51 protein-coding genes, 2 tRNA genes and 1 pseudogene (1 of these 54 running past the window's edge) are annotated in these 57,452 nt (G+C 65.2%); 17 read left to right on the top strand and 37 right to left on the bottom strand.

Annotated elements, in window-relative coordinates; genetic code table 11:
• Together LGM42_RS05165 and LGM42_RS05160 are read left to right on the top strand one after the other, a co-directional pair.
• Positions 1–811, top strand: partial view of a ShlB/FhaC/HecB family hemolysin secretion/activation protein gene (locus LGM42_RS05165; protein ID WP_060318285.1) — the 3' portion only. It extends 875 nt beyond the left edge of the window; only the last 811 of its 1,686 coding nucleotides appear in the window; its start codon lies off the left edge, out of view; its stop codon occupies positions 809–811.
• 174 nt (positions 812–985) lie between these two features.
• The gene (locus LGM42_RS05160; RefSeq protein WP_226231724.1) at positions 986–1,447 is read left to right on the top strand and encodes a DUF2147 domain-containing protein; all 462 of its coding nucleotides are present in this window, start codon (positions 986–988) and stop codon (positions 1,445–1,447) included.
• 110 nt (positions 1,448–1,557) lie between these two features.
• On the opposite strand, the gene LGM42_RS05155 is transcribed toward LGM42_RS05160, so the two are convergent.
• The 6 genes from LGM42_RS05155 to typA form a co-directional block, all read right to left on the bottom strand.
• Complete coding sequence (locus tag LGM42_RS05155; protein ID WP_059575747.1) at positions 1,558–1,968, bottom strand: transposase; 411 nt, start codon at positions 1,966–1,968, stop codon at positions 1,558–1,560.
• Between the two features lie 148 nt (positions 1,969–2,116).
• Positions 2,117–3,214, bottom strand: coding sequence for a cell division protein ZapE (gene zapE / locus LGM42_RS05150; protein WP_059575749.1), 1,098 nt, complete (start codon positions 3,212–3,214; stop codon positions 2,117–2,119).
• Positions 3,215–3,312: 98 nt separating this feature from the next.
• A complete protein-coding gene (gene lpdA, locus LGM42_RS05145; protein ID WP_059575751.1) occupies positions 3,313–4,743 on the bottom strand; it encodes a dihydrolipoyl dehydrogenase in 1,431 nt (476 codons plus the stop codon).
• Positions 4,744–4,824: 81 nt separating this feature from the next.
• On the bottom strand, positions 4,825–6,102 hold the full coding sequence (odhB, locus tag LGM42_RS05140; protein WP_226231723.1) for a 2-oxoglutarate dehydrogenase complex dihydrolipoyllysine-residue succinyltransferase: 1,278 nt from the start codon (positions 6,100–6,102) through the stop codon (positions 4,825–4,827).
• Positions 6,103–6,237: 135 nt separating this feature from the next.
• Positions 6,238–9,102 carry a 2-oxoglutarate dehydrogenase E1 component gene (locus tag LGM42_RS05135; RefSeq protein ID WP_059575755.1) on the bottom strand — a complete coding sequence of 955 codons (2,865 nt, stop codon included), beginning with the start codon at positions 9,100–9,102 and terminating at the stop codon, positions 6,238–6,240.
• Between the two features lie 316 nt (positions 9,103–9,418).
• Positions 9,419–11,245, bottom strand: a complete 1,827-nt coding sequence (gene typA, locus LGM42_RS05130) for a translational GTPase TypA (RefSeq protein WP_059575756.1) — start codon at positions 11,243–11,245, stop codon at positions 9,419–9,421.
• Between the two features lie 329 nt (positions 11,246–11,574).
• Between typA and LGM42_RS05125 the strand changes: the two genes are divergently transcribed.
• From LGM42_RS05125 to LGM42_RS05110, 4 genes are all read left to right on the top strand, one after another.
• Positions 11,575–12,066, top strand: a complete 492-nt coding sequence (locus LGM42_RS05125) for a MarR family winged helix-turn-helix transcriptional regulator (RefSeq protein WP_059575757.1) — start codon at positions 11,575–11,577, stop codon at positions 12,064–12,066.
• 87 nt (positions 12,067–12,153) lie between these two features.
• Entirely contained in the window at positions 12,154–13,650 is a 1,497-nt protein-coding gene (locus tag LGM42_RS05120; RefSeq protein WP_059575759.1) for an efflux transporter outer membrane subunit, read from the top strand.
• A 52-nt stretch (positions 13,651–13,702) separates the two neighbouring features.
• The gene (locus tag LGM42_RS05115; protein WP_059575761.1) at positions 13,703–14,917 is read left to right on the top strand and encodes an HlyD family secretion protein; all 1,215 of its coding nucleotides are present in this window, start codon (positions 13,703–13,705) and stop codon (positions 14,915–14,917) included.
• Between the two features lie 28 nt (positions 14,918–14,945).
• Complete coding sequence (locus tag LGM42_RS05110) at positions 14,946–16,505, top strand: DHA2 family efflux MFS transporter permease subunit (RefSeq protein ID WP_059575763.1); 1,560 nt, start codon at positions 14,946–14,948, stop codon at positions 16,503–16,505.
• 108 nt (positions 16,506–16,613) lie between these two features.
• On the opposite strand, the gene truB is transcribed toward LGM42_RS05110, so the two are convergent.
• The 9 genes from truB to LGM42_RS05065 all read right to left on the bottom strand — a co-directional run bounded on the left by truB (position 16,614) and on the right by LGM42_RS05065 (position 28,755).
• The gene (gene truB / locus LGM42_RS05105) at positions 16,614–17,546 is read right to left on the bottom strand and encodes a tRNA pseudouridine(55) synthase TruB (protein ID WP_059575765.1); all 933 of its coding nucleotides are present in this window, start codon (positions 17,544–17,546) and stop codon (positions 16,614–16,616) included.
• Between the two features lie 13 nt (positions 17,547–17,559).
• Positions 17,560–17,958 carry a 30S ribosome-binding factor RbfA gene (gene rbfA, locus LGM42_RS05100; protein ID WP_006495346.1) on the bottom strand — a complete coding sequence of 133 codons (399 nt, stop codon included), beginning with the start codon at positions 17,956–17,958 and terminating at the stop codon, positions 17,560–17,562.
• A 114-nt stretch (positions 17,959–18,072) separates the two neighbouring features.
• Positions 18,073–20,991, bottom strand: a complete 2,919-nt coding sequence (infB, locus tag LGM42_RS05095) for a translation initiation factor IF-2 (RefSeq protein WP_059575770.1) — start codon at positions 20,989–20,991, stop codon at positions 18,073–18,075.
• A 91-nt stretch (positions 20,992–21,082) separates the two neighbouring features.
• Positions 21,083–22,558 carry a transcription termination factor NusA gene (nusA, locus tag LGM42_RS05090; RefSeq protein WP_060318271.1) on the bottom strand — a complete coding sequence of 492 codons (1,476 nt, stop codon included), beginning with the start codon at positions 22,556–22,558 and terminating at the stop codon, positions 21,083–21,085.
• Positions 22,558–23,016: a ribosome maturation factor RimP gene (rimP, locus tag LGM42_RS05085; RefSeq protein ID WP_059575772.1), complete on the bottom strand. Its 459-nt coding sequence runs from the start codon at positions 23,014–23,016 to the stop codon at positions 22,558–22,560. Before rimP ends, nusA begins: the two co-directional genes overlap by 1 nt.
• A gap of 452 nt (positions 23,017–23,468) precedes the next feature.
• The gene (gene rluB, locus LGM42_RS05080; RefSeq protein ID WP_124657946.1) at positions 23,469–25,205 is read right to left on the bottom strand and encodes a 23S rRNA pseudouridine(2605) synthase RluB; all 1,737 of its coding nucleotides are present in this window, start codon (positions 25,203–25,205) and stop codon (positions 23,469–23,471) included.
• Positions 25,206–25,265: 60 nt separating this feature from the next.
• The gene (scpB, locus tag LGM42_RS05075) at positions 25,266–26,303 is read right to left on the bottom strand and encodes an SMC-Scp complex subunit ScpB (RefSeq protein ID WP_060318265.1); all 1,038 of its coding nucleotides are present in this window, start codon (positions 26,301–26,303) and stop codon (positions 25,266–25,268) included.
• 272 nt (positions 26,304–26,575) lie between these two features.
• Positions 26,576–27,778, bottom strand: coding sequence for a pyridoxal phosphate-dependent aminotransferase (locus tag LGM42_RS05070; protein ID WP_060965969.1), 1,203 nt, complete (start codon positions 27,776–27,778; stop codon positions 26,576–26,578).
• Between the two features lie 74 nt (positions 27,779–27,852).
• Positions 27,853–28,755, bottom strand: coding sequence for a LysR family transcriptional regulator (locus tag LGM42_RS05065; RefSeq protein WP_060318259.1), 903 nt, complete (start codon positions 28,753–28,755; stop codon positions 27,853–27,855).
• Positions 28,756–29,185: 430 nt separating this feature from the next.
• On the opposite strand from LGM42_RS05065, the pseudogene LGM42_RS05060 reads away from it, so the two are divergent.
• Together LGM42_RS05060 and LGM42_RS05055 are read left to right on the top strand one after the other, a co-directional pair.
• Positions 29,186–29,581: pseudogene (locus tag LGM42_RS05060) on the top strand (transposase); the annotation flags it as partial.
• 201 nt (positions 29,582–29,782) lie between these two features.
• The gene (locus LGM42_RS05055) at positions 29,783–30,034 is read left to right on the top strand and encodes a hypothetical protein (protein ID WP_060965968.1); all 252 of its coding nucleotides are present in this window, start codon (positions 29,783–29,785) and stop codon (positions 30,032–30,034) included.
• Positions 30,035–30,231: 197 nt separating this feature from the next.
• Here the strand turns inward: LGM42_RS05055 and LGM42_RS05050 are convergent, their stop codons facing one another.
• A complete protein-coding gene (locus tag LGM42_RS05050; RefSeq protein WP_059575782.1) occupies positions 30,232–30,549 on the bottom strand; it encodes a hypothetical protein in 318 nt (105 codons plus the stop codon).
• A gap of 160 nt (positions 30,550–30,709) precedes the next feature.
• Here LGM42_RS05050 and LGM42_RS05045 point away from each other — a divergent pair, with 160 nt between their 5' ends.
• From LGM42_RS05045 to LGM42_RS05035, 3 genes are all read left to right on the top strand, one after another.
• Positions 30,710–31,426, top strand: a complete 717-nt coding sequence (locus LGM42_RS05045) for a YdcF family protein (protein WP_226232031.1) — start codon at positions 30,710–30,712, stop codon at positions 31,424–31,426.
• 221 nt (positions 31,427–31,647) lie between these two features.
• Positions 31,648–31,923, top strand: a complete 276-nt coding sequence (locus LGM42_RS05040) for a hypothetical protein (RefSeq protein ID WP_059575785.1) — start codon at positions 31,648–31,650, stop codon at positions 31,921–31,923.
• A 136-nt stretch (positions 31,924–32,059) separates the two neighbouring features.
• Positions 32,060–32,317, top strand: coding sequence for a DNA-binding protein (locus tag LGM42_RS05035; RefSeq protein ID WP_226231722.1), 258 nt, complete (start codon positions 32,060–32,062; stop codon positions 32,315–32,317).
• A gap of 52 nt (positions 32,318–32,369) precedes the next feature.
• Here the strand turns inward: LGM42_RS05035 and LGM42_RS05030 are convergent, their stop codons facing one another.
• The 4 genes from LGM42_RS05030 to LGM42_RS05015 form a co-directional block, all read right to left on the bottom strand.
• Positions 32,370–32,660, bottom strand: coding sequence for a putative quinol monooxygenase (locus tag LGM42_RS05030; protein WP_226232030.1), 291 nt, complete (start codon positions 32,658–32,660; stop codon positions 32,370–32,372).
• A gap of 526 nt (positions 32,661–33,186) precedes the next feature.
• The gene (gene bamC, locus LGM42_RS05025; RefSeq protein WP_060318250.1) at positions 33,187–34,395 is read right to left on the bottom strand and encodes an outer membrane protein assembly factor BamC; all 1,209 of its coding nucleotides are present in this window, start codon (positions 34,393–34,395) and stop codon (positions 33,187–33,189) included.
• Positions 34,396–34,535: 140 nt separating this feature from the next.
• Positions 34,536–34,612: transfer RNA gene (locus tag LGM42_RS05020), tRNA-Pro, on the bottom strand.
• 129 nt (positions 34,613–34,741) lie between these two features.
• Positions 34,742–35,455, bottom strand: coding sequence for a class I SAM-dependent methyltransferase (locus LGM42_RS05015; protein ID WP_060318247.1), 714 nt, complete (start codon positions 35,453–35,455; stop codon positions 34,742–34,744).
• 390 nt (positions 35,456–35,845) lie between these two features.
• Between LGM42_RS05015 and LGM42_RS05010 the strand changes: the two genes are divergently transcribed.
• Positions 35,846–38,056: a hypothetical protein gene (locus tag LGM42_RS05010; protein ID WP_226231721.1), complete on the top strand. Its 2,211-nt coding sequence runs from the start codon at positions 35,846–35,848 to the stop codon at positions 38,054–38,056.
• 85 nt (positions 38,057–38,141) lie between these two features.
• Here the strand turns inward: LGM42_RS05010 and LGM42_RS05005 are convergent, their stop codons facing one another.
• The 13 genes from LGM42_RS05005 to LGM42_RS04945 all read right to left on the bottom strand — a co-directional run bounded on the left by LGM42_RS05005 (position 38,142) and on the right by LGM42_RS04945 (position 51,089).
• Positions 38,142–38,555, bottom strand: coding sequence for a MerR family transcriptional regulator (locus tag LGM42_RS05005; RefSeq protein ID WP_226231720.1), 414 nt, complete (start codon positions 38,553–38,555; stop codon positions 38,142–38,144).
• 56 nt (positions 38,556–38,611) lie between these two features.
• A complete protein-coding gene (locus LGM42_RS05000) occupies positions 38,612–38,998 on the bottom strand; it encodes an integration host factor subunit alpha (RefSeq protein WP_006486093.1) in 387 nt (128 codons plus the stop codon).
• 72 nt (positions 38,999–39,070) lie between these two features.
• A complete protein-coding gene (gene pheT, locus LGM42_RS04995) occupies positions 39,071–41,500 on the bottom strand; it encodes a phenylalanine--tRNA ligase subunit beta (protein WP_226231719.1) in 2,430 nt (809 codons plus the stop codon).
• Positions 41,501–41,598: 98 nt separating this feature from the next.
• On the bottom strand, positions 41,599–42,612 hold the full coding sequence (gene pheS, locus LGM42_RS04990) for a phenylalanine--tRNA ligase subunit alpha (protein ID WP_034190158.1): 1,014 nt from the start codon (positions 42,610–42,612) through the stop codon (positions 41,599–41,601).
• A 148-nt stretch (positions 42,613–42,760) separates the two neighbouring features.
• Complete coding sequence (rplT, locus tag LGM42_RS04985) at positions 42,761–43,120, bottom strand: 50S ribosomal protein L20 (protein ID WP_004192938.1); 360 nt, start codon at positions 43,118–43,120, stop codon at positions 42,761–42,763.
• Between the two features lie 30 nt (positions 43,121–43,150).
• Positions 43,151–43,348: a 50S ribosomal protein L35 gene (gene rpmI, locus LGM42_RS04980; protein ID WP_004191477.1), complete on the bottom strand. Its 198-nt coding sequence runs from the start codon at positions 43,346–43,348 to the stop codon at positions 43,151–43,153.
• A 190-nt stretch (positions 43,349–43,538) separates the two neighbouring features.
• Positions 43,539–44,063 carry a translation initiation factor IF-3 gene (gene infC / locus LGM42_RS04975; protein ID WP_081066449.1) on the bottom strand — a complete coding sequence of 175 codons (525 nt, stop codon included), beginning with the start codon at positions 44,061–44,063 and terminating at the stop codon, positions 43,539–43,541.
• Between the two features lie 49 nt (positions 44,064–44,112).
• Positions 44,113–46,020 carry a threonine--tRNA ligase gene (gene thrS / locus LGM42_RS04970; RefSeq protein WP_226231718.1) on the bottom strand — a complete coding sequence of 636 codons (1,908 nt, stop codon included), beginning with the start codon at positions 46,018–46,020 and terminating at the stop codon, positions 44,113–44,115.
• A 271-nt stretch (positions 46,021–46,291) separates the two neighbouring features.
• Positions 46,292–46,368, bottom strand: a tRNA-Val gene (locus tag LGM42_RS04965).
• A gap of 84 nt (positions 46,369–46,452) precedes the next feature.
• Positions 46,453–48,687: a RelA/SpoT family protein gene (locus LGM42_RS04960; protein ID WP_060318232.1), complete on the bottom strand. Its 2,235-nt coding sequence runs from the start codon at positions 48,685–48,687 to the stop codon at positions 46,453–46,455.
• Between the two features lie 39 nt (positions 48,688–48,726).
• Positions 48,727–49,080 carry a RidA family protein gene (locus LGM42_RS04955; RefSeq protein WP_006486103.1) on the bottom strand — a complete coding sequence of 118 codons (354 nt, stop codon included), beginning with the start codon at positions 49,078–49,080 and terminating at the stop codon, positions 48,727–48,729.
• Between the two features lie 79 nt (positions 49,081–49,159).
• The gene (locus LGM42_RS04950; RefSeq protein WP_226231717.1) at positions 49,160–50,056 is read right to left on the bottom strand and encodes an alpha/beta fold hydrolase; all 897 of its coding nucleotides are present in this window, start codon (positions 50,054–50,056) and stop codon (positions 49,160–49,162) included.
• 124 nt (positions 50,057–50,180) lie between these two features.
• Positions 50,181–51,089: a LysR family transcriptional regulator gene (locus LGM42_RS04945; RefSeq protein WP_099316343.1), complete on the bottom strand. Its 909-nt coding sequence runs from the start codon at positions 51,087–51,089 to the stop codon at positions 50,181–50,183.
• Between the two features lie 135 nt (positions 51,090–51,224).
• On the opposite strand from LGM42_RS04945, the gene LGM42_RS04940 reads away from it, so the two are divergent.
• The 3 genes from LGM42_RS04940 to LGM42_RS04930 are packed head-to-tail and all read left to right on the top strand — an operon-like array spanning position 51,225 to position 53,556.
• Positions 51,225–51,782 carry an ester cyclase gene (locus tag LGM42_RS04940; RefSeq protein ID WP_226231716.1) on the top strand — a complete coding sequence of 186 codons (558 nt, stop codon included), beginning with the start codon at positions 51,225–51,227 and terminating at the stop codon, positions 51,780–51,782.
• A gap of 11 nt (positions 51,783–51,793) precedes the next feature.
• Positions 51,794–52,804, top strand: a complete 1,011-nt coding sequence (locus LGM42_RS04935; RefSeq protein WP_226231715.1) for a polysaccharide deacetylase family protein — start codon at positions 51,794–51,796, stop codon at positions 52,802–52,804.
• A gap of 38 nt (positions 52,805–52,842) precedes the next feature.
• Entirely contained in the window at positions 52,843–53,556 is a 714-nt protein-coding gene (locus LGM42_RS04930) for an SDR family oxidoreductase (protein WP_060318222.1), read from the top strand.
• Positions 53,557–53,631: 75 nt separating this feature from the next.
• Here LGM42_RS04930 and LGM42_RS04925 read toward each other — a convergent pair whose 3' ends face one another.
• Positions 53,632–54,273: a CoA transferase subunit B gene (locus tag LGM42_RS04925; RefSeq protein ID WP_059575820.1), complete on the bottom strand. Its 642-nt coding sequence runs from the start codon at positions 54,271–54,273 to the stop codon at positions 53,632–53,634.
• 1 nt (position 54,274) lies between these two features.
• Positions 54,275–54,979 (bottom strand): CoA transferase subunit A, encoded by a 705-nt coding sequence (locus LGM42_RS04920; RefSeq protein WP_059638825.1) that lies wholly within the window; start codon positions 54,977–54,979, stop codon positions 54,275–54,277.
• A gap of 219 nt (positions 54,980–55,198) precedes the next feature.
• Between LGM42_RS04920 and LGM42_RS04915 the strand changes: the two genes are divergently transcribed.
• Positions 55,199–55,744 (top strand): LuxR C-terminal-related transcriptional regulator, encoded by a 546-nt coding sequence (locus tag LGM42_RS04915; protein WP_059575823.1) that lies wholly within the window; start codon positions 55,199–55,201, stop codon positions 55,742–55,744.
• 122 nt (positions 55,745–55,866) lie between these two features.
• Here LGM42_RS04915 and LGM42_RS04910 read toward each other — a convergent pair whose 3' ends face one another.
• Entirely contained in the window at positions 55,867–56,307 is a 441-nt protein-coding gene (locus LGM42_RS04910; RefSeq protein WP_059575825.1) for an acyl-CoA thioesterase, read from the bottom strand.
• A 32-nt stretch (positions 56,308–56,339) separates the two neighbouring features.
• The gene (locus LGM42_RS04905; RefSeq protein ID WP_011545236.1) at positions 56,340–57,122 is read right to left on the bottom strand and encodes an SDR family oxidoreductase; all 783 of its coding nucleotides are present in this window, start codon (positions 57,120–57,122) and stop codon (positions 56,340–56,342) included.
• A 108-nt stretch (positions 57,123–57,230) separates the two neighbouring features.
• On the opposite strand from LGM42_RS04905, the gene LGM42_RS04900 reads away from it, so the two are divergent.
• A partial coding sequence (locus LGM42_RS04900) for an FAD-binding protein (protein ID WP_226232029.1) occupies positions 57,231–57,452 on the top strand: 222 nt, incomplete at its 3' end.

Raw genomic sequence — 57,452 nt, 5'->3', positions numbered from 1 at the left:
CCCCGGCCTGCCGTCGTCAGTCGAGCGCACGGTCAAGAACGAGAAACTCGGTCTTTCGGCATCCTATCCGATCTTGCTGAACAACCAGCGCAGCCTGCTCGGCACCGTGTCTGGCTATGCGTCGCACAACGAAGATCGTTACCAGAGCAAGATCAACGGCAACAGCATCGACACGCGCTCGCAAGTCCGCGTGCTGCAGATGCAGCTCGACTACACGAGTGTCCAGCCGAAACAGGTGCAGAAGCTGAGCGTCAACGTCGCGAAGGGCTTCAATATCCTCGGCGCATCGAAAGCGCAGGACATTACCGTCGGCACGACGACGACCTCGGTGGACAGCCCGATCTCGCTGACTTTCGTTCGCACCGGTGCGACCTTCACGCAGACGAACGAATGGCCGTTCCGGATCGGCACGTCGGTTTCGCTGACCGGGCAATACAGTCCCGACTCGCTGCCGACGTCCGAACAGATCTCGTTCGGCTCGACCCGTTACGCGCTCGGTTACCAGCCGGGCGAAACGTCGGGCGACTCGGGCTGGGGGATGTCGCTGGAGGTCAACCGCGGCTTCACGCCGGGCTGGACGTATCTGAAATCGATCACGCCGTACATCGCGTACGACATGGCCCGCGTGTATCTGCACGCGGGCACGCCATCGCCGAACCGCATGTCGTCGGTCGCCGTCGGCGTGCGACTCACGGACAGCCGCTACTACAGCCTCGATCTGAACGTCGCCAAACCGGTGGGCGATGCGCCGGTCGAAAGCGCGTCACGCAGCCCGCGCATCAACGCCGCGTTCTCGTATCAGCTCAACTGATCGGTCACCCAAGCCACGAAACGGCCGGCGCCATGCCGGCGGTTTCGATTAGAGTCCCCTCTATCAAACGTGGCGTGCTGTTTCACGTATTCTGGCGAAGCTCGCAACATGCCCGCCCCATGCAGACGGTCGTGCGAGCGAATCGAACAGACATGCAAAACAAGGAGGAAGACAATGATTCAACTGAACCGCCCATTGCGTGCAATCGCCATCGCCGGCGCCCTGCTCGCGTGCGCAGCGCCCACGTTCGCGCAGGCCGACAGCCCGATCGGCATGTGGCAGACGATCGACGACAACACCCATCAACCGAAGGCACTGGTACAGATTGCCGAGGACGGCGACGGCTCGCTGACGGGCAAGGTCGTCAAGGGACTCGGCGCGAACGATACACCCGATCGTCGCTGCACCGCGTGCACGGACGAGCGCAAGGATCAGCTCATCAAGGGCATGACGATCATCAAGGCGATGAAGAAGGACGGCGACCACTGGGACGGCGGCAACATCCTCGACCCGGAGAACGGCAAGGTCTACAAGTGCAAGATGACGCTTGAAGACGGCGGCCAGAAGCTCGTGGTGCGCGGCTACATCGGCGTGTCGCTGCTGGGCCGGTCACAAACCTGGGTTCGCCAGCAATAACGCGGTACGCGCCCGAACGCGCGATTAGCACGGCTCAATAAAAAATCGGCCTGCGACGACGTCGCCAGGCCGATTGCTTTTGGTGCGCGCACAACGGAAACCGATGGCCATCACGCTGCGTGCTTCATCGCATCCGGTGCATAGCTGCCCGGTGCGCGATATGCGGGCGCCGCGTTGCTGCGCGCCTGCGCCGCCTTCGATTGCGTGTGCTTGCGCATCCGCGCGGACAGTTCATTGCAAAGATTCATGCCGGCGTCGCCATAGAGCTCGCGCATCACGTTCATCAACGTGCCCGTTTCGTGCCATACCTTGAAGCGGCGATGACATGTTTGATACGACGGGTAACGGCGCGGCATGGCCGACCACGTTGCGCCGCTGTAGATCACCCACAGCACACCGTTCAGCACGGCGCGCGTATTGGCTAACGGCCGGCCGCGCAACTCGGTGCGCGGCTGCATTTCGGGCAGAAGCGGCGCGACGCAGCGCCATTCGTGGTCGGTCAAATCGCGATACGGTGTCATGGACATCTCCAGCCTTAATAACCATGACACCACAATATCGGCTCACCTCAACGATGAATATAAGACAAATCCGAAAATACCCGAAGATTGACGAAATTTAACCGAAATTGATGTTTAAACCCCGCCACTTTCCCGACCGGCAACCGGTTCAGGTCAACGACGTATCGACGATACGGCGCGGCGTTTCGAGATACTCCTTCGACTGCATCTCGACGATGCGCGAGACCGTACGCGCGAATTCGTTGGCCATCGGGCCTTCGACGTACAACGCCTCGGCCGGCACCGCCGCGGACATCAGCAGCTTGACCTTGTGATCGTACAGCACGTCGATGAGCCACGTGAAGCGGCGCGCTTCGGACGCCATCCGCGGCGACATCTGCGGCACCTCGGACAGCACGATCGCATGGAAGCGGCTCGCCAGTTCGAGGTAATCGTTCTGCGAACGCGGGCCGCCGCACAACGTCGCGAAATCGAACCACACGACACCGTCCGCCTTGCGCAGCGCCTTGAGCTCACGCTTCTCGATATGCAGGATCGGGCTCTCGTCGGGCACGGCCGCGAGCTTGCCGAATGCATGGCGCAATTCGCGATCGGCGTCCGCGCCGAGCGGCGTGTGATACATCTTCACCTGCGCGAGCGTGCGCTGGCGATAGTCGACGCCCGCATCGACGTTGAGCACGTCGAGCTTCTCCTTGATCAGCGCGATCGCCGGCAGCATGCGGTCGCGATGCAGGCCGTCCGGATACAGGTCGTCGGGATCGTAATTGGACGTCATCACGAACTGCACGCCGTTGTTGAACAGGCGATCGAGCAGCCGGTACAGGATCATCGCGTCGGCGATGTCCGATACGTGGAACTCGTCGAAGCAGATCAGCCGATAGCGCTTCGCGATGCGTCGTGCGAGTTCGTCGAGCGGATCGGCCTGCCCTTTCAACTCCTCGAGCTCGCGGTGCACTTCGCGCATGAATTCGTGGAAATGCAGGCGCGTCTTGCGCTGCACGGGCACCACCGCGTAGAAGCTGTCCATCAGGAAGCTTTTGCCGCGGCCGACACCGCCCCACATGTAGACGCCGCGCGGGAGATCCGGATGATTGATCAGCTTCTTGAACGCGTTCGAGCGGCGCGCCTTGTACTCGACCCATTCGTCGAAACAGCGCTGCAGGCGATCGACGGCCGCGCGCTGAGCGGGATCGGACTGATAGCCGCGCGTGGTCAGCTCGCGCGTGTAGTATTCGGTGACGTTCATCGGGCAAACCGGAAAGAACGAAGGCGAGCGGGAAACCCCGCCCGCCTTCGTCATGAGACGGCTGCGCCGGCCGACGGCCGGCAGGCGCTACGCCGTGCTCAGCTGTTCAGCGAGCGCTTGTCGACGGCGAGCGCCGCTTCGCGCATCACTTCCGACATCGACGGGTGCGGATGGCAGATGCGGGCGATGTCTTCCGACGCCGCCTTGAATTCCATCGCCACCACGGCTTCCGCGATCAGGTCCGACGCGTTCGCGGCGATCACGTGCACGCCGAGCAGTTCGTCGGTCTTCGCATCCGCGATCATCTTCACGAAGCCGTCCGGCGCGTTCATGCCGAGCGCGCGGCCGTTGATCGAGAACGGGAACTTGCCCGTCTTGATCTCGCGGCCTTCCGCCTTCAGTTGCTGCTCCGTCTTGCCGACCCATGCGATTTCCGGGTACGTGTAGATCACCCACGGAATGCAGTTGTAGTCGATGTGCGGCTTCTGGCCGTCGATCACTTCCGCGACCAGCACGCCTTCGTCTTCCGCCTTGTGCGCGAGCATCGGGCCGCGCACCACGTCGCCGATCGCGTAGACGTTCGGCACGGCCGTACGGCAGTGGTCGTCCACATCGATGAAGCCGCGCTCGTTCGCCTTCAGGCCGATGGCCTCGAGGCCGAGGTTGTCGGTGTTCGGCACGCGGCCGACCGACACGATCAGGCGGTCGGCGTCGAGCGTCTGCGCATTGCCGTCCTTGTCCGTGTAGGCGATCGACACACCGTTCGCGGTCGTCTTCACGTCACCGATCTTAACGCCGAGATGGATGTCGAGGCCCTGCTTCTTGAACAGCTTGGCCGCTTCCTTCGCGAGCGCTTCGTCGGCTGCGCCGAGGAATGCCGGCAGCGCTTCGAGCACCGTCACTTCGGCGCCCAGGCGGCGCCACACCGAGCCGAGCTCGAGGCCGATCACGCCTGCGCCGATCACGGCGAGCTTCTTCGGCACCGAGTCGAACGTCAACGCGCCTTCGTTGTCCGACACGATCTTGTTGTCGACCGGAATGCCCGGCAGATGACGCGCCTTCGAGCCCGTCGCGATGATCACGTTCTTCGCGGTGACGACTTCGGCTTCGCCCTCGCCGCTCACTTCGATCTGCACGCCGGCATCGGTCTTGCCGGTGAACTTGCCATGGCCCTTCAGCCAGGTGATCTTGTTCTTCTTGAACAGGAACTCGATCCCGCTCGTCATCTTCTCGACGATCGCATCCTTGCGGCCGAGCATCTTCGCGACGTCGATCTTCACGCCGTCGACGGTGATGCCGTGGTCGGCCAGGTGATGCGACGTGTTCTCGAACTCTTCCGACGAAGCCAGCAGCGCCTTCGACGGGATGCAGCCGACGTTCAGGCAGGTGCCGCCGAGCTTCAGCGCGCCGGCCGGGTTCTTCCACTTCTCGATACAGGCAACGGTCTTGCCGAGCTGCGCGGCGCGAATCGCGGCGATGTAGCCGCCAGGGCCGGCGCCGATCACGACGACGTCAAATTCCTTGGACATGACAATCCTTTCTACTTGTACGCCTGCACGTTCGCGCGTGGGCGCGAACGTGCAGAACGGGTCGATGCAGTGAGACTCGGCTTACAGGTCGAGCAGCAGGCGTGCCGGATCTTCCAGCGCGTCCTTCATCGCGACGAGCGACAGCACGGCTTCGCGGCCGTCGATGATGCGGTGGTCGTACGACAGCGCGAGGTAGTTGATCGGGCGGATCACGATCTGGCCGTTTTCGACGACCGGGCGCTCCTTCGTCGCGTGCACGCCGAGGATGGCCGACTGCGGCGGGTTGATGATCGGGGTCGACAGCATCGAGCCGAACACACCGCCGTTCGAGATCGAGAACGTACCGCCCGTCATTTCCTCGATCGACAGCTTGCCGTCCTTCGCCTTCTGGCCGAATTCGGCGATCTTCTTCTCGATCTCGGCGAGGCTCAACTGATCCGCGTTGCGCAGGATCGGCACGACCAGGCCGCGCGGCGAACCGACCGCGATACCGATGTCGAAGTAGCCGTGGTAGACGATGTCGTTGCCGTCGATCGACGCGTTCACCAGCGGGAACTTCTTCAGTGCATGGACGGCCGCCTTCACGAAGAACGACATGAAGCCGAGCTTCACGCCATGTTCCTTCTCGAACTTGTCCTTGTACTTGTTACGCAGCTCCATGACCGGAGCCATGTTCACTTCGTTGAACGTCGTCAGGATCGCGTTGGTCTGCTGCGACTCGAGCAAACGCTCGGCGATACGCGCACGCAGGCGCGACATCGGCACGCGCTGTTCCGGACGGTCGTTCAGCCAGGTCGCTGCCGACGCCGGCACCTTCACTTCCGGCAGCGACGGCTTCGTGGCGGCGGTCTTCGCCGGTGCGGCGGCCGGAGCAGCCTTCGGTGCGCTGCCTGCCGCCAGCGCGTCGCCCTTCGTGACGCGGCCGTCGCGGCCCGAACCCGCGACGTCGCCCGTCGACAGGCCCTTCTCGGCCAGCAGCTTGGCCGCGGCCGGCGACGCAGCCGCCGAGCTCGATGCGGTAGCGGCGGCCGGTTGCGCAGCCGGTGCGGCCGCGGCGGGCGCGGCCGCCGGCTTGACTTCGGCGGCGCCTGCCGCGGCTTCGGCGGCACCTGCCTTCGCTTCGGTGTCGATCGTCGCGATCACCTGATCGGCGACCACCGTGTCACCGTCGTTCTGCAGCACTTGCGCGAGCACGCCCGCCGCCGGCGCCGGCACTTCGAGGACGACCTTGTCGGTCTCGAGTTCGATCAGGATTTCGTCCTGCGCGACTGCTTCGCCCGGCTTTTTCTTCCACTGCAGCATGGTGGCTTCCGACACCGACTCCGACAGCTGGGGGACTTTGACTTCTACGATAGCCATGTGATTTTCCTGGATGCTTAATCTGGGGTATGACGAGGTTCGTGCGATTCCTTCGGCCGGTGCGGCGCGCCACGCGCCGGCGGGCCAAAAGGAACGGGAAAGCGCCGTGCGCCTTCCCGTTTCGCTTGACGTCGGTTATTTCGCGATCGATGCGCTCTTCAGGCGGCCGAATGCACCTTCGATCAGGGCCTTCTGCTGCTCGTAGTGCTTCGCGTAGTAGCCAACCGCCGGCGAGGCCGAAGCCGGACGTCCGCTGTACGCCAGCTTCTGCCCTTCCTTCATGCCTTCCTTCAGGTGGTGCTCGACGTAGAACCAGGGGCCCTGGTTCTGCGGCTCGTCCTGCACCCAGACCACTTCAGTCGCGTTCTCGTACTTCTTCATTTCGGCTTCGAACTGCTTGTGCGCGAACGGATACAGCTGCTCGATACGGATGATCGCGACGTCGTTCGCCTTCGCTTCGCGGCGGTGCGCGACGAGGTCGTAGTACACGCGGCCCGAGCACACCAGCACGCGCTTGACCTTCTTCGCGTCGATGCCGCCGTCGATTTCGCCCAGCACCGGCTGGAACGAGCCCTTCGCGAGTTCCGACAGGTCCGACACCGCTTCCTTGTGGCGCAGCAGCGACTTCGGCGTCGCGACGATCAGCGGCTTGCGGAACAGGCGGATCATCTGGCGGCGCAGCAGATGGAAAATCTGCGCCGGCGTCGTCGGCTGGACGACCTGCATGTTGTGATCGGCACACAGCTGCAGGAAACGCTCGATACGCGTGGACGAGTGTTCCGGACCCTGGCCTTCGTAGCCGTGCGGCAGCAGCATCGTGAGACCCGACACGCGGCCCCACTTCACTTCGCCCGACGAGATGAACTGGTCGATCACGACCTGCGCGCCGTTGACGAAGTCGCCGAACTGCGCTTCCCACAGCACGAGCGTGTTCGGCTCGGCGGTCGAGTAACCGTATTCGAAGCCCAGCACCGCTTCTTCCGACAGCACCGAGTCGATCACCGTGAACTTCGCCTGGCCTTCGGCGATGTTCTGCAGCGGCACGTACGTGCCGTCGTTCCAGCGCTCGCGGTTCTGGTCGTGCAGCACCGCGTGACGGTGCGTGAACGTGCCGCGGCCCGAGTCCTGGCCCGTCAGGCGCACCGAGTAGCCCGATGCGACGAGCGACGCGAACGCGAGATGCTCGGCCATGCCCCAGTCGAGCGGCTGGTCGCCGCGCGCCATGTTGCGGCGGTCGTTGATCACGCGCTCGACGAGCGGGTGAACCTTGAAGTTTTCCGGGACCGTCGTGATGCGTTCGCCCAGGCGCTTCAGTTCGGCGAGCGGCACGGCCGTATCGGCTGCGTCCGTCCACTTGCGGTTCAGGAACGGCACCCAGTCGACCGCGTACTTGCTCTTGTAGTTCGACAGGACCGGGTCGACGGTATGGTGGCCGTCGTCCATCGCCTTGCGGTACGCCTTCACGTAGTTGTCGGCGTCTTCGGCGGTGATCACGCCCTGCTGCACGAGCTTCTCGGCGTACAGCGCACGGGTGCCCGGGTGCTGCGCGATCTTCTTGTACATCAGCGGCTGCGTGACGGCCGGCGTGTCCTGCTCGTTGTGACCCAGCTTGCGGAAGCAGACGATGTCGATCACGACATCCTTGTGGAACTGCATCCGGTAGTCGATCGCGATCTGGATCGCGAGCACGACGGCTTCCGGATCGTCGCCGTTCACGTGCAGCACCGGCGCTTCGATCATCTTGACGACGTCGGTACAGTACAGCGTCGAGCGCGCGTCGCGCGGGTCGGACGTCGTGAAGCCGATCTGGTTGTTGATGACGATGTGCAGCGTGCCGTGCGTGCCGTAACCGCGCGTCTGCGCGAGGTTCAGCGTTTCCATCACGACGCCCTGGCCGGCGAAGGCCGCGTCACCGTGGATCTGCACCGGCAGCACTTGCAGGCCGTCCTCGTCGCCGCGGCGGTCCATCCGCGCCTTCGCGGAACCTTCGACCACCGGGTTCACGATTTCGAGGTGCGACGGGTTGAACGCGAGCGACAGGTGGACCGGGCCGCCTTCCGTCGACACGTCCGACGAGAAGCCCTTGTGGTACTTCACGTCGCCGGCCGGCAGGTCGTCGACGTGCTTGCCTTCGAATTCGGCGAACAGGTCGGCCGGCATCTTGCCCAGCGTGTTGACGAGCACGTTCAGACGGCCGCGGTGCGCCATGCCGATGATGATTTCCTGCACGCCGCTCTTGCCCGCGTGCTGGACGACTTCGTCCATCGCCGCGATGAAGCTTTCGCCGCCTTCGAGCGAGAAGCGCTTCTGGCCGACGTACTTGGTGTGCAGGTAGCGCTCGAGGCCTTCGGCGGCCGTCAGGCGATTCAGGATGTGCTTCTTCTTGTCGGCCGAGAACGACGGCGTCGCGCGGGTCGACTCCAGGCGCTCCTGCCACCAGCGCTTCTGTTCCGGATCGCTGATGTACATGTACTCGGCGCCGATCGTGCCGCAGTACGTGTCGCGCAGACCCTTGACGATGTCGCGCAGCGAGGCCTGGTCGAAACCGAAGTACAGGTTGCTTGCGCTGTACGTCTGGTCGAGATCGCCCTCGGAGAAGTCGTAGAAAGCCGGTTCGAGCTCGGGGATGGCGGGACGTTCGCGGCGCTTCAGCGGATCGAGATTGGCCCATTGCGAGCCGAGGAAGCGGTAGGCGCTGATCAGCGACTGGACGTGCACCTGCTTGCGTGCGGTCGCGAGGTTGCTGGTGCTTTCGCGCGGGATGAAGGCATTGGCCTTCGCACGCTCGGCGAACGATTCGACGATCGGGAAGTGAGCGACGTCATTGGCGTTCGAGCCGTCCGTTGCAGGCACGTTCTGCAGCGCGTCGAAATACTCTCGCCAGTTCTCCGGCACCGACGCCGGATTGTTGAGGTATGCATCGTACAGTTCTTCAACGTACGAAGCATTGCCGCCGAACAGATAAGAGTTCAGCTGAAACTGCTTCATTACATCTGACATTTTACGCTCACCTTTCTTCGAGCTTCTCGAGAAATAGCGGGTTACTCAACCTTCCGCGACACGGCCTGACCGTTTAGCGGATTGCGAATCAAGTCTTGCTTGGAAGGACCTAAAACTTGCGTGCGCGCAGCATATCACAGAACCGATACCGGAGTTCGCGGCGAAATGTGCGTGAAAGCACCGCGCGACGGGGTTTTGCCGGATTGCGGCGGCCCGCGGGAACAGTGTTTTGCAGGCAACCCGGCTCAACGATGCGCGGATGCGAAAAAGGCTGCCCGAAGGCAGCCTTTTCGTCGTGCTCGGGAACGGTCGATGCTCAGTCGACCGCGCCTTCGCGGCTCGCGCGGCGACGCTCGTGCTCCTTCAGGAAGCGCTTGCGCAGGCGGATCGACTGCGGCGTCACTTCGACGAGTTCGTCGTCGTCGATGAATTCGACCGCGTATTCCAGCGACATCTGGACCGGCGGCACGAGACGCACGGCTTCGTCGGTACCCGACGCACGCACGTTGGTCAGCTGCTTGCCCTTGATCGGGTTCACGACGAGGTCGTTGTCGCGGCTGTGGATGCCGATGATCATGCCCTCATACAGCGCGTCGCCCGGCTTCACGAACATGCGGCCGCGATCCTGCAGCTTCCACAGTGCGTAGGCGACCGCTGCGCCGTCGTCCTGCGAGATCAGCACGCCGTTGCGGCGCTCGAACACCGAGCCTTCCTTGACCGGCGCGTACGAGTCGAAGATGTGGCTCATCAGGCCCGTGCCGCGCGTGAGCGTCAGGAATTCGCTCTGGAAGCCGATCAGGCCGCGTGCCGAGATCTTGTATTCCAGACGCGTACGGCCGCGGCCGTCCGACGCCATGTCCAGCATTTCGCCCTTGCGGCGGCCAAGCTCTTCCATCACGCCGCCCTGGTGTTCGTCTTCGACGTCGACCGTCAGCAGCTCGTACGGCTCGTGCCGCACGCCGTCGATCTCCTGCATCACCACGCGCGGACGCGACACGGCCAGCTCGTAGCCTTCGCGACGCATGTTTTCGACGAGAATCGTCAGATGGAGCTCGCCGCGGCCCGACACTTCGAACACCGTTTCGTCGCCGGTATCCTTCACGCGCAGCGCGACGTTGTGGTTCAGTTCCTTCATCAGGCGGTCGCGGATCTGGCGGCTCGTCACGAACTTGCCTTCGCGGCCGGCGAGCGGCGACGAGTTGACGAGGAAGTTCATCGTCAGCGTCGGCTCGTCGACGGTGATCATCGGCAGCGCTTCCGGCGTGTCGACCGCGCAGATCGTCGCGCCGATGCCGACGTCTTCAATGCCGTTGATCAGCACGATGTCGCCCGCTTCGGCCGACTCGACCTGCACGCGCTCCAGGCCCTTGAACGACAGCACCTGGTTGATCTTGCGGTTCAGCACCTCGCCTTCCGGGCCGAAGCGCATCACGACCGGCTGGCCCGGCTTGATGCGGCCGCGCGTGATGCGGCCGACGCCGATCCGGCCGACGTACGTCGAATAGTCGAGCGACGTGATCTGGAGCTGCAGCGGGGCTTCCGGATCGGCCGGGCGAACCGGCACGTGCGCGAGGATCGCTTCGAACAGCGGGCGCATGTCGCCTTCGCGCGTGGCCGGATCGAGCGACGCATAGCCGTTCAGGCCCGACGCGTAGACGATCGGGAAGTCGAGCTGCTCTTCGGTCGCGCCGAGCTTGTCGAACAGGTCGAAGGTCTGGTTGATCACCCAGTCGATCCGCGCGCCCGGACGATCGATCTTGTTGACGACGACGATCGGCTTCAGGCCGAGCGCGAGCGCCTTCTTCGTGACGAAGCGCGTCTGCGGCATCGGGCCTTCGACCGCGTCGACGAGCAGCAGCACCGAGTCGACCATCGACAGCACGCGCTCGACTTCGCCGCCGAAGTCCGCGTGCCCCGGCGTGTCGACGATGTTGATGTGCGTGCCTTCGTACTCGACCGCGCAGTTCTTCGCGAGAATCGTGATCCCGCGCTCTTTTTCGATGTCGTTCGAGTCCATCACCCGCTCCGCAATCTGCTGGTTCTCGCGGAAGGTGCCGGACTGGCGGAGCAGTTGGTCGACGAGCGTGGTCTTGCCGTGGTCGACGTGGGCGATGATGGCGATATTGCGAAGGGCGCGAGTCATAGAAACCTGGAAATCGTTTGAACGCGCAAACGCGCGCGCTCGTGTTTTTCACGGGCGCGCGCGTTGCAGCTTGGAAAGCCTCAAATTATAGCACGTGCGCGTGTCGAGAGCCGATCCGCCCGTTGCAATGCAGCAAAACGGTAGCGCCGCGCGGCGCTACCGAACTGCTCAAAGGTCCGGCGCACCGGCACCGTGCGGCGAAGAAACCTTACCCGGACAAGGGACTCTCGCGGGACACAGCACGCGTTTTGCCGTTCGATTAACATTTGCCGCGGCAAGCAATTGTGCCTATACTGCTGCCTAGTCAACTATTGCAGCTTCAGGGTTTTATGTCGGATTCTTCTACCCCACCGCCCGTTTCGCCGCTGTCTACGTATCAGATGAACGATAGCGTCGGTTATCTGATGTCCCGCGTGAAGTCGGTGATGACCAACCTCGTCACGCAGCGCACGCAGGAAGAACTCGGCATCACGGGCACGCAGGCGAGCATGCTGTTCATGATCGCGGTCGGCAAGTGCTCGACGGCCGCCGAACTCGCGCGCGAATACGGGATCGACGCCAGCGCGGTCACGCGCCTGCTCGACCGGGTCGAGAAACGCGGCCTGCTGTCGCGTGTGCGCAGCATCGAGGATCGTCGCGTCGTGCGCCTCGAGCTCACCGACGAAGGCCGCGCGCTGGCCGAACGGCTGCCGCCCATTTTCCGCAGCGTGCTCGACCAGGTGCTGGACGGGTTTACGCCAGAAGAAGTCGGGTTCCTGAAGAGCATGCTGCGCCGCATTCTCAGCAACTATTGCGAGACGGCCGGCGGTAGCGTCACGTAATAGTTGCCATAACAATTACTTTTGACAGATTAATGTAAGGAAATCCTTGCAGTGTCCATCATTCATTCCGAGTCAGGGGTTAGCGCGATGAAATCCTCCCCGTTGTCCGTGCGCGCCGGGTCGTGCCGCGCCGCCGTCGCCGCCGCGGTCGCCGCCCTGGCGCTCGCGGGCTGCGCGAATTACATCGGCATCAAGAGCGACAAGCAGATCGCCCCCGCGTCGCAATTCGAATCCGCCCAGAGCCTGCCGGCCCAGGGCGGCCAGTGGCCCGCGCTCGACTGGGCCAGCCAGTTCGGCGATCCGCAGTTGCCGAAGCTGATCGACGAAGCGTTGCAGGGCAACCCGTCGATCGCGCAGGCGCAGGCGCGCATCGCGAAGGCTTCGTCGTACATCGAGTCGTCGCGCTCGAACCTGATGCCGAAGGCCGAAGCCAGCTATTCGTGGACGCGCGAGCTGTACTCGTCGAACGCGCTGTTCCCGCCCCCGTACGGCGGCCAGTGGTACAGCGAGAACAACGCGCTCGCGAGCGCCTCGTGGGAGCTCGACCTGTGGGGCAAGAACCGCGAACGCCTGCACACGGCCGTATCGCAGGAAAAGGCCGCCGAAGCCGACCTGCAACAGGCGCGCATCACGCTCGCGTCGTCGGTCGCGCGCACCTACAACTCGCTCGCGCAGCTCTATGCGCTGCGCGACATCGCGCAGCGCGAGATCACCAACCGCGAGACGGTCGGCAAGATCACCGACGGCCGCGTATCGGCCGGCCTCGACACCAACGTCGAGCGCCAGACGGCCCGCGGCAACATCGCGACGACGCAGGCTTCGCTGTCGGACCTCGACGGCCAGATCACGACGGTGCGCTACCAGCTCGCCGCGCTGCTCGGCAAGGGCCCGGATCGCGGGCTGCAGATCGCGGCGCCCGTGATGAACCCGAGCGGCGACGTCACGCTGCCCGGCAACCTGCCGGCCGACCTCGTGTCGCGCCGCCCCGACATCGTCGCCGCGCGCTGGCAGGTCGAAGCCGCGATGCACGACGTGAAGGAGGCGAAGGCCGAGTTCTTCCCCGACGTGAACCTCGCGGCCGGTTTCGGCTTCGATGCGTTCGGCTGGGGCAAATTCCTGAATTTCGCGAGCCGCCAGGCGCAGTTCGGGCCGGCGATCCACCTGCCGATCTTCGATGCCGGCGCGCTGCGCGCCCAGCTCAAGGGCCGCTATGCCGACTTCGACCTGTCGGTCGCGAACTACAACCAGACGCTGATCAGCGCGCTGAACGACGTCGCGACGCAGGTCGCGTCGATCCGCGCGGTCGATCGCCAGATGGGGGACGCCCAACGTGCGCTCGACGCGTCGACGCGCGCGTACGATCTCGCGGTCATCCGCTACAAGGCCGGCCTGTCGCCGCAACTGCAGGTGCTGACGGCGGACAGCAACCGCCTCGCCTCGGAGCAGACGGTGACCAACCTGAAGATGCGCCGGCGCGACATGCAGCTCGCCCTGATCAAGGCGCTCGGCGGCGGGTTCGACGCGACCGGCACGCCGCTCGCCGCACCCGATGCCGCCGCGCCGACCAAACAGGCCGCCAACTGATCCGGCGCCACCACTACGCAGACACTCGAAATAACGGACGGAGAAAATCGCCATGAGCGACCAACAAAACGCCGCCAGCGCGCAGCCGCAGAATAACGGCAAGCGCAAGCGAATGATGACGCTGCTCGTCGCGGTCATCGTGATCGCGGCCATCGCATACGGCCTCTATTACTTCCTCGTCGCCCGCTTCCATGAAGACACCGACGATGCATACGTGAACGGCAACGTCGTGCAGATCACGCCGCAGGTCACCGGCACCGTGATCGCCGTGAAGGCGGACGACACGCAAACGGTCAAGGCCGGCGATCCGCTCGTCGTGCTCGACCCGGCCGATTCGCAGGTCGCGCTGCAGCAGGCGGAAGCCAACCTCGCGCAGACCGTGCGCCAGGTGCGCGGCCTGTTCGTCAACGACGATCAGTACCGCGCGCAAGTCGCGCTGCGCCAGTCCGACCTGTCAAAGGCCCAGGACGACCTGCGCCGCCGCCTGGCCGTCGCGCAGACGGGCGCCGTGTCGCAGGAAGAAATCTCGCATGCCCGCGACGCCGTGAAGGCCGCGCAGGCATCGGTCGATGCCGCGCAGCAGCAACTCGCCTCGAATCGCGCATTGACCGCGAACACGACGATCGCATCGCACCCGAACGTGATGGCCGCCGCCGCGAAGGTGCGCGACGCCTACCTCGCGAACGCGCGCAACGTGCTGCCGGCGCCGGTCACCGGCTATGTCGCGAAGCGCTCGGTGCAGGTCGGCCAGCGCGTGTCGCCCGGCAACCCGCTGATGTCGGTGGTGCCGCTCAATGCCGTGTGGGTCGACGCGAACTTCAAGGAAGTCCAGTTGAAGCACATGCGCATCGGCCAGCCGGTCGAAATGACGGCCGACATCTACGGCTCGTCGGTCACGTACCACGGCAAGGTCGTCGGCTTCTCGGCCGGCACGGGCTCGGCGTTCTCGCTGCTGCCGGCGCAGAATGCGACCGGCAACTGGATCAAGGTCGTGCAGCGCCTGCCGGTGCGGATCGAGCTCGACCCGAAGGATCTCGACAAGCATCCGCTGCGCATCGGCCTGTCGATGCAGGTCGACGTCAACATCAAGGACGAACGCGGCGACCAGCTCGTCAACGCGCCGAACACCGTCTACGAGACCAACGTGTTCGCGAAATACGGCGACGAAGCCGACGCCGAAATCGCGCGCATCATCGCCGAGAACGCAGGCGGCAATGCATCGGCGCCGGTCGCGGCGAAGCAGAGCACCGCCGCGAAAATGATGTAACCGTTCCGACTTCGGAAAGGCAACCGACATGGCACAGGCTCCCGCCTCCTACCCGCCCCTGCAGGGCGGGCAACTCATACTCGGCACGATCGCGGTGTCGCTCGCGGTGTTCATGAACGTGCTCGACACGTCCATCGCGAACGTCGCGATCCCGACCATCTCGGGCGACCTCGGCGTGTCGTCCGACCAGGGTACGTGGGTCATCACGTCGTTCGCAGTCGCGAACGCAATCTCGGTGCCGCTGACCGGCTGGCTGACCGACCGTTTCGGGCAAGTGCGCCTGTTCCTCGCGTCGATCATCCTGTTCGTCATCTCGTCGTGGATGTGCGGGCTGTCGCCGAACCTGCCGTTCCTGCTCGGGTCGCGCGTGCTCCAGGGCGCGGTCGCGGGCCCGATGATTCCGCTGTCGCAGGCGCTCCTGCTGTCGAGCTATCCGCGCGCAAAGGCGCCGATGGCGCTCGCGCTATGGGCGATGACGACGCTGATCGCACCCGTCGCGGGCCCGATTCTCGGCGGCTGGATCTCGGACAACTATTCGTGGCCGTGGATCTTCTACGTCAACATCCCGGTCGGCGTCGCCGCCGCCGCCGCGACGTGGATGATCTATCGTAATCGGGAGTCGGCCGTGCGTCGCGCGCCGATCGACGGCGTGGGCCTCGCGCTGCTGGTCGTCTGGGTCGGCTCGCTGCAGATCATGCTCGACAAGGGCAAGGATCTCGACTGGTTCGCGTCGACGACCATCATCGTGCTCGCGCTGACCGCCGTCATCGCGTTCGCGTTCTTCGTGATCTGGGAGCTGACCGCCGAGCACCCGGTCGTCGACCTGTCGCTGTTCCGCATCCGGAACTTCACCGGCGGGACAGTCGCGCTGTCGATCGGGTACGGCCTGTACTTCGGCAATCTCGTGCTGCTACCGCTGTGGCTGCAGACCCAAATCGGCTATACCGCGACCGACGCCGGCCTCGTGATGGCGCCGGTCGGGCTCTTCGCCATCCTGTTGTCGCCACTCACCGGGAAGTATCTGCCGCGCACCGATCCACGCTTCATCTCGACGGCGTCGTTCCTGACGTTCGCGCTGTGCTTCTGGATGCGTTCGCGCTACACGACCGGCGTCGACGAATGGTCGCTGACGCTGCCGACGCTCGTGCAGGGTATCGCGATGGCGGGCTTCTTCATCCCGCTCGTGTCGATCACGTTGTCCGGCCTGCCCGGCCACCGCATTCCCGCGGCGTCCGGCCTGTCGAACTTCGTGCGGATCATGTGCGGCGGCATCGGCACGTCGATCTTCCAGACCGCGTGGGACCACCGCAACAACTTCCATCACGCGCAACTGGTCGAGCAGGCGAACCCGTACAACCCGACGTTCAACCAGGCCGTCACGCAGATGGGCAATCTCGGGCTGTCGCAGAACCAGGCGCACGGGCTCATCAACAACATGGCCACGCAACAGGCCGCGCAGCTCGGCGTGAACGACCTGTTCTACATCTCGGCGGTGATCTTCGTGCTGCTGATCGCGCTGATCTGGATCACCAAGCCCGAACGCGCGGGCGGCGGCGATGCCGGTGCGGCGGCGTCGGCGGCACACTGAGCACTACCCCGCAGCGCATCACTGCGCGGTCACGCGAAACAAAAAGCCCGGTCGAAATCGACCGGGCTTTTTCCTATTCCGCCGCGTGCAGTCATGCGCGCTGCTGCGTCATTGAGCCGTCACGACGAGCCGTTCCGGTGCGAGCACGCCATTCGCCTTGCGTGCCACGCCGAGCAACCGCGTTGCGTCGTACACGCGCACGCGCTCGCCCTCGGCCGCGTCGATCGGCTCCAATGCCGACAGCGGCAGGCGCTGGCCGTGCAGAAACCGCTTCGCGCACGCGTCGTCGAGCCGAACGGCGGGGAACGTCGACAGCAACGCATCGACCGGCTGCAGCCAGGCATCGCGCGCCGCCTCGGCAGCGTCCGACAGCGCATCCAGCGTCACCGCATGCTCGAGCGTCAGCGCGCCGACGCCCGTGCGACGCAGCATCGTCAGATGCGCGCCGCAACCGAGCGCCTCGCCAATATCCTCCGCCAGCGTGCGCACATACGTGCCCTTGCTGCAGGTCACGCGAAACGTCACGTCGGGCAGCTCGCAGGCAAGCAGTTCGAGCGCGTGGATCGTCACGTTGCGGCCTTCCCGCTCAACCGTCTGGCCGGCCCGCGCATATTCGTACAGCGGCTTGCCGTCGCGCTTGAGCGCCGAATACATCGGCGGCACCTGCACGATGTCGCCGGTGAAGCGCACGAGCGCGGCTTCCACCGCCGCACGATCGCATTCGACGGGCCGCGTGTCGATCACGTCGCCTTCCGCGTCGCCGGTGGCCGTGCGCTGGCCGAGACGCATCGTCGCTTCATAGGTCTTGTCGGCGTCGAGCAAATCCTGCGAGAACTTGGTCGCCTCGCCGAAGCACAGCGGCAGCAGGCCCGACGCCAGCGGATCGAGCGTGCCGGTGTGACCGGCTTTCTTCGCGAGAAGCAGGCGCTTTGCGCGAATCAGCGCATCGTTGCTCGACAGGCCGACCGGCTTGTCGAGCAGGAGAACGCCGTCCAGCACGCGCCGAGGCACGCGCGGACGTTGGGGTGCTGCATTCGTCATAGGCCGGTCGAGCTCAATCGTCCTTGGCAGGCGCATCGGCCTCGTCGTCGTCCTTCGCGCGCGTCGAGTTCGCTTCCTTGATCAGGCGCGACATTTCGACGGCCTTCTCGATCGTCTGGTCGTAATGGAAATGCAGCGTCGGCACCGTATGAATGTGCAGGCGCTTGAACAGCAGGTTGTGCAGGTGGCCCGACGCGTGGTTCAGCGCCTCCTGCGTCTTGTCCGGATCGCCGGTGAGCGCCGTGAAGTAGACCTTCGCGTGCGCATAGTCCGGCGTGAGCTCCACGCTCTGGATGGTCACGATACCGATGCGCGGATCTTTGACCTCGCGCATGATGAGTTCGGACAGATCGCGCTGAATCTGATCGGCGATCTGAACGTTGCGATTGGGGGAAGTACGTTTCCTGGACATGATCGATCCGTGATCCGTTTATCAGGATGAAGCGGCGGCCATTTTCGGCACGCCACCATGAAAATGGGCGGGACAGGCCCAAGCCTGCCCCGCCCATGAGCCGATACGCGACGATTACAGCGTACGCGCGACTTCGGTCACTTCGAAGACTTCGAACTGGTCGCCTTCGATGATGTCGTTGAAGTTCTTCACCGACATACCGCACTCGAAGCCTTGCTTCACTTCCTTCACATCGTCCTTGAAGCGCTTCAGCGATTCGAGTTCGCCCGTGAAGATCACGACGTTGTTGCGCAGCACGCGCACCGACGACGAGCGCTTGACGATACCGTCCGTGACCATACAGCCTGCGACCGTGCCGACCTTCGGTACCTTGAAGACCTGGCGCACCTCGACCATGCCGGTGACCACTTCGCGCTTCTCCGGCGCCAGCATGCCCGACATCGCCGCCTTCACCTCATCCACTGCGTCGTAGATGATGTTGTAGTAGCGGATATCGATGCCGTTCGCCTCGGCCAGCTTGCGCGCCTGTGCATCCGCACGCGTGTTGAAGCCGATGATGACCGCCTTCGATGCCGTCGCGAGGTTGACGTCGTTTTCGCTGATGCCGCCGACCGCGCTGTGCACGATCTGCACGCGCACTTCGTCGGTCGACAGCTTGAGCAACGACTGCACGAGCGCTTCCTGCGAACCCTGCACGTCTGCCTTGATGATGAGCGGCAGGTTCTGCACTTCGCCTTCGCCCATCTGCTCGAGCATGCTTTCCAGCTTCGCGGCCTGCTGCTTCGCGAGCTTCACGTCGCGGAACTTGCCCTGACGGAACAGCGCGATTTCACGCGCCTTGCGCTCGTCCGGCAGCACGATCACTTCCTCGCCCGCGCCCGGCACTTCCGACAGACCCTGGATCTCGACCGGGATCGACGGGCCGGCTTCCTTCGTCGGCTTGCCGTTCTCGTCGAGCATCGCACGGACGCGGCCGTAGGCCGTACCCGCCAGCACGATATCGCCGCGGTTCAGCGTACCGGACTGCACGAGGATCGTCGCGACCGGGCCTTTACCCTTGTCGAGCTTCGCTTCGATCACGATGCCCTTGGCCGGCGCTTCGACCGGTGCCTTCAGTTCCAGCACTTCGGCCTGCAGCAGCACGTTTTCGAGCAGATCGTCGATACCTGCGCCCGTCTTGGCCGACACCGGCACGAACGGCGAATCGCCGCCGTATTCTTCCGGCACGACGCCTTCCGCGACCAGCTCCTGCTTGACGCGATCGGGGTTCGCTTCCGGCTTGTCGATCTTGTTGATCGCGACGACGATCGGCACGCCACCCGCCTTCGCGTGGGCGATGGCTTCCTTCGTCTGCGGCATCACGCCGTCGTCGGCCGCCACCACCAGCACCACGATGTCGGTCGCCTTCGCGCCGCGTGCACGCATTGCCGTGAACGCTTCGTGACCCGGCGTATCGAGGAACGTGATGACGCCACGCGGCGTATCGACGTGGTAAGCGCCGATGTGCTGCGTAATGCCGCCCGCTTCGCCCGCGGCAACCTTCGCGCGGCGGATGTGGTCGAGCAGCGAGGTCTTGCCGTGGTCGACGTGACCCATCACCGTGACGACCGGCGGACGCGGCAGTTGCTCCGCATCGGTACCGGTTTCGCCCTCGACGAGCAGCGCTTCCGGATCGTCCAGCTTCGCGGCGACCGCGCGGTGGCCCAGCTCCTCGACGATGATCATCGCCGTTTCCTGGTCCAGCACCTGGTTGATCGTGACCATCTGGCCCATCTTCATCATCACCTTGATGACTTCGGAGGCCTTGATCGACATCTTGTGCGCGAGATCCGCAACCGACACGGTTTCCGGCACGTGCACTTCCCGGACGATCGGTTCGGTCGGCGCCTGGAACGACGATGCGCTGTCCTGGTGACGGCCGCGACCCTTCGGGCCGCCGCGCCAGCCGCGGTCGACGCCGCCGCTCGAATCGCCGCGCGTCTTGATGCCGCGACGCTTCGCTGCGTCGTCCTGCCAGCCGCCCTTGCCTGCGCCCGGCTTCTTGTTGCGGTCGCCCGCGCCTGCCGGCGCCTGCGTCGCGGCCGGTGCCGCGGCGCCGGCCGGCTTCTTCACGGCCGGACGCGCCTGCGCACCTTCCGGCTTCGCCGGCTTGTGCAGCGTGCCCTTCGCTTCGGCCGGCTTCGCCGGTTCCGCCGGCTTCGGCGGCTCGACTGCCTTGACCACGGCCTTGCGCGGCGTGTTCATCATTTCGCGGATCGCGCGTGCTTCGGCTTCGGCCGCCGCGCGGCGCTTGCTGATCTCTTCCTGCTCGGCGCGCGCCTTGTCGGCCGCCTCGCGAGCAGCGTCCTCGGCCTTCTTCGCCGCTTCGCGCTGCGCCGCACGTTCAGCGGCTGCACGCGCTTCGTCCTGCGCGGACTGCGTCGGCGCCGTTTCCTGCTCGGCCGCGGCGGCCTGCCGGGCTGCCGCCTGCTGCGCCGCGGCGGCTTCCGCCGCTGCACGCTTCGCCGCCGCTTCTTCCTCGGCGCGACGGCGCTCGGCCTCGGCCGCTTCCTCGCGGGCGCGACGCTCGGCTTCCTCGCGTTCGAGGCGTTCCTGACGCTCGCGCAGCTCCTGCGCCTGCTTCTCGAGCAGTTCGGCCTCGCGGCGCGCTTCTTCCTCGCGACGCTTCAGTTCCGCATCGTCGTCCGCTTCGGCAACCTGCGCCTGACCCTGTTCCGCACCGTCGGCCACGTCGTCGCGCTTGACGAACGTACGCTTCTTGCGAACCTCGACCTGAATGGTGCGAGCCTTGCCCGTCGCGTCAGATTGCTTGATCTCCGACGTATGCTTGCGGGTCAGCGTGATCTTGCGCTTGTCGCCGTCGGTTGCGCCGTGCGACTTGCGCAAATGATCGAGCAGACGCGCCTTGTCCGCTTCGGACAGCGCATCGTCTTCACTCGCTTTCTGGACGCCCGCTGCCTGCAGCTGTTCGAGCAGCACACCAGCAGGCATTTTCAGTTCCGCGGCAAATTGGGCTACGTTGTTACTCGCCATTCATTCCTCTTAGTGCAAGGACCGATTCCTTGCGGTTAGCATCGGGTCAGGCCATACGGCCGCCATCAAATCAGTGCGCCATGGTCATTTCTCACTGGAACCAGTGTTCACGTGCTTTCATGATCAACGCCTTAGCGGCATCCTCTTCCATCCCGGTCATGTCGACCAGTTCATCCACTGCCAGCTCTGCGAGATCGTCGCGCGTCTGCACGCCATGTTCGGCCAGCTTCGCGAGCAGCTCCGGCGTGACGCCGTCGAGGCTCTTGAGATCCAGCGCCGCGTTCTCGACCTTTTCTTCGTTCGCGATGGCCATCGTCAACAGCGCGTCGCGTGCGCGGTTGCGCAGTTCGTGCACGGTGTCCTCGTCGAACGCTTCGATTTCGAGCATTTCGTTGAGCGGCACGTACGCGATCTCTTCGAGGCTCGTGAAGCCTTCGTCGATCAGGATGTCGGCAACTTCTTCGTCGACGTCGAGACGCGCCATGAACAGCGCACGCAGCCGGTCGCGTTCTTCGCCCTGCTTCAGGGCGGATTCGTCCGGCGTCATGATGTTGATCTGCCAGCCGGTGAGCTCGCCGGCAAGGCGAACGTTCTGACCGCTGCGGCCGATCGCGACAGCCAGTTCGTTCTCGTCGACGACGACGTCCATCGAATGCTTTTCTTCATCGACGACGATCGACTGGACGGCTGCCGGCGCGAGCGCGCCGATCACGAACTGGGCGGGATCCTCCGACCATAGCACGATGTCGATGTTTTCGCCACCGAGCTCGTTGCGTACGGCCTGCACGCGAGAGCCGCGGATGCCGACGCAGGTGCCGATCGGATCGATCCGCTTGTCGTAGGCGATGACGCCGATCTTCGCGCGCACGCCCGGGTCGCGGGCAGCCGCCTTGATCTCGAGCAGCCCCTGCTCGATTTCCGGCACTTCCATCTCGAACAGCTTCATCAGGAATTCGGGCGCCGTGCGCGACAGTTCGATCTGCGGGCCGCGCGCGGTGCGGTCGACCTTCGCGATATACGCACGCACGCGGTCGCCCACGCGCAGGTTTTCCTTCGGGATCAGTTGATCGCGGCGCAGCAGCGCCTCGACCCGGCCCGATTCGACGATGAAGTTGCCCTTGTCGAGGCGCTTCACCGTGCCGGTCATGATCTTTTCGCCGCGCTCGAGGTAGTCGTTCAGGATCTGCTCGCGCTCGGCGTCGCGCACCTTCTGCAGGATCACCTGCTTCGCGGCCTGCGCACCGATGCGACCGAATTCGATGGACGGAACGGGTTCCTCGACATACTCGCCGACTTCGACGTCGGGATTCTGCTCACGTGCCTCGAACAGCAGGATCTCTCGATCCGGCTCCTGCAAGCCTGCCTCGTCGGGCACGACGAGCCAGCGACGGAAGGTTTCGTGCTCGCCGCTTTCGCGATCGATATGGACGCGGATTTCGGCGCCTTCGTCGAACAGCTTCTTGGAAGCGGAAGCGAGCGCGGCCTCGAGGGCGCCCAGCACCACATCCTTGTCGACGTTTTTCTCGCGCGCCAGCGCATCCACCAGCATCAACACTTCGCGACTCATTATTTGCGGCTCCTAAAGTCAACTTGCGGAATCAGGCGGGCTTTGTCGATATCGGCCAGCGTGAAATCCAGCATGGCTGCCTCGCCCTTCTTCCCCTCAAATTCCAAACCGATCGTTTCGCCATTCGGCGCGTGCAGAATGCCCCGGTACGTCTTGCGCCCGTCCAGCGGCTTTTTCAAGGTCACGGAAGCTTCGCTGCCGGCGAAGCGCTCGAAGTCGGCCAGCTTCTTCAACGGGCGGTCGAGCCCCGGGGACGAGACTTCGAGCCGTTCGTAATCGATGTTTTCGACCGTCAAGACGTGCTGGAGCTGACGTGTGACCTTTTCGCAATCTTCGAGCGAGATGCCGGCAGGCTGATCGATATAGATGCAAAGCATGCCGCGCCCGGTGCGCTCGAGATCCACCAGCTCGTAGCCGAGCCCGGTGACCGTGGTTTCTATCAGTTCCGTCAGTTGCACAGTGTCCTCTCAGGTGTTCGCGCCCGCCGCTCGCGATTCACCCGCGGGCGCGCGCCTTAGCCGGCGCAGGAAGCGCTACCCGAGATGCCTAACCGTTTCAGCAAAAAAAAATGGGCGGAACGCCCATCTTCTTACTGGTGGTCGCACCTGAGCCGCACATTGAATCCGTACGCCCAGCGACTCCGCGATTATAGCGATTTTTGGCGCAAACGCCAAGCCAGCCGGTAAAAGCAGCGCGTCGGCTGCCTTTACGGACCGAAAATGCGAAATCGGGCTGCCCGATCGACCGATATCACCCTGCCGTACCGGTGATCGCCGTTGTCGCGGCACGCGACATCGATGCAGCCGAACCCCGTCAATACAATGCGTCGCGTCGACACAACCGGCCGGATGCCGGCCAGACCGACGAGCCGGCGGCTTTACGCCGCCGTACGACGCCAATCAACAGCGACTTAACGGCTGCGCGTGCGGCTGCGCTGCGGACGCTGGCCGCCGCGCGGGCCGCCGTTGCCTGCGCCGTCGGCACGATTGCCGCCCGGATTGCGATTGCCGCCGCCCTTGCCACCGCCGCGCTTGCCGCCCGCGCCATCGCGCTTGGGACCTGCGCCATACGACGCGCGATTGCCGTCGACATCGCGACCGCCGCCGGCGCGGTTGCCGTCGCGCCCCATGCGGTTGCCGTCGCGGCCGCCGCCCGTGCGATTGCCGTAGCCCGACGGCGCAACCGGCAGGCTGCCGTAGCCGCTCAGACCCGGCAACCCCGGGCCGCCGCGCCGGCCACCGCCGCGACGCGGCTGGTCGAGTTGCCCGTGCGTCGTCAGCACCGGCTCGCGGCTGATGAAGCCCATCGACGTCTGCATCGGATCGGGCTGGCGACGCTCGGCCGGACCGGCAGCGCCGCGCTTGCCCTTCTCCTCGGACGGCGCCTTCAGGCCGACGGTCGCCATCAGCTTGCGCACCTGCGCGTCGTCGAGCTCTTCCCAACGGCCACGCTTCAAGCCGCGCGGCAGCGGAATCGGGCCGTGACGCGTACGGATCAGCCGGCTCACCATCAGGCCGACCGCCTCGAACATCCGGCGCACTTCGCGATTGCGGCCTTCGGCCAGCGCGACGTGATACCAATGATTCGTGCCTTCGCCGCCGCCATCGCGGATCCGCAGGAAATTCGCCGGACCGTCGTCGAGCTCGACGCCGTGCAGCAACTTCTGCCGCATGCCTTCGGACAGCTCGCCGACGACGCGCACCGCATACTCACGCTCGACGCTGTAACGCGGATGCATGAAGCGGTTCGCGAGGTCGCCGGAAGTCGTCAGCATCAGCAGACCTTCGGTATTGAAGTCGAGGCGCCCCACCGCAAGCCATTTCGCCGTCTTCATCGGCGGCAGGCGGTCGAACACCGACGGACGGCCTTCCGGATCCGCGTGGCTGACGATTTCGCCGGTCGGCTTGTGATACAGCAGCACGCGCGGCGGCTTGTTCGGCAGCTTGCGCTTGACCGGCTTGCCGTTGATCCGCACCTGGTCGGTCGGCATGATCCGCTGGCCGATGTGCGCGGGCTCGCCGTTCACCGACACGCGGCCGGCGACGATCAGCTCTTCCATTTCGCGGCGCGAACCCATGCCTGCTTCCGCCAGCACCTTGTGGAGCTTCGGCGCGTCGTCGTCCGGCGACAGCACGCGCTTGTTCGCCGGCTGGTTGCGCCCGCGGCGCAGCATCGGCGCACGGACGCCGCTACCGCCCGCGGAGTTGTCCGCATCGAAGGCGGGCGACGTCACGTACGCAAACAGTTCGTCCTGGGACGCATCGCCTTCAACGGGTTTCGCCGAGCCACCTTCTGCCTTCGATGCCCCGCGACGGCCCTGGCCGCCCTTGGCCGCGCCTTCGCGCTTGCCGGCCGGCTTGCGAGTGCCCTTGGCCGCGCCTTCCTTGCGCGGCGCACGCGCCGGCTGCGCATCGGCAGCCTCGGCCGGCTGCGCATCCGCGCCCTCGGCGCCCTGCTGCTCGCCTTCGGCGCCCTTCGACTTGGCCGCCGCGCGACGCCGCGCGATCAGGCTGCGCGGACCGCGCCGCAGACCGCGGCGGGGACGCTCGTCGCCACCCGCGGCCGAAGCATCCTGCTCCGGCGCATCGTCGGCACGCGCTGCCTGCACGGCAGGCGCGGACGATTCAATATCGTGGATATCTGTCAAAACAACCTCAAAATGTCAGGTCTCGCGCCCGGCGCGGGCGCGGCAAGAAGTTGGCCGCGATCAGGCGCGACGCTGTTCGGGTTCTGCTTCGTCGTCCGGCAGCGCGTCGGCGCCGATGGGCGCACTGGCGCTTCGTACGGCATCCGCGAGACTGTCGGACGTGTCGTCCAGCGTCTCGTCGTCCGCAGGACGAGAGCGGGGGGCGTCGGCCCGATCGGCCTCGCCGGGCATGTCGCCGGCCGCTTCCGCTCCGTCTCCGGCAGCCGCTTCGGCGGCCGGCTTGCGATCTTCCTCGCTCGAATCCGCACGCTGCGGCTCGGGCTGCACATCGGTCGACACGGCTTCGGCGCCGACCTGTTCCGTCTGTTCCGCGTGCCCACGATCAGCATCGAGCGTATCGCGACTCGGGAATTCCTGCGTCGACGCGACGTCGGCCACGGCATCGCCCGGCACCTCGGCCGACTCGCCGGCGGGCACGTCATCCGCCTGAGCCTGCGGCACGTCGGCCGCAGCCTCGTCGGTCACCGGCACGTCGCCGTCGAAATCCATGGCCTGCTGCGCGAGCAGCGCGGCCTCGATGTTCGCGGCCGGCTCTTCGAGCGCCGGCAGGTCGTCGAGCGCCTTCAGGCCGAGATCGTCGAGGAATTGCTTGGTCGTCGCATACAGCGCCGGACGCCCCGGCACGTCGCGATGACCGATCACCTCGATCCAGCCGCGATCCTCGAGTTGCTTGACCACCTGCGTATTGACCGTGACGCCGCGAATCTCTTCGATGTCGCCGCGCGTGACGGGCTGCCGGTACGCGATGATCGCGAGCGTTTCGAGTACCGCGCGCGAATATTTCGGTGGCTTCTCGGGATGCAGGCGATCGAGATAATGACGCATCGCCGGCTTGCTCTGAAAGCGCCACCCGGTCGCCAGCGCCACCAGTTCGACACCGCGACCGGACCAATCCTGTTTCAGATCTTCGAGCAACGTGCGGACCGTGTCAGCCGACACGCCGTCGGCAAAGAGCTTGCGCAAATCGCCGAGCTTCAGCGGCTCCTGCGCACAGATCAAAGCAGTCTCGAGGACGATCTTCGCCTCTTGGGTATTCATGCAGCTAGGCCAGACCCTGTGGTCAAACGAACCGGATCAACAAACAGACGAAAGGAACGGAAGACGCGCTCGCCCGATTCTGATCGGTCATATTGATGGGAGCACGAACCGGGGGCGGCGAACCAACTTCAGGCCAGGCCCAAACCGGACGGAACAGCACGGCTCAACGACGGAACCGCGTGACTGAACGCCATATTACGCAAAATTGCCCGGTGCGTAAAGATGAGCGGAACAGGCCGCCGCCCGGGCCGCATGCCCGCTCCGGCCCCGCTTCAGCGAGCGCCGGCGCCGCGCGCCAGGAACCGGCGCAGCCGCTCCACGCCCGCGTCGAGTCGCGCCGGATCGCACGCATAGCACCAGCGCACGAACCCCTCCCCCTCGGGGCCGAACGCGCGCCCGGGCGCAAGGCCGAGCCCTGCCTCGCGCACCAGCGTCGTGCAGAACGCCAGGCTGTCGGCCGCGCCCGGCAGCCGCAGGAACAGGTACATCGCGCCCGATGGCGGCGGCACCTCGACGCCCGGCAGTGTCCGCAGCGCGGCGACCAGATGGTCGCGCGCGTCGCGCAGCGCCGAGACGAACGACCGCACGAACGGCTCGCCGTCGCGCAACGCGACCACGGCCGCGGCCTGCACGAAACCCGGCGCACACGACGTGTTGTATTCGACGAGCTTCGACAGCTCGCCCATCACCGACGTCGGCGCAACCAGCCATCCGAGCCGCCAGCCCGTCATCGCCCATGCCTTCGAGAAGGAATTCACGACCACGACGCGCTCGTCGCGCGACGCGATATCGAGGAACGACGGCGCACCGCCCTCGCCGAATGCAAGCCGCTCGTACACCTCGTCGGCGACCAGCCAGATGCCGTGACGACGGCAATGGGCGAGCACGGCCTGCTGATCGTCGCGCGACATCGTCCAGCCGGTCGGGTTGTTCGGCGAATTGATCAACAGCATCCGCGTATCGGGCGTCAGCGCCGCGAGCAACCGGCCGACGTCGAGCTGCCAGCCCGCGTCGCCGTAATCGAGCGGCACGCAGTCGACCCGCGCGCCGAGAATCTTCGGAATCTCGACGAGATTCGGCCACAACGGCGTGACCGCGACGACACGCTCGCCCGGCCCGACGAGCATCTGCGCAGCCAGCATCAGCGCATTCACGCCCGAGCTCGTCACGGCGACCGTGCCGGCCGCCGTCGCGCCGTGACGCGCGCTGACATAGGCCGCGATCGCGTCGCGCAGCGGCGCCGTGCCGAGATTGTGCGTGTAGAAGGTCGCGCCCTCGCGCAGCGCCGCCGCTGCGGCGTCACGGATGAAATCCGGCGTCACGCGATCGGATTCGCCGAACCAGAACGGCAGCACGTCCGGCACGCCGAAGCCGGCGTTCGCGACTTCGCGGATCAGCGACGGGCGCAGCGCGTGCACCGCGGCGCGCGCCGCAGGCTCATCGTTCACCGGGAAAAAACCTGCGGAATGCGTCATCGAGAACCACCGCCAACGAACACGATCCACGTAGTGTACCGGCCGGCAAGCCGGGCCGGCTCACGCGATGCGCATCAATCGAGGTCCTCGGCCCGCGCCGGCATTTGCCGCACGAGCTCCCAGATCGCCTGCGCGGCGGGCGACAACGACCGGTCGCGGCGGCGCACGAGCTCGACGGTGCGTTCGGTGCGCGGCGTGAGCGGCCGCGCGACGAGCGTCGAGCCGGCGGGCAGCGGCAGCGACAGCCATGGCTGCACGCTCACGCCGACACCGGCCTCGACCAGCCCGAACACGGTCGCCGAATGCCCGAGTTCCTGCATGACCGTCGCGTTGACGCGATGCGTGGCCAGCGCCGCATCGATCAGCGGCCGGCTGCCCGACGCATGGTCGAGCAGCACGAGGCGCTCGCCGTCCAGCGCCGCCCACGGCACCTCGGACCGCGCCGCGAGCGGATGGTCGGCGCGCGCGACAAGGCAGAACGAATCGGTCATCAACGGTTCGCAGACGAGATCGGCGACCGTCAGCGGCCCGATCACGACGCCGAAATCGACTTCGCTCGACTTCACCTTGCGCAACACGTCGCTCTGTACGTCGTCGCGCAGGCCGAGCGTCACGAACGGGAACTGCCGCTCGCACGACGCCACCACGCGCGGCATCAGCCTGCATGCGATCGTCGGGCTTGCCGCGACGATCACGCGCCCGCGGCGCTGCTCGCCGATCTCGCGGATCTCGCGCAGCGTATCGTCGAGATCGTCGAGCAGGCGCGACACGCTCGCGATCAGATTCGCCCCGACGTCGGTCAGTTGCACGTCCCGCGTCGTGCGGTCGATCAGCTTCAGCCCGAGTTCGGCCTCGAGCTCGCGCACGCAGCGGCTGACCGCGGACTGCGTGAGCCCGATCTCGTCACCCGCCCGGCTGAAGCTCTTGAGCCGCGCGACTTCGATGAACACGCGAAGCTGGCGCAGCGTAACGTTCATCCCCTGACCTCATCAATCGTCGATATCGATGCGCGATTTTAATGCGCGAAACCGGCTTCGGTGACGAATCCGGCGTCCCTCGCCCATGTTTCGCTGCGGTGCAATACGTTCGCAAACGCACGTGACATGGGCGAATTGCACAAGATTGGTGATTGTCCCGATTTGCTCACGGGTTATTTTGGCGTCTTATACGCCCCTAGCTGACTTAGCCGTTAGCTCGCTGCCAAGCGGCTCTCGAGGGATTCACCTCCGACATGGCACGCTTCGTGCATTACCTTGCGCACAGGGTGCAGGTTTCGTCGGACGGAAGAGCAGAAACACCGCTGCCGGCCAACCGGACGCCCCCACCCGGCACTCGACGATCGAGTGCTTGAAGAGTGCGCGGCGCAGGGCAGCGCACCGGAGTTAGCTTCGCTGAGGTGAGGACATGATGCTGTTCGACGATTTGAGAGATAACGAATGGGCGCTGGTCGAGGGTCTGTTTTGCTCGGAACCCGCACGGAGTGAGCGGCGCGGCCGTCCTCGCGTGGAGGCTCGTTCGGTGGTCAACGCCGTGCTGTGGGTGCTGTCGACGGGCGAAGGCTGGTCCAAACTGCCGGGCCGCTATCCGTCCCCGCCGACCTGCCGCCGCCGCTTCGACGAATGGCAGGCGGACGGTACGCTCGCCGAAATCGTGAAGCGACTGGGCACGAGCGGCCGGCAGATTTCGCTGCGTGGACGCATCGGCGCAAGCGCGGCGAAGCCACCCGCGCCGCCGAGCCGCGACCGGCTGCGCGGCGCCTTCTGGACCAATCCGGAATCCTGGCGCGCGCCCGTCAAGATGGCGTAACGAATGCTCGATCGGGCGGCTTCGGCCGCCCGGTTTCTTTCTGCGACGCGATCTTGTTGCGCCGCATGCATTGCAGTCGATTACCGTTGTCGTGCCGCGAAACATCTATTTACCAATATTTACAGCAAGCCTGCACTCCCACGCTTACCTTAGCGACATATCAACAGGCCGCACGGACGGCTTGAAGGGAGCCCCGCCATGAAAACAATGTCACTGCTCGTTGCATGCGGCATTGTCGTTTCCGTGGCGCTCGCCGCTCCGGCCCATGCCGACGATCGCGTGAAACCGCCCCATCGCCAGCAGGATCACCGCAATACCCTCCGCCAGCCGCCGTCCGCCAACCCGTCCAGTCGGCAAACCGTGCCGCGCGGCGACTTGCGCGGCGACATCGCCAGCAACGCGCGGGCGCGCATCGGCTCTCAGTCGCCCGGCGTGCCACGCCATCCGTAGACGTCCTGCCGATTTCGAGATTTCGCGAAAGAAAATGTCCGCATCCGGGAACTGCGCCGCATGCGGCGGGTCAACATCGTTGCCATGAGCACAGCGTGGCAGCAGCAAAAGTATCCGGTACGCCCGTATCTTCGCGATACGGGCTTTTTTTGCGTCGCCGGCTCGCGCGGCGATGCATGGGGCGGGATGGAATACCGCTACAGACGGCTTTCGAGAATCGCCACGGCGCTCGCTTCGCTCAACGCGTAGTCGTCCATGCGGCGATCCGTCCAGGAAAGTAATTTCTCTTCGCGCTCGAGGCGCGAGAATTCGGCTCGACCGCTATCGGTCAGTACGGCAATGTCGACCGGTGCATGGAAGCCCGGTGCGGGGGCAACGGTCTTCTGCCGGACCGTGTCCATCAGCCCGAGCGAACGGAGATACTCGAACACGCCCGGGCGGCGTGCCCACGGTACCTGGCGGTACTGCACTCGTCTCAATGCGTCGAGCACCGCTTCGTTGGAATACGTGGCCATCTCGATTCTTTCTTAAAGTGCAGCGACAATGCGAAGCGGCGCGCCGGGCGGGGTCTCCGCCCGCCCCAACCGCCACCGATTCTGGAGGCCGACGTTCTCCGGCGTCGCGTCAGGGCCAGATCGTCAGTCCTCCATAAAAAGACACCATACCCCAATCAAATTGATTCTGTTCGATTCATTTGTACTTCTCTTCATCGGTTTCATGCTCTGCCGCAAGCAGCGTAGAACCATTTCGATCGCCGCCGTCGCGCTGTTCTGGCTGCTGGCGACGGGCTGGCTTGCGGCGCCGCTGATCGCCTGGACCGAGGCCGGCGTCACGCCGGTCGAACATCCCAACATGCGCGGGCGAACCACGCTCATCCTGATCGGCGCCGGCACGCGCCGCACCGACACCGGATTGCAGCCGCCGCCCGATGGCGTCGCGCGCATCCGCACGGTTGCGGCGCTCTATCGCACGTGCCGGCAACAGGCCGAACGCTGTACCGTGGTGATGTCGGGCGGCGACCCGCAGCATCACGGCGACACCGAGGCGGCCGTCTACGGGCGCCAGCTTGTCGCGCAAGGCGTGGCGCCGGCCGATCTCGTGCTCGAACCGAACAGCCGCACAACCTACGAAAACGCGAAATTCACTGCATCTATACTACGCCCACAGTATGACGACGCGCGCATTCTCGTCACGTCGTCGTACCAGATGCGCCGGGCCCTGCTCGACTTCCGCCATTTCGGCATCGATCCGCAACCTGTTTATGCGAATCGCCGACGCGCGCAAACGGGCTGGCTGCCGCGCTGGCGCAACGTGGCCAACGCCGAGCAGGCGTTGCACGAACTGGTCGGGATCGCGCAATTCCACGTATATCGTTGGCTCGGCTGGTTTTGACGACATCGTGAAAATCGGCGCGAAAATCGCGGCTCCACCCTCGATGGCCGACGCGTGACGAACTGCGCGGAGTGTTGCGCGACTTCAACGGGGCCTTGCATCGTGCGACGATCCGGTGCACATTGATCCGTCACTTTTGTTACACTCGACACGCACTCGATTGCAGTCGCCAGACAAAACGGCAACACTCGGGTTCATCACCACTTAGCGGAGGTAAAGCAATGAAGAAGACGTCCCTGGCTATCCTGGTAGCGATGTCGGCGCTGACTGGCGCAGCGTATGCGCAAGAGAGCACGCAGATCCAGACCATCACCGATCCGGCCAAGATCGCCGAGATCGAGCAGCGCGCACAAGCGCTGCAACAGCAACAAGCGGCCGAAGCGGCTCAGCCGGCGGCGCAGGAAGAGCATCACCACGGCAAGAAGGCTGCGCATCACAAGGCAGCAGCGAAGAAGGCCGCCAAGAAGGCGAAGGCTGCAGACGCTGCCAGCCAGTAAGTTCGGCGGCACCGCTCCAGCGAAAAGCCGAATCCGGGCAACCGGGTTCGGCTTTTTTGGTTGCGGCGCCCGCGCGCTGTGCTAAAGTCGCGCACCGAAATTTTCCACCCGTGCGCACCCCGGTGCGGAGGACAGCATGAGCAACATTCAACTCGACATCGAGTGGACCGAAGCCGCCACTCGCAAGATCAAGCAACTGATGCCCCGCGGCTCGGACGACGCGCTCCTCGCGCTGCCGCCGATCGAGTGTCTGCCGATGGAGGGCGACGTGCTGTTCCTCGGCCCGCAAGGCAAGCAGCAGCCGTTCATCGTTGCCGAGCGCCAGTATCACCACGACGGCGACGCCGACTGGACGATCATCCTGATCCTCGACGTACCCAGCGCGTCACACTGACGCGCCGCCGCGACCGGACACGTCCGGTCGCCCCACTCCGCCGCACTCCGGCTCAGACGAGTTTCGACAGCACGCGGATTTCGGAACGCTCGATCCAGTCCGCGGCCGCTTCGCGATAGGCGAGAATGTGCGCGGAACGCGCATGAGCGGCCAGCGCCTCCTCGCTCTCCCAACGCTCGACGAATACGAATCGCGCGGGCTCCCTCAGATCCCGGTGCAGGTCATACTGCAACGCCCCCGCTTCGTTGCGGGTTGGTTCGACGATTCCCTCGAGCACGACGCGCAGTTTTTCCTCGGCGCCCGGCTTCGCCACGATCAGCGCCACGACTGCGATTTCCGCCATTCCCGCCTCCCTCATCCGAAAAAGTCCGAGAATACGCGCATCGCGCGCCGGCGACGCCGATACGGCGTGACAACGCCACAAAAAAATAGCCCGCGCTTCAGAGAAGCGCGGGCGAAACCGTCGCCCTACGAGGATAGGCGACGGGGCCATCGAGATCCGCACGCTGGCGCGGATCGTCATCTGTTGACCGACGCTTGTCGCGACGGCATTTGAAAGGCGTCGATACCGTTGTTTAGGCGCTCGCGGCGCATTCCGGACTCTGACGCCATCCTCCCTGCTCTAACGATTCGAACATATAAAGCAGGTTGCGTGCCAAGCATCCAATCCACCTTCACCCCATTGATTCATAAGGATAATTTTTATATCAGCGACAATGTGACACGTGTTCCGTCGTCGTAACGCGACGGATGTTACGTAACGTCACGAGGCAGGGCCGAACCACCCGAACGCGCGCCCGCGCCGGCGAGCGGCCATGAAAAAAGCCCGCCGAACGGCGGGCTTTTCAAGGGTGTGGGAAACGCCGGGATCAGCGGAGCTGATTCACGAGCAACCCCATGATCTGGCGAGCCGGCGACGACGTGTCGATCGCGCCCGCATCGTCGACGACCGCGACGCGCGTCTGATCGGCCGTGAGCGCCTTCACGTTGACGCGATACTGCTTCGCCTGCTTTTCCTTCTTGCCGTGGAACAGCTGGCTCCAGAAGCCCTGCTCGGCCGAGCTCAGATCCTTCGGGTCGACGTAGCGCACGAAATACAGGCCCTTCGAGCGATCGCGATCGTCGACCGTGAAGTTCGCGCGATCGAGCGCGAGACCGACGTGCAGCCACGACCGGTCGTACGGCTCGCCGAGCGTGACTTCGGACGGCACGGCTGCTTCCGCCGCGTCGCTGCCTTGCGCCGACGTGCGCGAGACGTTCTGCGCCGCAATCGCCGCGGCAGCCTTCGACGACGCGTCGGTATCCGCCTTCTTGTCCTTCGGTACCACGTTGTCCTTGATGTTCGCGATCGGAGCCTCGCCGTTCTTCGCGCGCTGCTCGTTCTGCGCGAGGACAGCCATCAACCGCTTCAGGTATTCCGTCTCGAGCGCCGGATCGTTCGGCTTCGGTTCCCATTTGCTCGAATCGTTGTTCGCGCCGGTGATCGCCTCGCGCATGCCCTTCTGGCTGATGAACACATAGGTGCCGCCGTTCGGCGCCGAATCGAGACGCGTGCGGTACTTGTTGCGCTCGGCCGTCACGTACGAATTGCCCATCGCCTTCGAGATCACGCTGCGGATCAGGCCGTCGTTGATCTGCGGATGGGTTTCGTTCCAGTCGGTTTCCATCACGCCCTTGTCGCGCTGGTCGACCACCAGCAGGAAGCCCTGCTCCTGCCAGAAACGGCGAACCTGCGGCCAGATCGCGGCCGGCTGCTTGCCGTCGATCACGAGCCAGCTTTCCGTGCCGTCGCGCTGGATATGCATGCCGGCCACGGCCGGCGCGACGGTGTCCAGCGCAGGCGCGGCCTGCTGGACCTGCTGGAGCGCGGACAGGGAAGTCGCGCCGCCCTGGGGCGGCAGCGAACGCTGATCGGCCGTCTCGTCGAGCATGTTGGGCGGCACTGCGAGCGACGCTTCCTTCGATTTCGAATCGCTCTTGTAGTCCACTTTCGTGGGCGACGACGTACCGCAACCGGCGACGAGCGCGCCGGTGGCGAGCACTGCAGCGAACCGCATGGTAAGACGAAGATCAGTCATGTTCGGGGAATCCTCTTCCGCTAAATCACGGCGCTTTCCGTGGATCAACCTTGCATTTTACCGGGGCCGCGCTGCGATGTGCAAAAAAGCGACGGCCAAGAAAAAACCCGCGTCAGCCTGAGCTGACGCGGGTTCTTGTCTGGTCGGGGCGAGAGGATTTGAACCTCCGACCACCTGCACCCCATGCAGGTACGCTACCAGGCTGCGCTACGCCCCGAAAGAAAAAAATTATAACAGACAGTTTCCCGGTTTAGAACGGGTCGCATGCATTTTGTGCATGTTCCCGTGAAATTTTTTGGTTCGATGGCGCGCATGCAAGCGACCTGCGGCGGTGCCCCCGTCGCCGTCACCGCTTGCGCGCGACACAGATGACCGTCAGGCCGGCAACGCGATTGAAGCGGAACATCGGCAACTCGATGCGGCAGATCGTCTTGAGCAAGCCGTTGACGAACGGATGATGACGACGCAATTGCGACGCGGGCTCGCGCGGATGCGAACGTGCCCGCTCGCCGAGCCGCAATGCGGCCGCGAGCGGAAACGTGAGGCCGAAATAATAGGCGCCGCGCTCGACGTCGAGCCCTGCACGCCGGACCACGTTCTCCAGCCCGCCGAGCGTATACCTGCGCTTGTGCTCGAGGAAATCGTCGTGGCCGCTCCACAGGAACTGGAACGCGGGCACCGTGATCAGGAACCGGCTGCCCGAAGGCGCGCCCTGCACATACTGCGTCAGCAGTCCGACGTCGTCGTCCACATGCTCTAACACGTCCATCAGCAACACGAGATCGGCATCGAATCGATCGACGGAGCGCCGAAAGTGAATGGGCTTGCCGGCCGCCTCGCCGTCGCTGTCGTCGGCATAGCTCGTATCGACACACCATGCTTCCGTCGCCTGCGTGCGTTCGAGCAGATGCTTCGAGAAAAACCCGGAGCCCGCCCCGACGTCGAGTATCCGGTTCGTGCCTGACGCGCCGAGGAACCGGCGAATCGCGCTCGCCTTCGACGCGTAGTACCAGTGATCGCCCACCCCCGCACCCAGTACGTCGACTTCCTTCAGGTCCATGGCGCTTCCCCGTGATGGCTGCAGTGTTGTGATGTCGAACCCGCCACTGATGCCGATCTTACCCCGCCGCCGTCGCCGATCGTATCCGTCGATGCCCGGGGCCGCGCCGCCTCTGCATCGGGCGAAACCCGTGCCGCCCAACGCGGGCCACGAGTTTTCAGGATCGCTTCGAACGATAGCCACCGGCGGCCCGCACAAACCAAACGACCGTTTGATCCGGCCGTACCCCCGGCGCGAATCCGTTGTCTGGCCGCCCGCCGGCGCGGCGCGCCGGGGCGGCGGTTGTTTGGTGACGCCGCTCTAGCGCGCTATGACACACTGCACGGCATCGACGCTCGCGCCGGGCACTGGCGCGCCGCCGTCGATCAAGACAAGACATGGAGACAGACGATGCGGAATGCGGTCCGGCGCGGCCATCGCTCGCCTTTGGCAATTTTCGACTGGTTTTCCGGCCGGCGACGCACGGCCGCCCCGCGGTCGCACACGACATCCCGCCTGTTCGGCTACGGCGCGCTGGTGCTCGCACTACTCTGCGCCGGCTGCGCGGAATCCGCCGCGCAGCGCGACAGCAACACATCCATCGCATCCACGAAGATCGAACGCGCCAAGGCCGAGCGCCTCGCGCGCGAACGGCAGCTCGCGCGCACCGTGCCGTCGCTCGCGTCGATCAGCCTCACGCAGCCGCGCCCGTTCACGCTGCGCGACTCGGGCCAGAACGGCGCGATGACGTTCCTGCGCGACGTCGATTTCCGCGTCGTCAACAATCTCGGCTTCTTCATCCACCAGTTGTCGGCCACGCTCGTGCCGACGCAAGCCGGCGCGCCGATCGTATTCGACGATCCGACCAGCTTCGAGATCGACGTGCACGAAGGCACGGTCACGCTCGACAACGCGAAGCTGACCGCCCTCTTCAACACCTACATCTTCGGCTATCGCAACGCGCCGCTGCGCAAGCTCGCGGTGTCGGCCGGCGACGGCGTGATCCATCTGCAAGGCGAGATGCGGCGCGACGGCTGGGTACCGTTCTCGCTGACCGGCACGCTCGCGGTCCGCGACGGCAGCCAGCTCGTGTTCCACCCGACCGGCGTACGCGTGTCGGGCCTCGACGCGCAGCCGGTGATGCGCGCGGCCAACGTGAAAATGGCCGACCTGTTGAAGGTGCAGACGCCGATCGCGCAACTCGCCGGCGACGATCTCGTGATGGCCGTCGACAAGCTGATGCCGCCGCCGCGCCTGAAACTCACGATCACCGCCATGCGCGTGACGCCGGCCGGCCTCGACCTGAAGCTCGACGACGGCACGCATGCCGGCTTCGCGATGCCCGCGAACGCGCCGCAGCAGGCGATGGTCATCCGCGGCGGCGACGTGAAATTCATGCGCTCGATGCCGATGAACGCGGACATCCTGATCGGGCCGGTCGACCCGTCGAAACGCGACCAGACGTTCGTGTTCGACCTGTATCACTATCGCGACCAGGTATCGGCCGGCTACTTCAACTTCGACGAAAGCGGCGCGATGACGATCCGGATGCCTTCGTATACGGGCCCGGCCAGCGGCGCGGCGCTCGGCAACGCGACCGCACGCCTGAACGACAGCTTCCTCGCCGCGCAGCAGAATGCGCTGCGCGACGTGCGCCAGCACTGGGAAGCGTCCGCGCTCGCGGCGGACGCGATGCGGCCCGGCATGCAGAAGGTCACGATGCGACGCACGTCGACGACGCCGTTCAACGAACGGTACGTATCGAACCGCAACCCGACGATCCATCTGCGCAACGTCGATTTCAACCTGTCCGGTGACATCGGCTTTCATGTCGACGATCTCGACGTGGAACTCGTGTCGAAGCGCCCGGGCGAACCCGTCGATCTCGACGACCCGAACCAGTACGACATCCGCATTCTCGGCGGCACGGTCGTCGAGTCGTGGAAGGCGATGTCGGCGCTGTTCAACAACTACCTGCTCGACTATTCGCCGCGCTCGCTGAACGACCTCCAACTGAGCGCGGACGGCCAGAACCTGCGCGTCCAGGGCGGCATCAAGCTGTGGAATCACGTACCGGGTGTCTGGCTGCCGACCGACATGAAGGGCTCGCTGACGGTGCTCGACGATCGGCATCTCGCCTTCACGCCGTCGCAGGTGTCGGTGCTCGGCATCCCGCAGGCCACGCTGCTGCGCTCGCTCGGCATCGAGCTCTCGTCGCTGACGCCGTTGCGGCGACGCGGCGCGGAACTGCGCGGCGACACGCTCGTGCTCGACCAGTACACCGTGTTCCCGCCGCCCGTGCTGAACGGCAAGCTGGCCCAGGCCACCGTCGAGCGCGATGGACTGCGTCTCACGTTCCGGCGCGCGGCGGGCGCGCCCGCGCCGAAGCGGCCGCAGATCGACGCGCCAAGCTACATGTGGATGGAAGGCGGCGACATGAAAATGTTCAACGTGCTCGAACTGAACGTGCGCGCGCTGATCCGGAATTCGGCCGAGGCCGGTCCGATGCGGTTCGACCTGTACGACTATCGCAGCCAGGTCGCGCAGGGCTCGGTGCGGATGCTGCCGGACGGCACGCTGGTCGTCGACACCGGACAGAAGAATCCGCTTGCGTCGCGCTGATCCGCAAGCAAGCACGGCCCGCATGAAAAAAGCCCGGTGGCAGATCGCCAACCGGGCTTTCCAACGCATCCTGCGCGGCGCGCACTCAGTCGTGTTTCAGTCCGTCGATCACGTCCAGCAACGCAAGCCGCAACGCAATGACGTCGACGTTTTCGCCGGGCTTGCCCGCCCCACGTGCATCGTTTGCCTGCGTGTCGGATTCGACCGGCTCCGCCGCGGCCCGCTCGCTGCCCGGCGAATCGAGCCGGTTGCGCGCGCCGTTGATCGTGAAGCCCTGCTCATACAGCAACTCGCGAATCCGCCGGATCAGCAGCACCTCGTGATGCTGGTAATACCGCCGGTTGCCGCGCCGCTTCACCGGCCGCAACTGAGTGAATTCCTGTTCCCAGTAACGCAGCACATGTGGCTTGACCCCGCACAGCTCGCTGACTTCGCCGATCGTGAAGTAGCGCTTCGCGGGAATCGGAGGCAAAACGACTTTCTCAACCGTGGTGGTCATCGTCGGTTAACCGTCGGTAAGGGATGCGCGGGGCCGCGCAGGGGCGCCGGCGCGTGTTACTCCGCGCCGTTTTCGACCAGCGCCTTCAGTTTCTGGCTCGCGTGGAAGGTTACCACCCGGCGGGCCGCGATCGGAATCGCCTCGCCCGTCTTCGGATTGCGGCCCGGGCGCTGCGGCTTGTCGCGCAACTGGAAATTGCCGAACCCCGACAGCTTGACGCTTTCACCGTTTTCGAGCGCGTCGCGGATCACTTCGAAAAACGCCTCGACCATGTCCTTCGCTTCACGCTTGTTCAGCCCGACGCTGTCGAACAACAGCTCCGCCAGTTCCGCCTTCGTCAGCGTCGGCGTCTCGGTGGACGCCGGCGCCGACGCGTCGCGGTTCATCGCGCTGCGTTGCGCCGTCAGGAGGGCTTCGAATTCACTCGAGGTCATGTCGTTCATATCTGCCATACAGCGCGTTGAATCAAAACTTACAATGGAAAAAAGCCGCCCGTGAACGGGCGGGCCCTCTCCTTAGCCGCGCAGACGCGCACCGGCATGCGCCATCCGCTCGACCAGCGTCTGGATCGCCTGCTCGACGACCTCGTCCTGCAGCGTGCCAGCCGCGTCCTGCAGCGTCACGCGGAAGGCAAGGCTCTTCTCGTTCGCGGCAAGGCCACCGGAAGTATTTGATTTTGCACGAAATTCGTCGAAGAGTACAACCTTCTGAACGAATCGGCAGGCGTCTTCCGCAAGCGCCTTCTTCATTTCGTCGAAAAGGGCCTGTACCTCGACCGCCTGATCGACGACAACGGCGATATCGCGACGGACCGGCGGGAATTTCGACACGTCGGTCGGCGCGGGCAGCGCACGTGCGATCAGCGCGTCCGCGTCGATCTCGAACATCACCGGCGCGTGCGGCAGCTCGTACTTCTGCATCAGACGCGGATGCAGTTCGCCGATCCAGCCGACCGCGCGGCCGTCGACCTCGATGCGTGCGCTGCGGCCCGGATGAAGGGCCGGATGCTCGGCCTTCACGAAGCGTGCCACCGCCGGCGCGAGCAGCGCTTCGAGATCGCCCTTCACGTCGAAGAAATCGACCGCGCGGGTCGCCACGCCCCACTGCTCGTCGAGTGCCGGACCGTACGCAAGCGCACCGACGCGCTTCGGCTGCGCATGACCCTCGACCGCCAGCTCGCCGGCCTTCACCGACGGATCAGCGACGAACACGCGGCCCGACTCGAACACGCGCACACGATCGGCGCGACGGTTCAGGTTGTGGCGCAGCACGGCGATCAGGCTGCCGAACAGCGTCGTGCGCATCACCGAAAGCTGGCTCGCGATCGGATTCAGCAGACGAATCGGGTTGTCGTTGCCCGCGAAATCGCGCTCCCACTCCGCATCGACGAAGCTGAAGTTGACGGTTTCCGCGTAGTCGCGCGCGGCCAGCGCGTGACGGATGTCGTGGATCGAACGCCGCGTCTCGTGGGTCGCGCGCATTTCGCTCGTCGCGACCGGCGGCCGCGCGGGGATCTTCTCGAAGCCGTAGATGCGCGCCACTTCCTCGATCAGGTCTTCCTCGATCTCGATGTCGAAGCGGTGCGACGGCGGCGTGACGAGGAACGCGTCGTCTTCACGCTCGAACGGCAGGCCGAGGCGCGTGAAGATGTTCGCGATCTCGTCGGCGCCGATCTTCACGCCGATGATGCGGTTCGCGCGCGACACGCGCATCTTCACCGGCGCGCGCTGCGGCAGGTTCACCGCCTGATCGTCGACCGGGCCGGCCTTGCCGCCGCAGATCTCGAGGATCAGTTGCGTGATGCGCTCGACGTGTTCGACGGTCGTCGCGTAATCGACGCCGCGCTCGAAGCGATGGGCCGCATCGGTCGAGAAGTTGTACTTGCGCGCGCGGCCGCGGATGCTGTCCGGCCACCAGAACGCGGCTTCCAGGTAGATGTTGGTCGTATCGAGCGTGACGGCCGTGCTGTCGCCGCCCATGATGCCGGCCAGGCTTTCGACCTGACGGTCGTCCGCAATCACGCCGACCGTTTCGTCGAGTTCGACCGTGTTGCCGTTGAGCAGCTTCAGCGATTCGCCGCGCTTGCCCCAGCGAACCTCGATGCCGCCGTGGATCTTGTCGAGATCGAACACGTGCGACGGGCGGCCGAGCTCGAACATCACGTAGTTCGAAATGTCGACGAGCGCGGACACGCTGCGCTGGCCCGAACGCTCGAGGCGCTCCACCATCCACTGCGGCGTCTTCGCGCGCGCGTTCACGCCGCGGATCACGCGGCCCGAAAAACGGCCGCATAGATCCGGCGCGGCGATGCGCACCGGCAGCGTTTCGTCGAGCTCGACGTTCACCGGGCGGATGTCGACCGGCGTCAGCGGCGCGCCGGTGATCGCGGCCGCCTCGCGCGCGATGCCGAATACCGACAGGCAGTCGGCCTTGTTCGGCGTCAGCTTGATTTCGAAGATCGTGTCGTCGAGATTGAGGGTTTCGCGGATGTCCTGGCCGATCGGCGTGTCTTCCGGCAGGATCAGCAGCCCGCTGTGGTCTTCCGACAGCTTCAGCTCGCGCGCCGAGCACAGCATCCCCTGGCTCTCCACGCCGCGCAGCTTCGACAGCTTGATCGCGAACGGCTTGCCACCCTCTTCCGCCGGCGGCAGTTCCGCGCCCACCAGCGCGACCGGCACCTTGATGCCGGGCGCCACGTTCGGCGCGCCGCAGACGATGTTCAGCGTCGCGCCGGTGCCGGCGTCGACCTGGCAGACATTGAGCTTGTCCGCATCCGGATGCTTGACGACTTCGAGCACGCGGCCGACGACGATCTTCGACGTCGGCGGCGCCGCCTTGCTCAGCGATTCGACTTCGAGCCCCGCCATCGTCAGCGCGTGCGACAGCTCGTCGGTCGTCAGCTGCGGGTCGACAAAGGTTCTCAACCAGGATTCAGGGAATTGCATGGATGTCTACGTTCGAAACAGGTTAGATCGGCGCCCGGGCCCCGTCGGAAACATCCGGCGGGGGCATGCACGGGCACATGTCGGCGCGGCGAGCAGCGTTACGCGAACTGGCGCAGGAAACGCAGATCGTTCTCGAAGAACAGCCGCAGATCCTGCACGCCGTAGCGCAGCATCGTCAGGCGCTCGAGGCCGCTGCCGAACGCGAAACCGATGTAGCGCTCGGGGTCGAGGCCCATGTTGCGGATCACGGTCGGATGCACCTGGCCCGAGCCGGAAATTTCGAGCCACTTGCCGGCGTTCTTGCCTTGCTCGAACATCATGTCGATCTCGGCCGACGGTTCCGTGAACGGGAAATACGACGGACGGAAGCGCACGAGGATGTCGTCGCGCTCGAAGAATTTTTTCAGGAAGTCGGTATAGACGCCCTTGAGATCGGCGAAGCTGATGTTTTCGTCGATCCACAGCCCCTCGACCTGATTGAACATCGGCGAGTGGGTCGCATCGCTGTCGACGCGATACGTGCGGCCCGGCGCGATCACCTTGATCGGCGGACGGTTCATGCGCGCATAACGCACCTGCATCGGGCTCGTGTGCGTGCGCAGCAGCAACTGGCGGCCGTCGGCATCCTTGCCTTCGACGTAGAAGGTGTCCTGCATCGAACGCGCCGGATGGTTCTCCGGGCTGTTCAGCGACGTGAAGTTGTACCAGTCGGTCTCGATTTCGGGGCCGTCGGCCACGTCGAAACCGATCGAGCCGAAAATCCGTTCGACCCGCTCCCACGTGCGCATCACCGGGTGCAGGCTGCCTGCGCCGGCGCCGCGGCCCGGCAGCGTCACGTCGATCGCTTCGGCGGTGAGGCGCTGATTCAGCAGCGCGTCGGCCAGTGCCTGGCGACGGGCGGTGAGCGCGGCTTCAACCTGCTGCTTCGCGACGTTGATGCGTGCGCCTTCGGTCTTGCGTGCTTCGGGATCGAGCTTGCCGAGGCCCTTGAGCAACTCGGTCAGCGCACCCGATTTACCGAGAAATCGAGCTTTCTCGTTTTCGAGCGTGGTGATGTCGGCAGCCTGTTCGAAGGACTGCTGCGCGTCGGCGACAATCTGGTCCAGATCCATAGATCCCATCATTTCCAACGTCATTCGGTCTTGGCGAGAAAATCTACTCACCAAACAAAAAAGGGGCTCGGAAGAGCCCCGTTTTCGCTGCAGCGGCCGAGACTACCGGAACCTCGCTGCAACTAACCACGCAGTGCTAATTTCGCAATTAGGCTGCAACGGCGGCTTTCACCTGCTTGACGATCGCAGCAAAAGCAGCCTTGTCGAACACCGCCATGTCGGCCAGCACCTTACGGTCGAGTTCGATCGACGCCTTCTTCAGGCCGTTGATGAACACGCTGTAGGTCATGTCGTGCTGGCGAACTGCCGCGTTGATACGCGTGATCCACAGTGCGCGGAACACACGCTTCTTGTTGCGGCGATCGCGGTACGCGTACTGACCAGCGCGCATCACCGCCTGCTTGGCGATGCGGTAGACGTTATTGCGACGGCCGCGATAACCCTTGGCCAGGTTGATGATCTTCTTGTGGCGGGCCCGTGCGGTTACCCCACGTTTGACTCGAGGCATGTTTCTCTCCTTGGAGTATCAGTTGAGGGGTTACGCGAACGGGAGCATCGCGCGGACGGAGTTCAGATCGGAATCGTGAACTGCCGTTGCGCCGCGCAGATGGCGCTTGTTCTTCGTGGTTTTCTTGGTCAGGATGTGGCGCTTGAAGGCTTGACCGCGCTTGACGGTACCGCCCGGACGCACCACGAAGCGCTTTGCAGCGCTCTTCTTGGTCTTCATCTTAGGCATGACGAACAACTCCAGTTTATTAGATGGCGATGGGTGTGCGGTTGGCTTGCGCCCTTGACCCGCCCTTCGAAACCCAGTCCACTTGTGTACGGCGAACCGCTTGCGCAGCCGCCGTCGTTGCTGGCGCGCCGCCCTGAGCGGGCAACGCGCCGAACCACTGTCGAACCTGCGCGCGATGCGCGCGGGCCCGTTACTTCTTTTTCTTCGGCGAGAGCACCATGATCATCTGGCGCCCTTCCATCTTCGGCATCTGCTCGACCTGGCCGACTTCGTCGAGATCCGTGCGCAGACGCTCGAGCATCCGCATACCGATTTCCTGGTGAGCCATTTCGCGGCCGCGGAAACGCAACGTGATCTTCGTCTTGTCGCCCTCTTCGAGGAAGCGCACGAGATTGCGGAGCTTGACGTTGTAATCCCCGTCATCGGTACCCGGACGGAACTTGACTTCCTTGACCTGGATGACCTTCTGCTTCAGCTTCGCTTCGTGCTGCTTCTTCGATTCCTGGTACTTGAACTTGCCGTAATCCATCAGACGGCAAACCGGCGGCACCGCTTGCGGCGCGATTTCCACCAGGTCAACATCCAGTTCTTCCGATTTACGGAAAGCGTCAGCGAGTTTTACGATACCGAGCGGTTCATTCTCGATCCCGACCAGGCGCACTTCCGGCGCAGTGATTTCACCGTTGATGCGGTGCGACGACTTATCAGTAGCGATGTTACGTTTCCTCTAAAAATTAAAAAAACGAGCCGCGCTGCCAGGGCGGTTACTTGAACGAGCGCAGGTCTTCCTGCAGACGCTCAACGAAGGCTTCGACCGGCATAACGCCAAGGTCGACGCCGCCACGGGCACGCACGGCTACCGTTTGCGCATCACGCTCCTTATCGCCCACGACGAGGAGATAAGGCACCTTTTCCAGCGTGTGCTCGCGTATTTTATAGCTAATCTTCTCGTTGCGCAAATCGGCCGCCACTCTAACCCCTTGTTTTTGCAACGATTGGGCCAGAGACTGCGCATATTCGGCCTGACTTTCGGCGATATTGAGCACAATTGCCTGGTACGGCGCGAGCCAAACCGGCATTGCACCAGCATGGTGCTCGATCAAAATGCCAAGGAAACGCTCCATCGAACCGACGATCGCACGGTGCAGCATCACCGGCCGGCGGCGGCTGTTGTCTTCCGCCACGTACTCGGCGCCCAGGCGCTCCGGCAGCACCATGTCGAGCTGCAGCGTGCCGCACTGCCACGAACGGCCGAGCGCATCCTTGATGTGGTACTCGATCTTCGGGCCGTAGAACGCACCCTCGCCCGGCAACTCTTCCCACGTGAGGCCACAGGCGGTCAGTGCATCGCGCAGACCCTGCTCGGCGCGATCCCACGTCTCGTCCGTGCCCGCACGCTGGTCGGGGCGCAGCGACAGCTTGATGTCGATGTGATCGAAACCGAAATCCCTGTACACGCTCATGGCCAGCGTGTTGAACGCGATCGATTCCGAGATGAACTGGTCTTCCGTACAGAAGATGTGCGCATCGTCCTGCACGAAGCCGCGCACGCGCATCAGGCCGTGCAGCGCGCCCGACGCCTCGTTGCGGTGGCACGAGCCGAATTCCGCGTAGCGCAGCGGGAGATCGCGGTACGAACGCAGGCCGTGCTTGAACACCTGGACGTGGCCCGGGCAGTTCATCGGCTTGATCGCGTAGTCGCGCTTCTCCGACTCCGTCGTGAACATGTTCTCGCGATAGTTCTGCCAGTGGCCCGACGCTTCCCACAGCGAGCGGTCCATGATCATCGGCGTCTTGATCTCGAGATAGCCGGCTTCGTTGACGCGGCGGCGCATGTACTGCTCGACCTGCTGCCACAGCGCCCAGCCCTTCGGATGCCAGAACACCATGCCCGGCGACTCTTCCTGCATGTGGAACAGGTCGAGCTGCTTGCCCAGCTTGCGGTGGTCGCGCTTTTCCGCTTCCTCGAGCATGTGCAGGTACTGGTCCTGGTCTTCCTTCTTCGTCCAGGCCGTGCCGTAGATCCGCTGCAGCTGCTCGTTCTTCGAATCGCCGCGCCAGTACGCGCCGGCGACCTTCATCAGCTTGAAGACCTTCAGCTTGCCGGTGGACGGCACGTGCGGGCCGCGACACAGATCGGTGAAGCCGCCGTGCGAGTACAGCTTGATTTCGTCGCTTTGCGGAATCGACTCGATGATCTCGGCCTTGTACTTCTCGCCGATGCTGCGGAAGTAACCGGCGGCCTCGTCGCGCGACACGACACGGCGCGTGACCGGCTCGTCCTTCTTCGCGAGTTCCTGCATGCGCTTTTCGATCTTTTCCAGATCTTCCGGCGTAAACGGGCGGTTGTACGAGAAGTCGTAATAAAAACCGTTGTCGATCACCGGGCCGATCGTCACCTGCGCGTCCGGATACAGCTCCTTCACCGCATACGCGAGCAAGTGGGCGGTCGAATGGCGGATGATGTCGAGGCCGTCGGCATCCTTGTCGGTGACGATCGCGAGCGACGCGTCGCGGTCGATCACCGTCGACGTATCCACGAGCTCGCCATCGAGCTTGCCACCAAGCGCAGCCTTCGCAAGACCGGGACCGATCGAGGCCGCAACCTCGGCGACTGTCACCGGATGCTCGTATTGTCGAACTGAGCCGTCAGGCAAGCGTATCGAAACCATAGCACTCTCCGTGATGCCGACAGTGGGCGGCAGACCAGGTACGCGAGATCGAACTCACGCATGAAAATTTCGCGACAAAAAAAATGCGGCCCCGCTTTCGAGGGGCCGCATTCGATACTTCACTCAAACTGAAAGGGCGAAAACGTTCCTCGACTAGCGTCGCTCCGAAGTGGTTTCGGTCAACGTTCGCGGTGTCATAACCGTATTCGCCTTGTTCGCGTTGAGTTGTGTACTGCTTCGAACACCCGGAGGCCGGGCATTCTCAATTCGTTGGTAGGCTCGATTGGACTCGAACCAACGACCCCCACCATGTCAAGGTGGTGCTCTAACCAGCTGAGCTACGAGCCTAGAGAAGCTAAGATTATATGGAGTGGCTGCCGGCTTGGCAAGCGTTTTATGCGGTCGCAGCAAAATGGCGCCGTTCCAACCCCATTACGATTTCCGCCCCGCCCGCACGACGCCCTGCACCTCGCCGAGCAGCGTGCACGCGCGCTGCACCTGCGCCGAATTCGATACCTCGACCGTGAACTGCATGAACGCCGCATTGCGGCGGCTCTGGGTCTTCACGCCCACGACGTTGATCTTTTCGCGCGCGAACACTTCGGAGATATCGCGCAGCAACCCTTGCCGGTCGCTCGCCTCGATCATCAGATCGACCGGATAGACGGACGCGCCGCGCCCGCCCAGCACGTCGGCCGACCAGGTCGTCTGCAGCACGCGCTCCGGCGCGCGTTCGACCATCCGGCGAAACGTCGGGCAGTCGGTGCGGTGGATCGACATCCCCTTGCCGCGCGTGACGAAACCGCTGATCGGATCGGGCGGCGCCGGACGGCAGCAGCGCGCCAGTTGCGTCAGCAGCGCGTCGACGCCCACCACCAGCACGCCGGTCGACGCGCCGTGCGCGACGCTCGCACCGCTGCTGCGCTTCTCGAAATCGGCCGGCGCCTCGGGCGCCGGTTCCGGCGGCGGCGCATCGGACAGCGCGTGCTCGACGTTGCGCAGGCTGAACTCTTCCTTGCCGACGACCGAGAACAGTTCCTCGGGCGACTTGAAGCCGAGCTTCGCGGCGAGGTTGTCCAGGTTGACCGACGTCTTGCCCTCGCGCTGCAGCGTCTTTTCGACGAGCGCGCGGCCGTGCGCGACGTTTTCTTCCTGCTCGATCGAATTGAACCACGCACGCACCTTCTGCCGCGCGCGCGAGCTCTTCAGGTAACCGAGCTGCAGGTTCAGCCAGTCGCGCGACGGCCCGCCTTCCTTCACCGCGACGATCTCGACCGTCTGGCCGTTGGCGAGCGGCGTGTTCAGCGGCACCATCGCCCCGTCGACGCGCGCGCCACGGCAGCGATGGCCGAGCTCGCTGTGCAGGTGGTACGCGAAATCGACCGGCGTCGCGCCCTGCGGCAGCGCGATCACGCGCGCCTGCGGCGTCAGCACGTAGATGTGGTCGTCGTCGAGCGACGTCTCGCGCAATTGCGCCCACGCCTGATCGCCCGACACTTCGGCGCCGTCCTCGACGTCGTCCTTCCATGCGAGCAACTGGCGCAGCCACGCGATCTTCTCGTCGTACTTGTCGCTCGCCGAGAACTGGCCGCCATAGCCGCGCGCGCCGGCCTCCTTGTAGCGCCAGTGCGCGGCGACGCCGTACTCCGCGAAACGATGCATCTCCTGCGTGCGGATCTGCACTTCGAACGCGCGGCCGTCGTCACCGATCACGACCGTATGCAGCGACTTGTAGCCGTTCGGCTTCGGCCGCGAGATGTAGTCGTCGAACTCCTTCGGCACCGGCTGCCACAGGTGATGCACGATGCCGAGCACCGCGTAGCAATCCTTGATGTCGGGCACGATCACGCGAAACGCGCGCACGTCGTACAGCTCGGAGAAATCGAGTTCCTTGCCGCGCATCTTGCGCCAGATGCTGTAGATATGCTTCGGCCGGCCGCTCACGTCGGCCTGGATGTGCGCCTGCGCGAGCTCGTGCTGCAGCCGCGCGATCGCCTGCGTGACGTACGCCTCGCGCTCGATGCGCTTTTCGTCGAGCAGCTTCGCGATCCGCTTGTAGGTGACGGGATCCTCGAAGCGGAACGCGAGATCCTCGAGTTCCCACTTCAGTTGCCAGATACCGAGACGGTTCGCGAGCGGCGCATAGATCTCGAGCGTCTCGCGCGCGACGTCGGGCGGCGGATCGAGCTTCGCGGCCGCGTAGTAGCGCAGCGACTGCAACCGCGACGCGAGCCGGATCAGCACCACGCGGATGTCCTGCGCGAAGGCGAGCAGCATCTTGCGCAGCGCCTCGATCTGCGTGCGCCGCTCCTCCGCCGCGTCGCGCCCGGCGTCGGGCTTCGCGTTCTGCGCGACGCGCAGGCTGACGGTACCGAGCCGCAACAGCTTGCGCACGTCGGCCACGAGCCGCGCGACCTCGTCGCCGAAACGCTCGGTCAGCTCGCGCTCGGGGTCGCTCAGGTGCGGCGTCAGCACGAACAGCGCGGCGGCCTGCATCGCGTGCGGATCGACGTTCAGCGTGCGCATGATCGCCGCCGTGCCCGCCGAGTGATCGGCGAGCAGCTCGCCCGACGACAGGCGCGCGTCGCCGGCCCGCTCGCGCACGAACGCGAGCACGTCGTCGAACGACGGCGCCGCGACGGGAGAAGCGGAAACGGATTCGGTCATGGCACGGCCTGCCGGAATACGGTCATCGTCGGATAACGCTCAGCTCCGCTGCGCGGCGACGACCACGATCTCGACGAGCAGCGCCGGATCGGCGAGCTTCGCCTCGACGGTCGCGCGCGGCGGCGTGTTGCCCGGTGCGACCCATGCGTCCCACTCCGCATTCATGCCTTCGAAGTTCGCGAGATCCGAGATGTAGATCTGCACCGACAGCAGATGCGCCTTGTCGCTGTTCGCTTCGGCGAGCAGGCGATCGATGTGGCCGAGCACTTCGCGCGTCTGGCCGCGGATGTCCTGCGTGGTGTCTTCGGCGATCTGGCCGGCCAGATACACGGTACCGTTGTGGATCGCGGTTTCGGAGAGACGGGCCCCGACGTGGTGACGAATGACTGCCATGAAATGTTCCGGTCGTGATGGGTAAGGAATCGGGCGGCGGCACGGCCCACGTGCCGCCGAACCGCATATTATGACGCGTTTATGCGTCGCCTTCGACGAAAAACCGCCGCGCGAGCGCAATCTGGTCGGCGCTGACGAACGCCGGCGCGTGGCCCGCGCCCGGAATCTCGACCTGCGTCACATGCCGGCCGCGACGCACCATTTCATCCGCCGTCTCGCGCGACAGCAGGTCGGACGTCTCGCCGCGCACGACGAGCAGCGTCGCGTCCGTCGTCTCGATCGCGCGCCACAGCGCGGCCTCGCCGAGCGCGGCCAGCTCGGGCGTCGTCGCCTTGAACGGCTCGGCGATGCGCGGGTCGTAGCGCATCGTCCAGCCGCCTTCGGGCAATTCGTGCAGCAGCGGCCCGTTGATCTCGCGCCACCCGTCGGCGCTCAGCGCACCGAACGGCAGCGACAGCGACGTCAGATAGTCGATTCCCTCCTGCTCCGTCGCGAAGCGCGGCTGCACGCCGAGGTACTCGCCGATGCGCGTCAGCGAATCGGGCTCGATGCGCGGGCCGACGTCGTTGACGATCATCCGGCGCAGCGGCGAACCCGGCAGCCCGGCGAGCGCCATGCCGATCAGCCCGCCCATCGACGTGCCGAACCAGTCGACCGATTCGACGTCGAGCCGTGCAATCAGCGTCACCATGTCGGCCACGTACTGCGGAATCGCATAGAGCCGCGGATCGGCCAGCCGATCGGACCGGCCACGCCCGACGACGTCGGGGCAGACGACGCGATACGTATCCGACAGCGCAGCGGCAAGCCGGTCGAAATCGCGCCCGGACCGCGTCAGGCCGTGCACGCAGACGAGCACGCGCGGATTCGCGGGATCGCCCCACTCGGTATAGGCGACATGGTGAAGGCCGGCCGCGCTCGCGCACTGCACGCGCCGCTGGCGGGGAACCGCGGGATTCGCTGGGGTCGTTGGCATCGTTGGCATCCTGTCGAACGGGGGCGACGCGCAGGGGCAACGCTTGCGGCGCCCGATGCAAACGATTGTAAACCGCTTCGGAATCGCGAGGCGCCACGCGCCCGGCTCACCGCCCGGGACGGGTTCAAGCGTCGCGGCGCCACGCGTGGCGCAACTGCTCGCGCAGGAAATCGACGAACGTCCGCACGCGCAACGGCACATGGCGGCCGCCGGGATAGACGGCATGCAGCGGCGCCGCGGGCGCCTCGAAGGCCGGCAGCACGCGCACGAGCCGGCCGGCATCGAGATCGGCGCCGACGTCCCAGATCGACTTCAACGCAATGCCCGCGCCTTCGAGCGCCAGCGTGCGCGCCGCGCCGCCGTCGTTCGTCAGCAGCGCGGCCGTCACCTCGACCGCCACGTCGCCTTGCGCGCCGTCGAACCGCCATTCGGCACGCGGCTGGTCGCCCATCACGATGCATCGATGCGCGCGGAGCTCGGCCGGATGGGCCGGCCGCCCGTGCGCCGCGAGATAGCCCGGCGATGCGCACAGCACGCGATGATTCGGCGCCAGCTCGCGCGCGATCATCGTCGAATCGGCAAGATTGCCGATTCGCACGGCGACGTCGATGTCGGCTGCGAGCAGATCGACAACCGCATCGGTCAGCACCAGCTGCACGGTCAATTGCGGATGTCGCTGCTGAAAGGCCGCCACGAGCGGCGCGATGCGCAGGCGGCCGAGCTCGCCGGGCGCCGTCACGCGCAGCACGCCGCTGACCGTGCCGCGACGATCGCGCATCAGCGTTTCGGCATGCTCGACCTCGGCCAGGATGCGCAGCACCTGCGCGTGAAACTGCGCGCCGTCGTCGGTGAGCGTTTGCTGCCGCGTCGTCCGGTGCAGCAGGCGCACGCCGAGCCGCGACTCGAGATGCGCGAGCCGCTTGCTGACGACGGACAACGACAGGTCGAGCTCGCGCGCCGCCGCCGACAGGCTGCCGGCCGACACGATCCGCGCGAAGGTATCGAGTGCCGGGAAATCGTCGATGAGCGTCATGGTGCCCGCCTCGCTTCAATCTTTCCTTTTTTCGAAGAATCCATTCGCCTTTTTCCCGTATTTGCATGTAGAACGGAAACCTACCATACCTGTTCCGCGTCGTCGCATGACGCTCTTCACAGGACCCTCGAAATCATGTCGATCCGCCTTCGTTCGGCCGCCCGCCCCGTCGCGCACGCATTCGCGGCAGCCGCTTGCGTCGTGGCACTCTGGCCCGCCGCGTCCCAGGCCGCCGATCTCGTCTCGCCGCACAGCCTGACCGTCGCGGCAGGCTTGCCGGCCGCGCAGGCTCGCGCGCAAATCCTGGCCGCGCGCCGCTACGGCAGCTTCTGGAATACCGGCGACCCCGCGCTCGCCCGCGTGGCGCTCGCCGACGACTTCACCGACCAAACCCTGCCGCCCGGCCGCGAACAAGGCATAGCGGGGCCGATCGCGGCCTCCGGCACGATGCGCGGCGCGATCCCGGACCTGCGCTGCGACATCGAACAGATGATCGTGGCAGGCGACCGGGTCGTCGTGCACCTGCATTTCCGCGGGCATTTCACCGGCGCATTCAACGGAACGGCCGGGCGCGGACAGGCAATCGACTTCATCGCGACCGATATCTACCGGATCGATCACGGCCGGATCGCGGAAAACTGGCACATCGAGGACAACCTGACGCTGATGCGTCAGCTCGGGCTCGTCGGCTGACGGAGGGGACGATGACTCACGATAACGACACGCCCGCGGCACCCCTGCCGCGCCGCACGTTCCTGGCCCAGGCCGGCGCCGGGCTCGCCGCCGGCGTCGTGCTGGCCGCAGGCACGCCCCTGCCTGCCACCGCCGCGCCGACGCCGGCGCCCGCGGCGCCGGGCGCTGCGCCGTTCTGGCCCGACGGCGCGCGGCTCGTGATCTCGATCTCGATGCAGTTCGAGGCGGGCGGACAACCGTCGACCGGCGCGGACAGCCCGTTTCCGGCCGTCGCGTTTCCGCCGTCGGTGCCGATCGATCTCGCGTCGGCCACCTGGTTCGCGTATGGCTACCGGGAAGGCATTCCGCGCCTGCTCGACCTGTGGGATCGACACGGCGTGAAAGTGACGTCGCACATGATCGGGGAAGCCGCGCGCCGGCACCCCGAACTGGCGCGCGAGATCGTGTCGCGCGGCCACGAAGCCGCCGCGCACGGCCCGAAGTGGCGCGCGCAATTCGCGATGAGCCGCGACGACGAGCGCCGCTTCCTGACCGAAGCGCGCGACATGGTCGAAGCGGTGACCGGCCAGCGCCCGACCGGCTACAACTGCAACTGGCTGCGGCGCGGGCCGCATACGTTGTCGCTGCTGCAGGAACTCGGCTACGTGTATCACATCGACGACGTCAGTCGCGACGAACCGTTCATCGAGACTGTCGATGGTCGCGATTTCGCGGTGGTTCCGTACACGCTGCGCAACAACGACATCCTGCTGATCGAAGGCCGCAACTACTCGCCGACGATGTTCGTCGAGCAGATCAAGCTCGATTTCGACCAGTTGTACGCGGAAGCCGGCCACCGGCGGCGGCTGATGTCGATCAGTGCGCACGACCGGATCAGCGGCACGCCGCAGATGGTCCGTGCGTGGGACGACTTCCTGCACTACGCGCGATCACACCCGGGTGTCGCTTTCATGCGCAAGGACGACATTGCGCGCTTCGCGCTGCATAGCCCGTCGACGCTGCGCGAAACCGAAACGATCTGACCGGATGCCGTTCAACTCATCACCCAGGAAAGACCTTCATGAATGATCCGCTCCACGGAAAGAAAGTACTCGTCGTCGGAGGAAGCTCCGGCATCGGCGCCGCCACCGCGACGGCATTCGCGCAACGCGGCGCGCGCGTGACGATCGCGTCGCGCGATCCGGGCAGGTTCGCTATCGACGCCATACCGGACGAGCACGTGCGAACCGAAACGCTCGACATCACAGATACGGCGAACGTCGATGCATTCTGCGCCCGCGCCGGCCAGTTCGACCACGTCGTGATTTCTGCCGCGAAGACGGCCACGGGCCCGGTCCGCGCGCTGCCGCTTGACGACGCGCAGGCGGCGATGGACAGCAAGTTCTGGGGCGCCTACCGCATCGCCCGCGCGATCGATATCGCGCCCGGCGGTTCGCTGACGTTCGTGTCGGGCTACCTCAGCGTGCGGCCGAGCGCGTCGTCGGTCCTGCAAGGCGCGATCAACGCGGCGCTCGAGGCGCTCGCCCGCGGGCTGGCGCTGGAGCTCGCGCCGGTGCGTGTGAATACCGTGTCGCCGGGCCTGATCGCGACGCCGCTGTGGGACAAGCTCGCTCCCGACGCACGCGACGCGATGTATGCGGGCGCCGCGCAGCGGCTGCCGGCACGCAGGGTCGGTCAGCCGGAGGATGTCGCGAATGCGATCGTGTACCTGGCGGCAACGCCTTATGCAACCGGCTCGACGGTGCTGATCGACGGCGGCGGCGCGATTGCGTGACACATGCGGTCATGACGAAACGCCCCGCGTTCCGTCGGGAACGCGGGGCGTCGAGGATGACGCAACGAGGTAATGTCAGGCCACGGCACTGACGTCGAGCGGTGCGCCCGTCTTCGCCTGGATCTCGTCGACGCTCACGCCGTCGGCGAGCTCGAGCACCTTCAGCCCGGCCGGCGTCACCTCGATCACGCCGAGATCGGTGATGATCAGGTCGACCACGCCGACGCCCGTGAGCGGCAGGTTGCATTCGTCGAGGATCTTGTGCTGATCGCCCTTCGCGACATGCTCCATCAGCACGACGACGCGCTTCACGCCCGCGACGAGGTCCATCGCGCCGCCCATCCCCTTGATCATCTTGCCGGGGATCATCCAGTTCGCGAGGTCGCCCTGCTTGCTGACCTGCATCGCGCCGAGGATCGCGAGGTTGATGTGACCGCCGCGGATCATCGCGAACGAATCGGCCGACGAGAAGATCGACGAACCCGGCAGCGTCGTGACGGTCTGCTTGCCGGCGTTGATGAGATCGGCGTCGACTTCGTCTTCGGTCGGCGACGGGCCGATGCCGAGCAGGCCGTTCTCCGACTGCAGCCACACCTCGACGCCTTCCGGCACGTGGTTCGCGACGAGCGTCGGCAGACCGATGCCGAGGTTCACGTAGAAGCCGTCCTGCAGTTCCTTCGCCGCGCGCGCGGCCATCTGGTCACGATTCCAGGCCATGTCAGTCTCCTTTCGCGCGTACGACGCGTTGTTCGATGCGTTTCTCAGGCGTCGCGTTCAGCACGATGCGCTGCACGAAGATGCCAGGCGTATGGATGTGGTCCGGATCGAGCGCGCCGTTCTCGACGATCTCCTCGACCTCGGCCACGGTGATCTTGCCGGCCATCGCGCACATCGGGTTGAAGTTGCGCGCGGTGCGGCGGTAGATCAGGTTGCCGGACTTGTCGGCCTTCCACGCCTTGACGAGCGCGACGTCGGCCGTCAGCGACGGCTCGAGCACGTAGTGGCGATCGCCGAACTGGCGCGTTTCCTTGCCTTCCGCGATCACGGTGCCGTAGCCGGTATTCGTGAAGAACGCGGGAATGCCCGCGCCGCCCGCGCGCAGCTTTTCGGCGAGCGTGCCCTGCGGCGTGAATTCGAGCTCGAGCTCGCCGGCCAGATACTGGCGCTCGAACTCCTTGTTCTCGCCGACGTACGACGAGATCATCTTCTTGATCTGGCGCGTTTCCAGCAGCAGGCCAAGGCCGAAACCGTCGACGCCCGCGTTGTTGCTGATGCAGGTGATGCCCTTGACGGCCGAATCGCGCAACGCCGCGATCAGCGCCTCGGGAATGCCGCACAGGCCGAAGCCGCCCACCGCGAAGGTCTGTCCGTCGCGGACGATCCCCTCCAGCGCGGCAGCCGCGCTTGGATAGACTTTGTTCATCTGTTGTCCCTTCCTCTATGGAAACCAGCAAAACCGGTTCACGCGCCACGTGGCGCAAGCCCGCCGCATCATTCTATGCATGCGCGGCGATGCCTGCGTCGAAGCGCGCTGTTTTTATGTCGCGAACACCGCCGCGAGATGCCTGAAAGGGTACGATGTGACGCCGATGCGGCACAATACGCAAAAATACATAAGCATTTGCCTCCGCTTGCCTGCGCCATGCCCGAGCTCGATTACCAGACCGCCTTCCACCTCGCGCCGCTCGGCCTCGTGCTGTCGCGCGACCGGGTGATCGAGGATTGCAACGACGCGCTCGCGTCGATCTTCCGCTGCGCACGGGCCGACCTGATCGGGAAATCGTACGCGGTGCTCTACCCGTCGACGGACGAATTCCAGCGCATCGGCGAGCGCATCGCCCGCGTGATGGTCGCGAACGGCGTCTACTCGGATGACAGAATCATGAAACGCGCGGACGGCGAGCTGTTCTGGTGCCACGTGACGGGCCGCGCGCTCGACCGCACCGCGCCGCTCTCGGCGGGCGTCTGGACCTTCGAGGATTTGAGCGCGACGCGCCGCGTCGCGGTCGAGCTGACCCCGCGCGAGCGCGAGATCGCCGCCCAGCTCGCGACCGGCAAGACCAGCAAGCAGATCGGGCGCGTGCTCGACATCAGCTCACGCACGGTCGACATCTATCGCGCGCGGCTGATGCGCAAATACGGGACGAACAACACGCCGGAACTGCTGCAGCGCCTGCTCGGGCAGTAAACGCGCATTGCATAGCATCGCGACGCGCGAATGACGATCGGCCGCGCGCGGCGGCCGATCCGGGGAAACATCGGGCACGGCGCGCCACCGGCGGCCTTGCGCCGGCCTGCCGGTATCCGCGCTCAGCCGACTTTCGTCGCGAGCGCGCGCTCGATCGTGTCGCGCAGCAGTGGCGGCAGCGGCACCGACTTGCCGAGCGCGTAGTCGACCCACACGCAGCGCGCGTTGCCGCGTGCATAGACATGCTGCGGATCGTCCGCGCGCGTGAGCTCGAAGCCGGTGTCGAAACTGCTTCGGCCGGGCTTTGCAGCCGACATCTTCGCGATCACGTCACCCGGATAGTGCAGTTGCTTCAGGAACTCCATCGACGCGGTGACGATGACGGGCCCCTGCCCCTCGCCGTTGCCGCCCGCAATGCCGAGCTGCTCGAACCACGAGATCCGCGCCTGCTCCATGTAGCGGAAATAGACCGTGTTGTTCACATGGCCGAACGCGTCCATGTCGCCCCAGCGGATCGGCATCGACATCTCAAAAACGGGAGAGTAATCGCTTGTTGCGCTCATTGCAGTCTTCTTTGTTGCGAAATGTCATCCGCTCACGCGAGGCCGAAGCCGTCGTCCGCGGAGATGATCGAGCCATTGATGAACTGCGACTCGTCGGCCGCGAGCAGCAACAACAGCCCGTCGAGATCCTGCGGCTTGCCGACGCGCCGGCGCGGCAGCATCGACTGCAGCTTCTGGCCCTGCTCGGTTTCCCACAGGTAATGATTGATTTCGGTATCGATATAGCCGGGACAGATCGCGTTCACGTTGATGCCGTGGCGGCCCCACTCCAGCGCCATCGCGCGCGTCATCTGCACGACCGCCGCCTTGCTCATCGCGTACAGCCCGATCTGCGGAAACACGCGCAGCCCGGCCACCGACGCGATGTTGATGATCCGACACGGCGGCTTGCCGTTGCCGCCGCCGTTCGCGCGCATGATCATCCGCTTCGCGACTTCCTGCGCGACGAAAAACGCGCCGCGCGTGTTCGTATCGAACACGAATTCGAAATCCGCCGGGGTGACGTCGACGAGCTTCTGCATCGTCGACACGCCCGAATTGTTCACGAGGATGTCGATCGTGCCGGCTTCCGTCTCCGCATGCGCGACGGCCGCCTTGATGCTCTGGACGTCGGTCACGTCGAGCGACACGACGTGCGCGGCACCGCCCGCCGCCTCGATCTCCGCACGCAGCTCCTTCAGGCGCTCGACGCGGCGGCTCGCGAGCACGACCTTCGCGCCGGCCTGCGACAGCACCTGCGCAAAACGCTGCCCGAGGCCGCTCGAAGCGCCCGTGACCAGCGCAACCTTGCCTTCCAGATTGATCGATCGACCCATTTGCACATCCCCTTTCGATGTCGTTGCGCCAGCCCGGGCTGGCACAGCCCGAGCGGCATTACCCTAGCACAAAAAATAGAACGATCGTGCTAATCTACCTGCATGTTGTTGCGGCAAGCGTTTCGTTTCGCAGACAATACGCTCCCGAATAAAAACATTCTAACGGTTAGAGGAACGCCAATGACCCCCGCAAGCCTCATCGAGCAGTACGGCCCGCGCGAATCGATGGAATACGACGTCGTGATCGTCGGCGGCGGCCCCGCCGGGCTGTCGGCGGCGATCCGGCTCAAGCAGCTGGCCGCCGAGAAAGGCGCCGAGATCGGCGTGTGC

Origin of the sequence: Burkholderia sp. AU39826 (assembly GCF_020419965.1) — a bacterium.
In the GTDB taxonomy this organism is placed as follows: domain Bacteria; phylum Pseudomonadota; class Gammaproteobacteria; order Burkholderiales; family Burkholderiaceae; genus Burkholderia; species Burkholderia semiarida.
Note: the sequence above shows the minus strand (reverse complement) of the source record. Positions and strands in the feature narration are given on the sequence as shown.

Bases quoted from the DNA above. Each gene is read 5' to 3' on its own strand.
- LGM42_RS04925 (WP_059575820.1), bottom strand. From the start codon at position 54,273: ATGGCCTGGAATCGTGACCAGATGGCCGCGCGCGCGGCGAAGGAACTG.
- LGM42_RS05015 (WP_060318247.1), bottom strand. From the start codon at position 35,455: ATGGACCTGAAGGAAGTCGACGTACTGGGTGCGGGGGTGGGCGATCAC.
- LGM42_RS05035 (WP_226231722.1), top strand. From the start codon at position 32,060: ATGAGCAACATTCAACTCGACATCGAGTGGACCGAAGCCGCCACTCGC.
- LGM42_RS05005 (WP_226231720.1), bottom strand. From the start codon at position 38,555: ATGACCACCACGGTTGAGAAAGTCGTTTTGCCTCCGATTCCCGCGAAG.
- LGM42_RS04940 (WP_226231716.1), top strand. From the start codon at position 51,225: ATGTCGATCCGCCTTCGTTCGGCCGCCCGCCCCGTCGCGCACGCATTC.
- LGM42_RS05065 (WP_060318259.1), bottom strand. From the start codon at position 28,755: ATGAACGTTACGCTGCGCCAGCTTCGCGTGTTCATCGAAGTCGCGCGG.
- thrS (WP_226231718.1), bottom strand. From the start codon at position 46,020: ATGGTTTCGATACGCTTGCCTGACGGCTCAGTTCGACAATACGAGCAT.
- LGM42_RS04910 (WP_059575825.1), bottom strand. From the start codon at position 56,307: ATGAGCGCAACAAGCGATTACTCTCCCGTTTTTGAGATGTCGATGCCG.
- rpmI (WP_004191477.1), bottom strand. From the start codon at position 43,348: ATGCCTAAGATGAAGACCAAGAAGAGCGCTGCAAAGCGCTTCGTGGTG.
- LGM42_RS05010 (WP_226231721.1), top strand. From the start codon at position 35,846: ATGCGGAATGCGGTCCGGCGCGGCCATCGCTCGCCTTTGGCAATTTTC.
- LGM42_RS05115 (WP_059575761.1), top strand. From the start codon at position 13,703: ATGAGCGACCAACAAAACGCCGCCAGCGCGCAGCCGCAGAATAACGGC.
- infB (WP_059575770.1), bottom strand. From the start codon at position 20,991: ATGGCGAGTAACAACGTAGCCCAATTTGCCGCGGAACTGAAAATGCCT.
- LGM42_RS04915 (WP_059575823.1), top strand. From the start codon at position 55,199: ATGCCCGAGCTCGATTACCAGACCGCCTTCCACCTCGCGCCGCTCGGC.
- bamC (WP_060318250.1), bottom strand. From the start codon at position 34,395: ATGACTGATCTTCGTCTTACCATGCGGTTCGCTGCAGTGCTCGCCACC.
- LGM42_RS04955 (WP_006486103.1), bottom strand. From the start codon at position 49,080: ATGGCAGTCATTCGTCACCACGTCGGGGCCCGTCTCTCCGAAACCGCG.
- rbfA (WP_006495346.1), bottom strand. From the start codon at position 17,958: ATGTCCAGGAAACGTACTTCCCCCAATCGCAACGTTCAGATCGCCGAT.
- pheT (WP_226231719.1), bottom strand. From the start codon at position 41,500: ATGCAATTCCCTGAATCCTGGTTGAGAACCTTTGTCGACCCGCAGCTG.
- truB (WP_059575765.1), bottom strand. From the start codon at position 17,546: ATGACGAATGCAGCACCCCAACGTCCGCGCGTGCCTCGGCGCGTGCTG.
- LGM42_RS04960 (WP_060318232.1), bottom strand. From the start codon at position 48,687: ATGACCGAATCCGTTTCCGCTTCTCCCGTCGCGGCGCCGTCGTTCGAC.
- LGM42_RS04905 (WP_011545236.1), bottom strand. From the start codon at position 57,122: ATGGGTCGATCGATCAATCTGGAAGGCAAGGTTGCGCTGGTCACGGGC.
- LGM42_RS04935 (WP_226231715.1), top strand. From the start codon at position 51,794: ATGACTCACGATAACGACACGCCCGCGGCACCCCTGCCGCGCCGCACG.
- LGM42_RS05040 (WP_059575785.1), top strand. From the start codon at position 31,648: ATGAAGAAGACGTCCCTGGCTATCCTGGTAGCGATGTCGGCGCTGACT.
- scpB (WP_060318265.1), bottom strand. From the start codon at position 26,303: ATGAATACCCAAGAGGCGAAGATCGTCCTCGAGACTGCTTTGATCTGT.
- LGM42_RS05050 (WP_059575782.1), bottom strand. From the start codon at position 30,549: ATGGCCACGTATTCCAACGAAGCGGTGCTCGACGCATTGAGACGAGTG.
- LGM42_RS05120 (WP_059575759.1), top strand. From the start codon at position 12,154: ATGAAATCCTCCCCGTTGTCCGTGCGCGCCGGGTCGTGCCGCGCCGCC.
- LGM42_RS04930 (WP_060318222.1), top strand. From the start codon at position 52,843: ATGAATGATCCGCTCCACGGAAAGAAAGTACTCGTCGTCGGAGGAAGC.
- pheS (WP_034190158.1), bottom strand. From the start codon at position 42,612: ATGGATCTGGACCAGATTGTCGCCGACGCGCAGCAGTCCTTCGAACAG.
- LGM42_RS05155 (WP_059575747.1), bottom strand. From the start codon at position 1,968: ATGACACCGTATCGCGATTTGACCGACCACGAATGGCGCTGCGTCGCG.
- rplT (WP_004192938.1), bottom strand. From the start codon at position 43,120: ATGCCTCGAGTCAAACGTGGGGTAACCGCACGGGCCCGCCACAAGAAG.
- LGM42_RS04920 (WP_059638825.1), bottom strand. From the start codon at position 54,979: ATGAACAAAGTCTATCCAAGCGCGGCTGCCGCGCTGGAGGGGATCGTC.
- lpdA (WP_059575751.1), bottom strand. From the start codon at position 4,743: ATGTCCAAGGAATTTGACGTCGTCGTGATCGGCGCCGGCCCTGGCGGC.
- LGM42_RS05070 (WP_060965969.1), bottom strand. From the start codon at position 27,778: ATGACGCATTCCGCAGGTTTTTTCCCGGTGAACGATGAGCCTGCGGCG.
- LGM42_RS05160 (WP_226231724.1), top strand. From the start codon at position 986: ATGATTCAACTGAACCGCCCATTGCGTGCAATCGCCATCGCCGGCGCC.
- LGM42_RS04950 (WP_226231717.1), bottom strand. From the start codon at position 50,056: ATGCCAACGACCCCAGCGAATCCCGCGGTTCCCCGCCAGCGGCGCGTG.
- typA (WP_059575756.1), bottom strand. From the start codon at position 11,245: ATGACTCGCGCCCTTCGCAATATCGCCATCATCGCCCACGTCGACCAC.
- odhB (WP_226231723.1), bottom strand. From the start codon at position 6,102: ATGGCTATCGTAGAAGTCAAAGTCCCCCAGCTGTCGGAGTCGGTGTCG.
- zapE (WP_059575749.1), bottom strand. From the start codon at position 3,214: ATGAACGTCACCGAATACTACACGCGCGAGCTGACCACGCGCGGCTAT.
- LGM42_RS05030 (WP_226232030.1), bottom strand. From the start codon at position 32,660: ATGGCGGAAATCGCAGTCGTGGCGCTGATCGTGGCGAAGCCGGGCGCC.
- LGM42_RS05110 (WP_059575763.1), top strand. From the start codon at position 14,946: ATGGCACAGGCTCCCGCCTCCTACCCGCCCCTGCAGGGCGGGCAACTC.
- LGM42_RS05125 (WP_059575757.1), top strand. From the start codon at position 11,575: ATGTCGGATTCTTCTACCCCACCGCCCGTTTCGCCGCTGTCTACGTAT.
- nusA (WP_060318271.1), bottom strand. From the start codon at position 22,558: ATGAGTCGCGAAGTGTTGATGCTGGTGGATGCGCTGGCGCGCGAGAAA.
- LGM42_RS05135 (WP_059575755.1), bottom strand. From the start codon at position 9,102: ATGTCAGATGTAATGAAGCAGTTTCAGCTGAACTCTTATCTGTTCGGC.
- LGM42_RS04945 (WP_099316343.1), bottom strand. From the start codon at position 51,089: ATGACGCTCATCGACGATTTCCCGGCACTCGATACCTTCGCGCGGATC.
- LGM42_RS05000 (WP_006486093.1), bottom strand. From the start codon at position 38,998: ATGAACGACATGACCTCGAGTGAATTCGAAGCCCTCCTGACGGCGCAA.
- LGM42_RS05055 (WP_060965968.1), top strand. From the start codon at position 29,783: ATGAAAACAATGTCACTGCTCGTTGCATGCGGCATTGTCGTTTCCGTG.